This is a genomic window from Paenibacillus sp. GM2, assembly GCF_900069005.2.
In the GTDB taxonomy this organism is placed as follows: domain Bacteria; phylum Bacillota; class Bacilli; order Paenibacillales; family Paenibacillaceae; genus Fontibacillus.
Genome location: NZ_LN831277.1, coordinates 381,728 through 439,398, shown reverse-complemented (window position 1 = coordinate 439,398; position 57,671 = coordinate 381,728). Strand labels below are relative to the sequence as shown.

At 48.8% G+C, this 57,671-nt stretch carries 50 protein-coding genes (2 of these 50 running past the window's edge); 21 read left to right on the top strand and 29 right to left on the bottom strand.

The window, feature by feature from the left end; genetic code table 11:
• From BN1360_RS05480 to BN1360_RS25850, 3 genes are all read left to right on the top strand, one after another.
• Positions 1 to 504: the end of an MFS transporter gene (locus BN1360_RS05480; RefSeq protein WP_068778880.1), read on the top strand. Its footprint begins 708 nt before the window's first position; the window shows 504 of its 1,212 coding nt (coding positions 709–1,212); the start codon falls outside the window, past its left edge; it ends in the stop codon at positions 502 to 504.
• A gap of 191 nt (positions 505 to 695) precedes the next feature.
• Positions 696 to 1,268, top strand: coding sequence for a LacI family DNA-binding transcriptional regulator (locus BN1360_RS25855; RefSeq protein ID WP_420707882.1), 573 nt, complete (start codon positions 696 to 698; stop codon positions 1,266 to 1,268).
• A gap of 66 nt (positions 1,269 to 1,334) precedes the next feature.
• Positions 1,335 to 1,553 carry a substrate-binding domain-containing protein gene (locus tag BN1360_RS25850; RefSeq protein WP_229520832.1) on the top strand — a complete coding sequence of 73 codons (219 nt, stop codon included), beginning with the start codon at positions 1,335 to 1,337 and terminating at the stop codon, positions 1,551 to 1,553.
• Positions 1,554 to 1,583: 30 nt separating this feature from the next.
• Here BN1360_RS25850 and BN1360_RS05470 read toward each other — a convergent pair whose 3' ends face one another.
• The 19 genes from BN1360_RS05470 to BN1360_RS05380 all read right to left on the bottom strand — a co-directional run bounded on the left by BN1360_RS05470 (position 1,584) and on the right by BN1360_RS05380 (position 23,047).
• Positions 1,584 to 2,771, bottom strand: a complete 1,188-nt coding sequence (locus BN1360_RS05470; protein ID WP_068778907.1) for a cation:proton antiporter — start codon at positions 2,769 to 2,771, stop codon at positions 1,584 to 1,586.
• Positions 2,772 to 2,876: 105 nt separating this feature from the next.
• Positions 2,877 to 4,574 carry a glutamine--tRNA ligase/YqeY domain fusion protein gene (locus tag BN1360_RS05465; protein ID WP_068778877.1) on the bottom strand — a complete coding sequence of 566 codons (1,698 nt, stop codon included), beginning with the start codon at positions 4,572 to 4,574 and terminating at the stop codon, positions 2,877 to 2,879.
• A 200-nt stretch (positions 4,575 to 4,774) separates the two neighbouring features.
• Positions 4,775 to 5,260 (bottom strand): GNAT family N-acetyltransferase, encoded by a 486-nt coding sequence (locus BN1360_RS05460; RefSeq protein ID WP_068778876.1) that lies wholly within the window; start codon positions 5,258 to 5,260, stop codon positions 4,775 to 4,777.
• 138 nt (positions 5,261 to 5,398) lie between these two features.
• A complete protein-coding gene (locus BN1360_RS05455; protein WP_068778875.1) occupies positions 5,399 to 6,610 on the bottom strand; it encodes an MFS transporter in 1,212 nt (403 codons plus the stop codon).
• A gap of 79 nt (positions 6,611 to 6,689) precedes the next feature.
• Entirely contained in the window at positions 6,690 to 8,759 is a 2,070-nt protein-coding gene (locus BN1360_RS05450) for a molybdopterin-containing oxidoreductase family protein (protein ID WP_082789940.1), read from the bottom strand.
• A gap of 206 nt (positions 8,760 to 8,965) precedes the next feature.
• On the bottom strand, positions 8,966 to 9,787 hold the full coding sequence (locus tag BN1360_RS05445; protein ID WP_068778873.1) for a formate/nitrite transporter family protein: 822 nt from the start codon (positions 9,785 to 9,787) through the stop codon (positions 8,966 to 8,968).
• 461 nt (positions 9,788 to 10,248) lie between these two features.
• Complete coding sequence (locus tag BN1360_RS05440) at positions 10,249 to 11,037, bottom strand: hypothetical protein (protein ID WP_068778872.1); 789 nt, start codon at positions 11,035 to 11,037, stop codon at positions 10,249 to 10,251.
• A gap of 2 nt (positions 11,038 to 11,039) precedes the next feature.
• Complete coding sequence (locus BN1360_RS05435) at positions 11,040 to 11,882, bottom strand: ABC transporter ATP-binding protein (RefSeq protein ID WP_068778871.1); 843 nt, start codon at positions 11,880 to 11,882, stop codon at positions 11,040 to 11,042.
• A 316-nt stretch (positions 11,883 to 12,198) separates the two neighbouring features.
• Positions 12,199 to 13,068, bottom strand: a complete 870-nt coding sequence (locus BN1360_RS05430; RefSeq protein ID WP_068778870.1) for a M15 family metallopeptidase — start codon at positions 13,066 to 13,068, stop codon at positions 12,199 to 12,201.
• Positions 13,069 to 13,211: 143 nt separating this feature from the next.
• Positions 13,212 to 14,882 (bottom strand): AarF/UbiB family protein, encoded by a 1,671-nt coding sequence (locus BN1360_RS05425; RefSeq protein ID WP_068778869.1) that lies wholly within the window; start codon positions 14,880 to 14,882, stop codon positions 13,212 to 13,214.
• A 3-nt stretch (positions 14,883 to 14,885) separates the two neighbouring features.
• Positions 14,886 to 15,194 (bottom strand): phasin family protein, encoded by a 309-nt coding sequence (locus BN1360_RS05420; RefSeq protein WP_068778868.1) that lies wholly within the window; start codon positions 15,192 to 15,194, stop codon positions 14,886 to 14,888.
• Between the two features lie 61 nt (positions 15,195 to 15,255).
• Positions 15,256 to 16,113, bottom strand: coding sequence for a uroporphyrinogen-III synthase (locus BN1360_RS05415; protein WP_068778867.1), 858 nt, complete (start codon positions 16,111 to 16,113; stop codon positions 15,256 to 15,258).
• 117 nt (positions 16,114 to 16,230) lie between these two features.
• Entirely contained in the window at positions 16,231 to 17,307 is a 1,077-nt protein-coding gene (locus BN1360_RS05410) for a GerAB/ArcD/ProY family transporter (protein ID WP_068778866.1), read from the bottom strand.
• A 27-nt stretch (positions 17,308 to 17,334) separates the two neighbouring features.
• On the bottom strand, positions 17,335 to 17,553 hold the full coding sequence (locus tag BN1360_RS05405) for a hypothetical protein (RefSeq protein WP_068778865.1): 219 nt from the start codon (positions 17,551 to 17,553) through the stop codon (positions 17,335 to 17,337).
• Entirely contained in the window at positions 17,546 to 18,745 is a 1,200-nt protein-coding gene (locus BN1360_RS05400; RefSeq protein WP_068778864.1) for a Ger(x)C family spore germination protein, read from the bottom strand. The genes BN1360_RS05405 and BN1360_RS05400 overlap by 8 nt, the downstream gene beginning before the upstream one ends.
• Positions 18,732 to 20,240, bottom strand: coding sequence for a spore germination protein (locus BN1360_RS05395; RefSeq protein WP_068778863.1), 1,509 nt, complete (start codon positions 20,238 to 20,240; stop codon positions 18,732 to 18,734). Before BN1360_RS05395 ends, BN1360_RS05400 begins: the two co-directional genes overlap by 14 nt.
• A gap of 155 nt (positions 20,241 to 20,395) precedes the next feature.
• A complete protein-coding gene (locus BN1360_RS05390) occupies positions 20,396 to 21,643 on the bottom strand; it encodes a methyl-accepting chemotaxis protein (protein WP_068778862.1) in 1,248 nt (415 codons plus the stop codon).
• 214 nt (positions 21,644 to 21,857) lie between these two features.
• A complete protein-coding gene (locus BN1360_RS05385; RefSeq protein ID WP_229520828.1) occupies positions 21,858 to 22,676 on the bottom strand; it encodes a winged helix-turn-helix transcriptional regulator in 819 nt (272 codons plus the stop codon).
• Positions 22,658 to 23,047: a Fur family transcriptional regulator gene (locus BN1360_RS05380; protein ID WP_068778861.1), complete on the bottom strand. Its 390-nt coding sequence runs from the start codon at positions 23,045 to 23,047 to the stop codon at positions 22,658 to 22,660. The genes BN1360_RS05385 and BN1360_RS05380 overlap by 19 nt, the downstream gene beginning before the upstream one ends.
• A 206-nt stretch (positions 23,048 to 23,253) precedes the next feature.
• Between BN1360_RS05380 and BN1360_RS05375 the strand changes: the two genes are divergently transcribed.
• From BN1360_RS05375 to BN1360_RS05335, 9 genes are all read left to right on the top strand, one after another.
• A complete protein-coding gene (locus BN1360_RS05375; RefSeq protein ID WP_068778860.1) occupies positions 23,254 to 24,816 on the top strand; it encodes an FAD-dependent oxidoreductase in 1,563 nt (520 codons plus the stop codon).
• Positions 24,817 to 25,012: 196 nt separating this feature from the next.
• Positions 25,013 to 25,339 (top strand): PadR family transcriptional regulator, encoded by a 327-nt coding sequence (locus BN1360_RS05370; protein ID WP_068778859.1) that lies wholly within the window; start codon positions 25,013 to 25,015, stop codon positions 25,337 to 25,339.
• Positions 25,336 to 25,938, top strand: coding sequence for an HAAS signaling domain-containing protein (locus BN1360_RS05365; protein ID WP_068778858.1), 603 nt, complete (start codon positions 25,336 to 25,338; stop codon positions 25,936 to 25,938). Before BN1360_RS05370 ends, BN1360_RS05365 begins: the two co-directional genes overlap by 4 nt.
• Complete coding sequence (locus BN1360_RS05360) at positions 25,935 to 26,885, top strand: DUF4097 family beta strand repeat-containing protein (RefSeq protein ID WP_068778857.1); 951 nt, start codon at positions 25,935 to 25,937, stop codon at positions 26,883 to 26,885. The genes BN1360_RS05365 and BN1360_RS05360 overlap by 4 nt, the downstream gene beginning before the upstream one ends.
• Before the next feature lie 188 nt (positions 26,886 to 27,073).
• Positions 27,074 to 28,417: an Nramp family divalent metal transporter gene (locus tag BN1360_RS05355; protein ID WP_068778856.1), complete on the top strand. Its 1,344-nt coding sequence runs from the start codon at positions 27,074 to 27,076 to the stop codon at positions 28,415 to 28,417.
• A gap of 243 nt (positions 28,418 to 28,660) precedes the next feature.
• A complete protein-coding gene (locus tag BN1360_RS05350; protein WP_229520826.1) occupies positions 28,661 to 29,935 on the top strand; it encodes an ArnT family glycosyltransferase in 1,275 nt (424 codons plus the stop codon).
• A gap of 297 nt (positions 29,936 to 30,232) precedes the next feature.
• A complete protein-coding gene (locus BN1360_RS05345) occupies positions 30,233 to 30,937 on the top strand; it encodes a glycosyltransferase family 2 protein (protein ID WP_068778854.1) in 705 nt (234 codons plus the stop codon).
• A complete protein-coding gene (locus BN1360_RS05340) occupies positions 30,938 to 31,285 on the top strand; it encodes a DUF2304 domain-containing protein (RefSeq protein ID WP_068778853.1) in 348 nt (115 codons plus the stop codon). It abuts the gene before it with no gap.
• Complete coding sequence (locus tag BN1360_RS05335; RefSeq protein WP_068778852.1) at positions 31,269 to 31,616, top strand: EamA family transporter; 348 nt, start codon at positions 31,269 to 31,271, stop codon at positions 31,614 to 31,616. Before BN1360_RS05340 ends, BN1360_RS05335 begins: the two co-directional genes overlap by 17 nt.
• Positions 31,617 to 31,684: 68 nt before the next feature.
• Here the strand turns inward: BN1360_RS05335 and BN1360_RS05330 are convergent, their stop codons facing one another.
• The gene (locus tag BN1360_RS05330) at positions 31,685 to 33,175 is read right to left on the bottom strand and encodes a methyl-accepting chemotaxis protein (RefSeq protein ID WP_068778851.1); all 1,491 of its coding nucleotides are present in this window, start codon (positions 33,173 to 33,175) and stop codon (positions 31,685 to 31,687) included.
• 201 nt (positions 33,176 to 33,376) lie between these two features.
• Between BN1360_RS05330 and BN1360_RS05325 the strand changes: the two genes are divergently transcribed.
• The 5 genes from BN1360_RS05325 (at position 33,377) to BN1360_RS05305 (ending at position 40,088) form a co-directional block, all read left to right on the top strand.
• Positions 33,377 to 35,143 (top strand): cache domain-containing sensor histidine kinase, encoded by a 1,767-nt coding sequence (locus BN1360_RS05325; protein ID WP_068778850.1) that lies wholly within the window; start codon positions 33,377 to 33,379, stop codon positions 35,141 to 35,143.
• Positions 35,140 to 36,702: a helix-turn-helix domain-containing protein gene (locus BN1360_RS05320; RefSeq protein ID WP_229520825.1), complete on the top strand. Its 1,563-nt coding sequence runs from the start codon at positions 35,140 to 35,142 to the stop codon at positions 36,700 to 36,702. The genes BN1360_RS05325 and BN1360_RS05320 overlap by 4 nt, the downstream gene beginning before the upstream one ends.
• Before the next feature lie 206 nt (positions 36,703 to 36,908).
• Positions 36,909 to 38,228 carry an extracellular solute-binding protein gene (locus tag BN1360_RS05315; protein ID WP_068778904.1) on the top strand — a complete coding sequence of 440 codons (1,320 nt, stop codon included), beginning with the start codon at positions 36,909 to 36,911 and terminating at the stop codon, positions 38,226 to 38,228.
• 91 nt (positions 38,229 to 38,319) lie between these two features.
• Positions 38,320 to 39,195, top strand: a complete 876-nt coding sequence (locus BN1360_RS05310; protein ID WP_068778849.1) for a carbohydrate ABC transporter permease — start codon at positions 38,320 to 38,322, stop codon at positions 39,193 to 39,195.
• Between the two features lie 80 nt (positions 39,196 to 39,275).
• Positions 39,276 to 40,088: a carbohydrate ABC transporter permease gene (locus tag BN1360_RS05305; RefSeq protein ID WP_229520865.1), complete on the top strand. Its 813-nt coding sequence runs from the start codon at positions 39,276 to 39,278 to the stop codon at positions 40,086 to 40,088.
• Positions 40,089 to 40,192: 104 nt separating this feature from the next.
• Here BN1360_RS05305 and BN1360_RS05300 read toward each other — a convergent pair whose 3' ends face one another.
• The 5 genes from BN1360_RS05300 to cidR all read right to left on the bottom strand — a co-directional run bounded on the left by BN1360_RS05300 (position 40,193) and on the right by cidR (position 46,499).
• On the bottom strand, positions 40,193 to 42,082 hold the full coding sequence (locus tag BN1360_RS05300) for an ABC transporter ATP-binding protein (RefSeq protein ID WP_068778847.1): 1,890 nt from the start codon (positions 42,080 to 42,082) through the stop codon (positions 40,193 to 40,195).
• Positions 42,079 to 43,809, bottom strand: coding sequence for an ABC transporter ATP-binding protein (locus BN1360_RS05295; RefSeq protein ID WP_068778846.1), 1,731 nt, complete (start codon positions 43,807 to 43,809; stop codon positions 42,079 to 42,081). Before BN1360_RS05295 ends, BN1360_RS05300 begins: the two co-directional genes overlap by 4 nt.
• A gap of 43 nt (positions 43,810 to 43,852) precedes the next feature.
• Positions 43,853 to 44,281 carry a MarR family winged helix-turn-helix transcriptional regulator gene (locus BN1360_RS05290; protein WP_229520824.1) on the bottom strand — a complete coding sequence of 143 codons (429 nt, stop codon included), beginning with the start codon at positions 44,279 to 44,281 and terminating at the stop codon, positions 43,853 to 43,855.
• Positions 44,282 to 44,479: 198 nt separating this feature from the next.
• Positions 44,480 to 45,301, bottom strand: coding sequence for a delta-lactam-biosynthetic de-N-acetylase (pdaA, locus tag BN1360_RS05285; RefSeq protein WP_082789939.1), 822 nt, complete (start codon positions 45,299 to 45,301; stop codon positions 44,480 to 44,482).
• A 313-nt stretch (positions 45,302 to 45,614) separates the two neighbouring features.
• Complete coding sequence (gene cidR, locus BN1360_RS05280) at positions 45,615 to 46,499, bottom strand: cidABC operon transcriptional activator CidR (RefSeq protein WP_195714228.1); 885 nt, start codon at positions 46,497 to 46,499, stop codon at positions 45,615 to 45,617.
• A 143-nt stretch (positions 46,500 to 46,642) separates the two neighbouring features.
• On the opposite strand from cidR, the gene BN1360_RS05275 reads away from it, so the two are divergent.
• The 3 genes from BN1360_RS05275 to gdhA all read left to right on the top strand — a co-directional run bounded on the left by BN1360_RS05275 (position 46,643) and on the right by gdhA (position 49,400).
• Entirely contained in the window at positions 46,643 to 47,014 is a 372-nt protein-coding gene (locus tag BN1360_RS05275) for a CidA/LrgA family protein (protein WP_068778902.1), read from the top strand.
• Positions 47,014 to 47,694 carry a CidB/LrgB family autolysis modulator gene (locus tag BN1360_RS05270; protein WP_068778901.1) on the top strand — a complete coding sequence of 227 codons (681 nt, stop codon included), beginning with the start codon at positions 47,014 to 47,016 and terminating at the stop codon, positions 47,692 to 47,694. The genes BN1360_RS05275 and BN1360_RS05270 overlap by 1 nt, the downstream gene beginning before the upstream one ends.
• Positions 47,695 to 48,017: 323 nt before the next feature.
• Entirely contained in the window at positions 48,018 to 49,400 is a 1,383-nt protein-coding gene (gene gdhA / locus BN1360_RS05265; RefSeq protein WP_068778843.1) for an NADP-specific glutamate dehydrogenase, read from the top strand.
• A gap of 218 nt (positions 49,401 to 49,618) precedes the next feature.
• On the opposite strand, the gene BN1360_RS05260 is transcribed toward gdhA, so the two are convergent.
• The 3 genes from BN1360_RS05260 to gltC form a co-directional block, all read right to left on the bottom strand.
• Positions 49,619 to 50,797, bottom strand: coding sequence for an NAD(P)/FAD-dependent oxidoreductase (locus tag BN1360_RS05260; protein ID WP_068778842.1), 1,179 nt, complete (start codon positions 50,795 to 50,797; stop codon positions 49,619 to 49,621).
• A 58-nt stretch (positions 50,798 to 50,855) separates the two neighbouring features.
• A complete protein-coding gene (locus BN1360_RS05255) occupies positions 50,856 to 51,293 on the bottom strand; it encodes a DUF1641 domain-containing protein (protein WP_068778841.1) in 438 nt (145 codons plus the stop codon).
• A 286-nt stretch (positions 51,294 to 51,579) separates the two neighbouring features.
• The gene (gene gltC / locus BN1360_RS05250; RefSeq protein ID WP_068778840.1) at positions 51,580 to 52,497 is read right to left on the bottom strand and encodes a glutamate biosynthesis transcriptional regulator GltC; all 918 of its coding nucleotides are present in this window, start codon (positions 52,495 to 52,497) and stop codon (positions 51,580 to 51,582) included.
• Between the two features lie 493 nt (positions 52,498 to 52,990).
• On the opposite strand from gltC, the gene BN1360_RS05245 reads away from it, so the two are divergent.
• Positions 52,991 to 56,059, top strand: a complete 3,069-nt coding sequence (locus tag BN1360_RS05245; RefSeq protein ID WP_229520823.1) for a cellulose binding domain-containing protein — start codon at positions 52,991 to 52,993, stop codon at positions 56,057 to 56,059.
• A 266-nt stretch (positions 56,060 to 56,325) separates the two neighbouring features.
• On the opposite strand, the gene cydC is transcribed toward BN1360_RS05245, so the two are convergent.
• Positions 56,326 to 57,671 carry the 3' portion of a thiol reductant ABC exporter subunit CydC gene (gene cydC / locus BN1360_RS05240; RefSeq protein ID WP_068778839.1) on the bottom strand. The gene runs 439 nt beyond the window's last position, so the window shows 1,346 of its 1,785 coding nt (coding positions 440–1,785); the start codon falls outside the window, past its right edge — the gene reads right to left on this strand; the stop codon is at positions 56,326 to 56,328.

Here is a 57,671-nt window from a genome sequence, read left to right as displayed (position 1 = left end):
AGCGATCTCGGAGGCGATCGACTTTCAGTTGGAATAGCGGTATTTCTATCCACGTTGCTTGAGATGGCAGCTTTTGTTCTGCTCAATCGGTATCTCAAAAATAAAATAACTTATTTTATCGGCACTTTGACGATTGTAAGCATTCTGTTCGCTATCCGCTGGGATCTGATGGCCGATGCATCGCTTCCGATTCAAGTAATTATTATTCAGCTGCTGCATGCAATCACCTTCGGCGGGTTCTTCTACGTCGGTACGCGGTTAATCGGGTTGTTCCTGCCCAGTTCATTACGCGCTGCAGGACAGGCTGTATACAGCTTCATGCTCAGCGGGGTAACCGGCATCATCGCGGGCCTCCTCGGCGGATTCACCTTCCAGGATTTCGGACCGGTGATCATGTATCAGATGGGGACGATGATGACTCTCTTTGCCGTGATTGGCTATGGAGCATTATGGTACCACTTTCATAAGAACGGCTATCCGCCAGCGATCTCATTGCCTAAATAACTCAATCATAACTACCATCAAAAAAAGAAAACATCCCTCCGATCGTCACGCCCTTTGAACAAGGTAACGCCGGTCGGAGGTTTGTTTTCTTTATTGCAATTTCAGTTTACACTATGAAATGCATACCAGAGCAAGCCTTTTTTCAAATCGATTTGCCGCGGAGGCAGCCCGTCATGCCGAATATCAAATAAATTGCCGAAGCCGTCGGTGTATCTGTATCTACCGTCTCGCGTGTGCTCAATAAACACCCTTATGTGAGTAATACGAAGCGAAAAACGGTGGAAGAAGCGATCGAACATTTGCAATATGCACGCAACATGAATGCTGTTCACCTAATCAAGGGGATCACACAGACAGTTGCTGTGATTCTGTCTCACATTAACCATCCTTATTTCATGCGGTTAATGGAGGGCATCGCAAGCGAAGCTCTGAAGCATAACTACCCGTTGATGCTGTGCCAATCCCAATATAATCTTGATGAAGAAATGAAAGTGCTGGAAATGCTGAAGAACAAACAGATCGATGGGGTTATCATCACTTCCCGCTCCGCCTCGCTCGATCTGATCGAGCCCTATTCAGCATATGGGCCCATTCTATTATGCGAGGACGTGAAGGATCGCCACTTATCCTCCGTCTATTATGATCATTATCTATGCTTCCAGACCGCGATAACCTTCTTATGGGAAAAGGGGCACCGAAAGATCGGGTTCGCCTTAAATCGCCTGAACAATTCCAGCGGACGCAAACGGATAAGTGCTTACTAATGACACACTCTGCAAGCATTGGGCGGCAGCGGACGCGCAGAATGGATGCTGAACGGTTATCGGGACATGAAGAACAGCGCCGCGATTTTCCCCTGGTTGCACAGCCTGGATGAGAGGCCTACGGCTATGCTGATTACAGGGGATGAAGTCGCCACAGGCATACTGCTCACTGCCCCGCAGCATGGATTACGGGTACCGGAGGACATTGCCATCATTGGCTTTGATAATCAACATTATAGACAAATTATGGACGGTAGAGCCCGCCTCCGAGAACCTCCAATTTAAATTGATCGAACGCAAGACTGTATAAGCCTTCTAAGACTCGATATCAGGTTGGTTCCGCTGCTGCTTGCCCAGCGTAGCCTTCAGCAGCAGCGGAGTCACGATCGTTGTCAGAATGACGACGATCACGAGAACGGTGAAGTACTTCTGCTCCAAAAGGCCGCTCTCCAGTCCAATTGTGGCTATAATCAGCGCTACTTCTCCACGTGATACCATCCCCGATCCGATTCCAAGAGCGGAACGTCTGGAATAACCGGTTAGTCTGGCGCCAAGCCCGGACCCGATCAGCTTTGTCAAAAGGGCAATTATAAAGAACAGTATGAGTAATCCAATCTGGGAGCCCAGTCCTTTAAAGCTAACGGAAAATCCTACGCTGACGAAGAAGATCGGCACAAATATCGTATAGGCAATCGGCTGCAATTTATGCTCCACCTCATGCTTAAAGTCCGTCTGGGAAATAGCCAGCCCGGCAGCAAAGGCACCGATAATGCCTGCTACGCCGAACTGCTCGGCAATATAGGCAAGGAAGAAGCAGAGGATTAGACCCGCGCTAATTATCGCCTCGGTCACACGCAAGGGAGCCAGCCAGTTCATCACCCACTTCGCGATTTTCCAGATGAATAAAGCCGCGATTACAAAGAATATGAACTTGTAGCCGATCACCATCGCCAAATTCACTTCTTCTCCCCCGACCATACTCATAACGAAGGCCAGCAAAATAACGACGAGAATATCATCAAGAATCGCCGCACCAAGCAAGGTCGTGCTCTCTTTACTCTTGAGCAGGCCGAGATCCTTCAGACTCTGCACGGAAATACTAACCGAGGTAGCCGACAGAAGCAAACCAAGGAAGATGGCCTTGGATGAATCCATGCCGATGGCGATTCCCGCCAGGTAACCTCCAAGCATCGGCAGAGCAATTCCCCCCAGAGCCACAGCCGTTGATGACTTGAAGGAGCGCTTTAAATCCTCAATATTCGTCTCCAATCCCGCCATAAACATAAGCAGAAGCACACCGATCTCGCTTAACTCTTCGATCATATGGGAGTTCTCCACCCAACCAAGCATCGCCGGACCAATAATGATACCAACCAGCAGCTTGCCTACCACCGCCGGTTGCCCGAGCCTTGAGGTCAGATCACCGGCCAATTTGGTAGCAAGTAGAATAATTAGAATCGTCAAATAGAACATTAAACCCCTCCCCATTTTTCTAGATAGCATGCCCAAAAAAAGACAAAGAGGAGCCTGGTTTGACCAGGCTCCTCCGTAACGAACAGCTATTCACTTACCATTATGATAAATGATTCACTGCCTCAAAATCAATACTTATTTATTTGGCAATTGAAAGGAACTCTTCAAGGATACGATCAGATTGAACACCGGATGTCCCGGTTTGGAGTATTTCGAATCGACATTGAAATACCCATGCCGGAAAAATTGAAACTTATCTTGCGGCTTGGCATCGTTCATTCCCGGTTCAACAAAACCGTGCTTGATCGTCAGAGAATTCGGGTTGATCCTGTCCAAGAAGGACTTCTCTTCTACGGATTCCTCTTCAGTATCTTCGTTCTCATCCAGGATCAACGGTTCATACAGGCGGAATTCAGCCGGAACAGCGCTGCTGGCGTCAACCCAGTGAATCGTCCCCTTCACCTTGCGGCCGGTAAATCCGCTACCGCTCTTCGTCTCCGGATCATACGTGCAATGAATTTCGATCACATTGCCATCGGCATCCTTAATCACTTCATTACATTTAATGAAGTAGGCATGCTTCAAGCGAACCTCATTGCCCGGGAACAGACGGAAGTATTTGCTTGGCGGATTCTCCATGAAGTCATCACGCTCGATATATATCTCCCGCGAGAACGGAATTTGACGATGGCCCAATTCCTCATTTTCGCTATTATTCTCGGCATCAAGCAGCTCGGATTCTCCCTCCGGATAGTTCGTAATCACGACCTTGAGCGGGTCGATTACAGCCATCGTCCGCGGCGCCTTGAGCTTGAGATCCTCCCGAATAAAATGCTCCAGCATTTTCAGATCAATCTTGCCGTAGGCCTTGGATATCCCTGTTTCGAATACAAAAGCTTTAATCGCCTCCGGCGTATACCCCCGGCGGCGCAGACCGGAGATCGTCGGCATGCGCGGATCATCCCAGCCATCAACAACGCCTTGATCCACCAGCAGCTTCAGCTTCCGCTTACTCGTAACCGTTTGTTCCAGATTAAGGCGTCCGAATTCATATTGGTGCGGAGTGCAAGGCATCTCTGTCTCTTCGATCACCCAATCATAAAATGGACGTTGATCTTCGAATTCCAGCGAGCAGAGGGAATGCGTTACACCTTCGATCGCATCCTCCAGCGGATGGGCGAATGCATACATCGGATAGATGCACCATTTATCCCCCGTATTATGATGGGAAGCATGCACGATACGGTAAATGACCGGGTCGCGAAGATTAATGTTTGGCGAGGCCATATCGATCTTCGCCCGCAGCACCTTCTCACCGTCCTTGAATTCTCCGTTACGCATCCGCGTGAACAGATCCAGGTTCTCCTCCACCGAGCGGTCGCGGAATGGGCTATTTTGTCCGGGCTCTGTCAGCGTGCCACGCATTTCGCGGATTTGATCAGCACTCAGATCATCCACATACGCCTTGCCCTTCTTAACTAACAGAACAGCGCGGTTATACATTTCGTCGAAATAGTCGGAAGCAAAGTGCAGCTCTTCCCAGTTGAAGCCGAGCCACTTGACATCCTCTTTAATAGAGTTCACATATTCCGTATCTTCCTTGATCGGATTCGTATCATCAAAGCGCAGATGCGTCCGTCCCCCGAATTCGTCAGCAAGGGTGAAATTAATCCAGATCGCCTTGGCATGTCCAATATGTAAGTAGCCATTTGGCTCTGGAGGAAAACGTGTAACGATCGATGAATGTTTGCCTGTCTTCAAATCCTCCGAAATAATACTTTTAATAAAGTTGGGAGGGGTGGTGTTATTGGTGTTATTCTCCACGGTTATCACCTTTCATTTGATTTAAGTCTCTATCCGTTGATTGATCGCATATGGTTATAATGCCTGTTCATCCTTAATTGACTGCGATCAGGTATTCTTATCAGAAGCGAACTTCTTGAACAACCTTTTATAGTTTCCGATTTTTCTTCTTCTAAATATACCTATATCCAAGTTTTATGGCAAGAAGAAGCCAAAGCAGGCTGCTGCAATCATAACATACAGTACATCAGAATATCGTCGACATACTTCTCATCCAGATAGAACTCCTGAACGAGTCTCCCCTGTTCTACAAATCCACAGTTCCGGTAAAATTGTACTGCTCCAGGATTGGTCGTCAGTACACGCAGAGATAATTTACGTACCCCTTGTTCGGCAGCCCAAGCTTTCAACGCTTCTATAAGACGTTGTCCGACTCCCTGTCGCTGGAAATCCGGATGCACCGCAATATTAATATCCAGCACATGACGGTTGCTGGACAGCGGGGTTGGATAATCGAAGCCAACATATCCGCCAATCGCATCGCCAACCTCCGCTACTAACTGGCTGCCCGGAGGACATTTCTGCAGGTATTGTTCACGCGAGTTCCACTGGATCGGAGCCGGCGTCGACCGGGTATCCCACACCAGTGAATCGATTTCCATTAACGCACCTGCATCGCGCATTTCCGACAATCTGATTTGAATTGAATTCGACATATCCCTGTTCCCTTTCCAAAGGCCTAAAGTCCCTGTTCAAAAAATGGTTTTCAGCGCACAAGCAGACCTTTTGAACAAGCTCTTAAATTTATATTAACCATTATACATCGGACATTCTCAGACAGGAACCTGTTACGGCTAAGCCAGACTTCTCACTTTATCGCGATTAAACAGGCCATGTATCAGGAAGGAGGCAATCGACAGGATAGAGATCAACACTGCCAGAGCAGCTACCGGAACGAGACCGTTCCAATCGAACAGAACCCCCATCGCATAAGGGCCTACTACCCTTCCCGCTACCCCCATGCCCCCAACTAACCCAAGATAGAACGGGGCTGACTTGCCGGTATGATCCGAGATGAAGGAAGGGATCGCCGGGGAGATCAGCATTTCGCCAAGCGTAATCAATACCATCGCCAGCACCATACTCGGATAAGTATGGAAGCCAAGGATCATAACATAACCCAGCATATAAAATATGGCACTTGCCGTCATCTGTCTCAGCTCCGTCGCGGCAAAGACACGTTTGACCCACGAAATGAGCGGCTGCGCCACGAAGATCAGTATCCCGTTCAGCGTCCAGAGAATACTATAATTCCATTCCGGCATTCCGCGCGAGATCGTATAGGGCGATACTCCGTTATTCCATACACAGTTAGCCAGCCAGATGAAGAAAGAGCCAAGCCCCATGAACAAATAAATTTTATAATTTAACATCAAATTCCAGTTATTCTTCTTATGTGCATGCTCTTTCTTCTTTTCCACGTGAAACTTGCCCTGTGTTTTTTGAACTTTGTTCAAATAAATCCAGAAGAATCCAGCAAATAAGGCCGAGATCAAACCATTCAATATAAAGCTTAGATTATACGAAATTTGCGCCAGAAATCCGCTGATGGCCGTCCCCAGAGCTACACCGATATTGTTAGCCACATAAATTATGTTGAATAATTCCGCGCGCCTCTCAGTGAATCGGAAGCCGATAAAAGCCTGTATCGCCGGCAATGCCATCGAGTTAAAAAAACCGATCAGACACATTAATAATAAAAATAAATGCCAGTGTCCGCTCCCGTAAGGCAGCAACAACAGAAACAGTGCGTTTAGTCCAACTCCGCCTACGATCAGGCGTTTTACTCCAAGGCGATGATACAGGGAGCCGCCGAGCAGCTGCCCAAATATACCGCCTAATGACATAACCAGCACGGCCAGGCCGGCGTCGGTTACCGTTCTTCCCAGCACCTTGAATACAAACATCGTAATCAGCGGCCACATCAATGCGCCGCCCGCAGAACTGATCAAGCTGGCTACCAGAAATATCTTGACCTCACGCGGATATGAAGCTAGGCCTCTCATGCTGTATTCCTCCTTCTGGAACAGTCCTGTGTGAGGGCAGTTCTCGACCATTCTTCTATTTGTAATTCACTCCACAGCGCTAGGGCTGTCGCTTTACCTCCACGACCGTGGAGAAGAACACCGCTCCACCGCCCATATCAGCCAATCGATCGGAGGTCAGGGCATTTGCCCTGCGCGACTTGCCATCCTGTTCCCACCACAAGCCCTGGCTAACTACGGTTCCCGGCAGCATTTTATCCGTAACCGAAGCCTTTACCTCATAGCGTCCGCGATCATTCCATACGACGACCTCATCCCTGTCTGCGATGCCTCGCTGCTCCGCATCCTGCGGATGGATTTGCAGCAGCGGCTGCTTCTCCAGCTCGATATGCTTGTCGGTATTGCCGAAGGACGAGTTCAGGAAATTATGGTTAGGGGGAGAAATAAACATCAGCGGATACACCTCCTCCTCTCCCGGCCTCCGCTCTCCATCATACCCTTCCTGTAGAGGAGTATAGGTAGGCAGCGGCGGAAGCCCCGCTTCCTCCATCCTTGCGGAGTACAGCTCGATCTTGCCCGATGGCGTCGTCAGCCGCTGCAGATATTCTTGCTTCGGCTCCATATTCAGCTTCATAAACCGCTGCTGCTGAAGACTCTCCAGCGTGATTCCTTCAAGATAAGGGTTCTCCGTAAAATCAAGAGCCTGACGAATCATATCCTGCTCTCGATCCTTGAAGGCATCCTCCTCAAATCCCATCGCCTCCGCCAGCAGCTTGAACGTTTCTACATTGCTCTTGCTCTCTCCCTGGGCTGGGATGACCGGCTCCTGAAGCTGAACATAGTGATGCCAATAGGAATTGTATAAATCCGTATTTTCAAATGATGAAGTTGCCGGCAGCACGATATCGGCATACCTCGCTGTATCCGTCAAGAACAGGTCATGCACCACCGTGAACAAATCCTCGCGGGATAGTCCTTGCTCCACCTTCACCGTATCCGGCGCTACGACTGCCGGATTGGAACAATAGACGAACAAAGCCCGGATTTTTGGCGTCAAGGTCAGCAGCGCTTCTCCGATTTGATTCATGCTTACGGTGCGCGCATCGGGGTTAGGGCGCAGCTCGGGACGCTCCAAGGCATTGCCGTTCACTTTGCCATAGGCTCCGTTCGATTTAAACGCTCCGCCACCAGGCACAAGCCATTGTCCTGTCAGGGCTGGCAGGCAGGTAATCGTCCGTACGGTCATCCCCCCGTTATCATGATGCTGAAGCCCATTTCCAATATGAATATAGGCTGGGGAAGTCTGTCCATACATCAAGGCAAGCTGGACAATATCCTCCGCAGGAACGCCTGTAATGACCGATACACGCTCCGGCGTATACTGACGAACATGCTCCCGTAGCTGTTCATGACCGATCGTATACTGCTGTAGAAACTCTTCATTCACCAGCTGCTGTTCGAACAGCACATGCATCAAACCCAGGGCCAGTGCGCTATCTGTTCCCGGATAGACCGGAATGAACCAATCAGCACGCTGCCCGGTCCGATTGCGATGGACATCGATCACAACCAGCTTGGCTCCCTGCTTCCGCGCCTTCTCGATCAGCGCAATCTGATGCATATTCGTACTGACGAGATTACCACCCCACACGATTATCAGCTTCGCCTGTACCGTCTCTTCGGGGCTAGTCCCGCCGCCGAAGCCCATCGTATATTTCCAGCCGGTATTGCCGGCGGAATTGCATATTCCCTGTTGAAGCTGAGAGGAACCAAGCCGATGGAAAAAGCGGCGATCCATTCCATCCACACTGAGCATCCCCATATTTCCATAGAAGCTGTACGGCAGGATCGACTCTGAACCATGCTCCTTGATCAATCCTTGATACCGCTCTGCGATTTCGGCGATAGCCTCATTCCAGGTAATCCGTTCAAACTTGCCTTCCCCTTTGGCCCCTACACGGCGCAGGGGATACAGCACACGCTCCGGATGATAGATCCGTTCTGTCATATTTCTTACTTTATTACAAATCGCACCTTGGGTGATTGGATGGTCCGGGTTGCCGGCCACCTTGACGATTCGTCCATTCTCTTTGTGCAGCAGCAAACCGCAGGTGTCGGGGCAATCCAACGGACATACTGCAGGAAATACTCCATTCTCCTCTCGAACCATCTCTCTCATCCCTCCTAATTAGGTTATTGTATTTGATAACAGGCCCGAATGTCTATAGATAGCATTTCGCCCTAAATTCGCTGATATAGTTCATCTAAAACAGAATCTATATAACACAAATGACCCGCGGATGAGGTCCTTCCTGATCAGGAACCTGCCTACACGAGTCATTTGCTATGAATTATATATTATTGAGCTTTTAAACGTTAAGCCTTCGCATCGGCCTTGGCAGTCACCGAATCGACAGCCGTTACCTCCTTGGCATCTTTCAGGTAGGCAGCCCAATACGCTCCGGCAACGAACACGGCGCCCCCTGTCAAGTTGCCGAGCCAGACCGGAATGAAATTTATGAAGTATTCTCCCCAAGAGAAGTAACCTTCGAATATAGCTGCCGGAATCAGAAACATATTAGCCACAACGTGCTGAAATCCAATCGCTACAAAGGCCATGGTCGGGAACCAGATCCCGAGTATTTTACCGCTGAAGTTGTCTGCGCCGTAAGCCAGCCACACGGCAAGAGCTACCAGCCAGTTACAGCCAATGCCGGACACGAACGCCTGCAGAAAGTTATCGTCCAGCTTATGTCCCGCCATATCAACCAGCTTCTCAAGGTAAACTCCGCTTGAGGTCAGACCGACCACATGTCCGAAGAAATAAGCAACAAACAAGGCCCCAACAAAATTGGAGATTGTAATCAGGATTAAATTTTTGAACATTTCGCCCGTCGTAATTCTCTTCTTGAACCGCGCCAGAGATACAGCCATCATATTTCCGGTCAACAGTTCGCCCCCTGCCAGCAGCACTAAGATAAGGCCAACCGGGAACACAGCAGCACCGATGAACGTTGCAATGCTTCCCCACTCCTTGGGTGCGCCCGCAATCACGCGGATATCAAGCAGAAATCCAAGAGCAATGAACGCCCCGCCCAGGAACCCGAGAATAAACACGGTCAAGAGTCGGTTATGCGCCTTCTTCACCCCGGTTTCCACCGTTGCTTCAGCAATCTGATCCGGTTTGTAATAAGCCATGGAATCTCTCTCCCTTAATCTATTTTTATAGAGGTTGTTTAAAAAGTCCGTTTGGGATTACGGAGTAACGCTGAGAGCTTATTCGATGTCGAATATTGAATTAGCCAGGCCTAAGTTTGATGCCTATGAAGTCAAGATCCCTCCGCTAACCTCTCAAGTGCTCACGTAGATTTTGCCTACGCTACGCTCCTTTCGTTCCTAGCCTCATCCAAACTTCCCGGTGCTGAAAACCGAACTTTTTGAACACACTTATTATAGAAATTCAGCTTCATATCATGAAGCCAACCAAGTCAGGCCAAGACCAGCTTACAGCGTGTTTTTCATTTCGACTTTCATTGTATCGTGGGTCACCTTTTGGTTATGTGATTTTTGTCACAAACTATCTGACAGGACTTTTTTGCCTTACAAAAAAGACCTCATCCTCCGCTTGTCAGTGGAAAATGAGATCCTGTTCCTTATTTTTACTGGCTGTATGCCGATCGAATCTCCTGATATCTCTCCTGTCGATCCTGCTTGCTCAGCTTAGGACAGGTATAACAATATCCATCCCCGGTCAAATAAGCCAGACAACAAGTTGGCTTCATACGCGTCTGCTCCCCGGGCTGATAGGGATCGTCCAGCCAGATTTCCTTCACATCAAAAGGATTGCGCTTCAGGCCGAAGCAGCTGCTATCAATCTGCTTCGTAAGAGTTCCATAGGCTTCTAGCAATTGCTCCCGGTGCTGCCCTTCAGCAAACAAACCGCTCAATAGATTCACATAATATTCGGCCCCTAGCGGAATCTGCCCCCAGAGTTGGGAAAGAGGAAGGCCTGTAACCGCAGAGATTGCTGACATTATTGGCTGCAACGTGCGGTAGAAGTGCTCCATTGCATTCCGTTGCCACCCGGTACGCTCGCCTGTCGGCCAAACCCGCTCTGCCGCTGATTTAAGCACAAATAAAAGCTGTGGATACCCGTTCCCACAATCGATCTGAATGTTCAGGTTTGCGGGAGACAGATCCAATCTCGTGTCCGTCATTGACGTCATATAGATCATCGCTGCACAAACTGTCCGCCAGCTCGAAGCAAAGTAAGTTCCGGCAACATCAATCTTGCTGCCATGAATCTGACGCTGATATTCCTGCAGCAGCAGCTTGATCTGCTCCTGATCGGTCAATAGCTGCGCATCTACGCTATAAATCGCATCTGGCCGGGGCTCCCTTACTATCGACAAATATTGTGAGAGCCACTCATATTGGATGCTTCGCATTCCTATTTGGCCAACTGACTGGCGATATCCACTTTTCTCCCACGAAGCACCTTGCCCTCAGCAGCGCGGTACAGCTCATATGGAAGGCATAATGGCACACCGCTGCGCGGATCAGTCACGATATCTGCTTCTATGCCGAATACTTCACGCAGCACTCCCGTCGTCACGACTTCTTCAGGCGTGCCCGAGGAGATGGCTTGCCCTTGTTTGATAGCAATCATATATTGCGAATAACGGGCAGCATGATTCAAATCATGCACGACCATAATGATCGTCCGTCCCAAATCGTGGTTCAATTGCTCCAGCAGCTGCATCACTTCCAGCTGATGGGCCATATCAAGAAAGGTTGTTGGCTCATCCAGGAACAGAATATCCGTCTCCTGTGCCAACGCCATGGCAATCCAGGCGCGCTGCCGTTGTCCGCCAGATAACTGCTCTAAACCGCGTTCGCTGAATTCGCTCATCTTCGTTGCTTCCAGCGCCCAGTCGATGACGCGACGGTCCTCCGCTTTCAGGCCACCGAATCCTTTCTGATGCGGGAAGCGCCCATAAGAGACCAGTTCCCGGACTGTAAGTCCCTCCGGTGCGGTAGGATTCTGCGGAAGAATCGCCAACTGCTTGGCAACTTCCCGGGTTGATTGCTTGTGAATCGATTTCCCGTCGAGCAGAACCGTCCCGGACTTAGGATGCAAAATACGGGCCATCGTCTTTAATATCGTCGATTTCCCTGAGCCATTAGCTCCGACCAATGCTGTAATTTCCCCTGCGGGGATTGAAATATTTAAATCCTGAACGATCAAGCGATCCTCATAGGCGATATCCAAATGAGAGGTCTTCAAAGACACGTTGACGCACTCCCTTTCTCTGTACAACCATAAAACGACTCCATAATATCTTAAAGATACTGATAATCATTATCATTTGTCAATACAATTTTAAGTTTGTTAGACTTGTGTACTTGCACAGGAGAACAACCGTTCCACCCTGATAACCTGAGGCTTCTAATCGTTTTTATATCCAATTAAAGCCTGCCCGGACCGGAAAACAAAGAAAAAGGGCACCCTCTTGGCGCCCTTCCTCATTTGGTCCCACTTTCACCTTTGTTATAACCCCTGCATATTACGCGCTTCTTCGATATCAGTCTTCAATATTAGCAACCCCTCAAGGATTCGCTGTTACCGGAATCGATCCATAATATTCTTCCAGGGTAATTCCCCGATCAGCAATCTCGGATGCGATATCAACACCGACAAAGCGGATATGCCAAGGTTCATATTTGTAGCCGGTAATACTGTCTTTCCCTTCAGGATAACGAATAATGAAGCCATATTCCGGAGCATGCTCAGCTAGCCATTCCGCTTCTTTCGTGCCTCCAAAGCAATCTTCTGCCGCGCACTTCCCATCGCTGCCAGACACATCGATGGCCAGTCCGGTCTCATGCTCGCTATGGCCAGGCACAGCGCTGTATGTCTTGGCTTTCTCTTCTCCATCCCGCGCAACATAGCGATTGAACAATGAGGTTTGCGTCTTATGGGAACGATAGGCTGATACCCCTGCCAGGTAAATTCCATCCTTCTCCGCCCCGTCGAACAGACTTTCCAACGCCTTAGCGGCTTCACTGCGCATCATTCGTTTCTCTATTTTCTCTTTGAAAGTAAAGCGGACATCCGGATATACGAGATCTGACGGATTATAATCATCCGGCAGTGCAAACTCTTTATTAACCAACACTGCCACGCTATTTACATCAGAAGCTGCCGCCATATCGGGTCCAGCTCCCCCATTTTTGGAGCCAGTATTCCCCGCCCCGGTATTGTCTGTAGACGTATTGCCCGAATCTCCATTGTTCTTGCTGTTGTCAGCTTCGCTATTCCCGGGAGCCGCAGTTCCCTGATTATTTGCACCCGCATTATTTACAGCTGGCTGATTGCTGCCGGAAGTTGTCTTATTCGTGTCACCACAAGCCGTCACCAGTGCTGCCGCAAGCAATAATGCAGACACTGTAGCCAGCGTTTTCGCTTTTGTATTCATCCATTATGTCCTCCTGATACCTATTTAAGAAGCCCTTGCGATTAGTATCAACGAACCGGAATTCGATCGATTCTAAATCGTGGCTTTACTATTGTACCAGAGTTGATCATAAATTTCCTGCCTCATGGACATTCGGGATTATTCTAAAATCTTCCTGATCTAAAAATAGAATATAACAGCCATACCACCATCAAAGTAGCAATGACGAAGCCGATATCGATCACCGGTATGTTCCAGAGCAAAATCGGGCTATTGGTCATGGAAGATCCGATAATAACGCCAACCATAATGATGCTGAATGACAGCAGTACAATACTGAATGAGAGACGGTTCCCAATCTGGTTGAACTTGCGCATCAGCTCTTCCATCCCCGGGATATCCATCTCCGTCTTAATCTTGCCCTTACCAATAATTGAGGATAAGCGCTGCATTTGGCGCGGCAAATCAGCCAACGATTCACCGAATTCAACGGCTTCGCCAAGCAGCTTCTTGCCGAGCCTGCGCGCGTCCAGCTTCTCGCGCAGCAGCTTCTTGCCGAACGGCTCGGCAAGATCAAGGATACTGACATCCGGGTCCAGACTCTGCAAGACCCCCTCTACCGTCAATAAGGACTTGCCAAGCAGCAGCAAATCTGCTGGGAGCACCACGCCATGCCGCTGCGCTGCAGCGAACAGATCATTGATCGCAGTGCCAATGCTGATCTGGGAGAATGGAATATCATAATAGGTCTCTCTGAGTCGCTCCAGATCGAGGCGCAATCCATTCATATCCTCCACCTCGTCCAGCAGACCCATTCGCAGGATGGCCCTTGTCATGCCCTCGGTATTACGGCGCATGAGGGCAATAATTAACGATGACAGCTGTTCCTTCATCTCGGAGCTAATCCGGCCCACCATCCCGAAATCAATAAACACAAGCCGACCATCCCGAAGAACCAGCACATTCCCGGGATGCGGGTCGGCATGGAAATACCCGCTGATGAAGATTTGATGGAGCATGGCATCAACCAAGGTAGCCGCAAGTTCCTTCACATCGATCCCACTCGCCTTAATCTCCGGAGCTTTATTCAAATGGATGCCCTCTACATAATCCATCGTTAATACTTTAGAGGTCGTGCACTCCCAGTACACTTTCGGAATGAAAATCTTTTTGTTGCCTGTAAACTGTTTGCTGATCCTCTCCATATTTCGGCCCTCGCCCGTATAATCAAGCTCCGCCTTAATGGATCTGGAGAACTCCTCTACCATTTGTGGTATTTGATAATGTCCAACCCAGCCCCAGCGTTTCTTCGCGATCGCCGTCAGGTTTCTCAAAATATCCAGATCACGATCAATGATGGGGAAAATCCCCGGGCGCTGAATTTTTATCGCCACTCGCTCTCCGGTTGCCAATCGTCCCTGATGAACCTGGCCAATAGAAGCAGCGGCCAGCGGTATTTCATCGAACTCGACCAGCAGCTCCTCTACAGGCATATGGAACTCTTTCTCCAGAATCGCCCTCGCTTCCTTGGCCGAGAACGGGGTAACTTGATCCTGGAGCTTGACCAACTCGCCGATAATGGATTCCGGAAGCAAGTCAGACCTCGTACTGGCGAGCTGTCCCAGCTTCACAAAAGTTGGCCCAAGCTCCTCCAGCACGAGCCGAATTCTCTCCGCCAGGGTATGGCTCTCCGGCTCACTTTTCAAAATCCAGCGCAGCGGAACGGAGAACAGCCGGGTGAGTCCAATCTCCTCCGCAATATAACCAAAGCCATGGCGCCCCAGCGCCATGGCTATTTCCCGGTAACGCCCGGCATGCCGTACAGTAACTCGCATTGCCTATGACTGTCCGTTCTCTGCCAGCTTATTCTCCAATTCTGCCACCCGGCCTTTAAGCTCCTCCACTTCTTTTACCGTGGCCAGTCCCATGCTCTGCAACACGGATCTAACCTGCTCATTGATCAGTTCCTTGAAGCGATCCTGCTCCTCAGCCCCTTTGTCGATCAATCGCTCCACCAGTTGCTTCGATTCCGAGGGAGCAAGCTCCCCACGCCTTACCAACTCGTCCACAATACCTTCAACTTTCTCTTTGCTGACGATCGTAAGTCCCCAGCCTAAGGAAATAGCCTTCTTCAACAGATCACTCATCGGTTACACCCTTTCCAAAATAAATTTAGTCTATATAACCCCTCTATCATCCATTATATCCCTATTCTTCTGCGTTTGCTGTGTCCAATGCAGCACGACGGATAAGAGAGCCCTCCGTCTCATAGAACTTGACCAACTCAATGATCATGCTGCCCATTCGCTCTTCCTCAGGGTAGATAACTCGCTTGATGCCTGCCTCAATCAGCCCCTGGGCAGTCACTTTCCCCACGGATAGCGCTACGACAGAACCATGCAGCGCATCCATGAGCTCTTGTAGCTGCCCCTGCCGATCGGCATGCTCCAGAAGGAAGCGAACCTGCGGACCGCTAGTAAATGCTACAGCGTCAACTTGCTCACTGACGATATCCAACATCAATTGCTCTAACGCTCCTTCAGGAGGAGCAATATGGCGGTAAGGCAATATCTGCGAACTGTTCGCCCCATTCTCCTCTAACCACGACATCAGCCGTGGGGCAGGATCCCCGTGCAGCTGGACGATGACAGAGCTGTCGCTCAGATCATGCTTCGCTAATCCGCGAATCAGCCCTTCGATGCTCCCGTCGTCATCACGTACAATGGGAACCAGATTTCTTCTCTTTAGCGCATTTATCGTCTTATAACCCCTGGCAGCTATCGAAGTGTTCCTCAGGATCTCCCACCACGCCTCGGCAACCCCCATATCTTCGGCCATATCGAACAAAGCATCGAGCCCCATGCCAGTCGTGAAGACCGACCATTGCGGTGGATTCTTGATCCACGAGACAATGCCATTGCGCAGGTCAATGTCGTCAAGCAATACCGTCCCTTGAGCTGGTCGATATCGCGGGATGCCCCCCAGGTTCTCCACCAGCTTGCCTAATTCCTGAGCCCGTCGTGGCCCGGTAAGCGCAACTCTTACACCCTCCAGTCTTTTTGCCATCCTACTCTTCCCCCCATTTCTAATAATCGAGCCATGCGAGCTAGTAATTAACGTATAGCATCAGATTATACGACTGAAATGGCGAAGTAAATCCTTAGGTGTTCAATAGGGCAAATATTATCCGGAACGGAGTTTTCTTTTCCTGCGCGGCCACAGGACAAAAAACAGCAGCAACGGGATGGCAATCTCGAATACGATGGCAAACAGCATTAACTGTTCATTAAAATTAATTTGCTGAACCGGATTTTTGAAGAACCACATCCCACACACATAGCTGAGCGCTCCCAGCGGGGCTACCATTAATCTCCCCGATACTTTCGGAACCATAATTTGCATTAGATTGGACATCAGATAAAGATTAAATCCCAGCTTGCCGAATACGGTTGGCAGCCATAACGCCACCAACAGCAAGTCAAACCGATCCATGAAATCGGTGACCTGGACTTGACGGACAAGTTCATAAGTCGGATACAGCAGTTTAGTAGACAGTGGGATACCCACAACCAATTGGACCATGATCAGGAACACAATCAAGTACAAGCCGCTGATCAGCAGGCCGACATAGCCGCCTTTGCTCTTATAGCACTTCCCGGATAAAATGAGCGGGAACACGATCAGCTCCCCGACACTGGAGAAAATAACCCAGGAGCCATGGAATATGTTTGGCCATTGAAAATGGAGGAACGGCTGAAGATTGCTAATTTCCGCGTCTCGCCACGTCGTGATCACAACCATCAGAAGCAGCATGAACCAGATGGGAACATAAATCTCGGCAATACCAACCAAGGTTCTAATCCCGCCCTGAGCGATATAGACCACGGTAATCGCGACGAGCAGTCCAATCACAATGATAGGGGTTCTATTCAATAAAGAAGTGTTGGTAAAATCCACACAGGAACGTATTTCTCCGGCAGACACCAAGAGTAGAAAAAACATATATAAAATCGCGATGCTTCTCCCCATAAGAGGATACCTGTCGATCATTACGGCCACCACATTTCTACCGGAGAACCGTCTGATTAGCCTCGAGACGATCCATAACATCAACAGCGTGACGAGTACACTCAGCAGATATGAGACGTAACCGTGCTGATGGGCAATCTCCGATAACTTTGCAGAAATATCGAGGTAATTGACCGAGAATAAATAGAGCACCGCTAGCAAGGCTACCTGTCTGGTTGTTATTGTCTTCAACTATGGTCCCCCCTGTTTGTGGATCGTTCATCGAAATGGAATCAGTGGCTGAAGAACCTTTTGAAGCCATATTGTTGGGTAGAAGATAGGACCGCCCGTATTGATATACCCTAGGATTACCAGCGAGACGCCCATAAGCAAATAGGTCATCCAGCGATTGACTTTGGACGCTTGCCGCATTAACTGCCAATCTCTTCGCAAACTATATACAATAAGCAGAAGCATGAGACTTAGCGATTCAATCATTGCTCTGACGCCCCCCTTTGGTAGAGAGCGAATTCATTAACTGGTTAGTGCTTTCCAAATGGATCGTTGAATGTACCGAGACCTTTACCGTCGGAAATACTTCATGCCATCTATCTTCGACCTTATTCCATTCCAGGGGATAACGACTTTCGATCACTTGTCCGAATCCAAAAATATCGGATTGATACTCGCGCTGAAGTTTTTCTACGATACGACTCAAATTTTTATTGATGTAATTGCTGCATTGCTCCTCGAGTCCATTGAGATTCTCGTCCTCGATGTCCTCATATGAAGTATTCTCCAGAATTGAACCCTTAGCTTGAAAATTTATAGTGATCGCAAATTGTGAACCTTGCACATTGGGAGTTAACTGAGTCTTGGACTCTGTCAAATTAATTATAATCAGCTCGTTCTTACCTCCACGAGGAAGAATAATCTTGGGATTTACGGACTCCCCCATCCCCAATAGAGCCAACAGCCCGTCTCCTTCATCCAGAAAGCCGACGAGTTGATCTTCCTTGAACACGCCAAGTCCATCAATAGCAATCAGACTCTTGGATTTGTCAGGCACTTCCTTACTGCTATCCTTAATGTTCATTACTGGCAAATAAAGATCCACACCCTTGGTCAACAATTTGTTGACCATTCGCTTGACGTTCATCGGATGCCTGATTGAACTTTTGGCGATCTCCCGCGCCATCTCCGCTGGAAACTGCTCTATAGGGGCCTCCGCGGTCAGAACATCATAGGCATTCCCCCGAGTAAGCACAATATACGAACTCAATCTGTTCTGTGGGAACCGCCCAAGAATGTCTATGCTGCTCCCAATCCCAGCACGAGCAAACCCTTCGCCAAACAACATAAGCCTGCGATGTGAAAAATTCAAAATTCGCGATAAGCTCTCCTGGATTTTTTTGTTAGCCAGATACATAGTGTGTGCCTGCTTCGAGATCAGAAGATAATTCTGATTGCCGGACGTTCCCCCGCCGCCTCCTTCACTGCCTGTACCTCCAAGCTGGCTAGGAAGGGCAACTTGCACAGTTGATATATAATTGTCATCGACTTTATCATAGGAGGAACCGGTTACGAACGCGACATCGTTGATCTCGACCCGGTCCCAGCATCCGCACAACATTCCCATTGTAATGAAACAGCAGCAGAGGAATGCAAGCTTGGACTTACCAGCCTTCATTTTCTTCCCCGCCCCCCCTCATCTTGCGAACCCCGGCTCTTCTTATATTGTCCGGTGAGGATGAATACGGGCGCTCCGCCATCCTCCACATCGGAACACGAACAAAGATGTCTTTGAAGTCACGCGGGCGATACGGAGACACTCCCAGCAAATAAGGAACTCCAAAGGACTTCAATTGGGTCAAGTGAACGAGAATCCAGACCGCACCGACGACAATCCCGAACAAACCAAATAAAGCTGATAGAATCATAATCAGGAAGCGAAGCATCCTTACCGTTATGGCAAGATTGAAGCGCGGCAGTGTAAATGAGGCGATCCCAGTCATGGATACCACGATCACAATCGGGGCCGAGACGATACCGGCCTGTACGGCAGCTTGGCCAATAACGAGAGCGCCAAGGATACTTACCGCTTGCCCGATCGTCTTCGGCAGCCGGATCCCCGCTTCCTGCAGTGCCTCGAACGAAATTTCCATAATTAAGGCCTCGACAATGGCCGGGAAGGGAATGGCTTCGCGAGCCGTAGCAATGCTCAAAATGAGAGAGGAGGGCAGCATATCCTGATGGTATGTTGTCACCGCGATATAAAGCCCTGGCAGCAATAACGCCACGAGCAGAAAGAAAAGACGAATCCAGCGGATAAAATTGGTAACGTAATAGCGTTCATAATAGTCTTCGCTGGACTGAAGCAATTGCCATAATGTCGCCGGGGCTACCAGTACGAACGGAGTGCCGTCCACAAAGATGGCTACCTTCCCTTCCAGCAGCTGCGCAGCAATCGTGTCCGGGCGCTCAGAATATTGCATTTGCGGGAAGGGCGAGTACGGATTATCCTCAATCCACTCCTCGATGTAACCCGATTCGAGGATTCCATCCATATCGATCTGATTCAGCCGATCCACCACACTATCCACCAGATCTTGCTTGGCCAGCCCATCGATGTAAGCAACGGCTACATCCGTCTTTGTTATTTTTCCGACTACAAGCGGCTTCAGCCTCATCTTCTCCGTCTTAATCTTGAAGCGCAACAGCGCTGTATTAATCCGCAGCGATTCCGTGAACCCTTCGCGCGGCCCGCGAATTACCGTCTCCGTAGACGGCTCCTGTACACTGCGCCTGGATCCGCCCTTCACATCGAAGGTCAGCGCCTCATTTGAATCGTCCATGAAAATAACGACATGCGCAGTCAGAATTGCTTCAATTACCCCCGGCCAATCCGATGCAGCCGCCATCTGCGTTAGAGATATGCGAGTGAATGGCAGCTCGCTAAGCCGTTCTATTGGCCCCTCTTCCTTAACTAAGCCTTCGATCAGGGGCGATATAATATGCTGCTCGACCCCTTTTGTATCGATAATCCCTTCAATGTATACAACAAGCCCTCGCCGTGATTTGGTAAACTGAACACTCCGGTACACCAGATCAGAGCTGTCCTGAAATATTTTTTTTAGAGCCTCCTCATTTTTTGCAAGCTTGCGGCTAAGCTTCTCCTCCTTCATCCGGAAACTCCCTCCTACTCAGGAAACTGTATAGATATATGATGTTCCAAACGGGGATTAATATGTATTTACCTCTTGAAAATAAATGCAAAAAAACCGCCAGAAACCAATCCGGCGGCGATGAAAATAAAAGCATCTTATATCATTTTCATATTCTACAATCTCTGAACCTTGAACCTCTTGACCAGCTCCTCCAATTGGACAGCCATTCGCGACAGATCATTCGAGGACGCGGCCACCTCTTGGATTGAAGCAAGCTGTTCCTCAGCCGCAGCAGAGATAGTGCGCACATTATCCAAATTCCCCTCGGAGATCGATGAGATGCCGTTAATCGACTCGGTCACCTTCTCGGCTCCGTTCTGTAGTTCTTGCGCGGCACCGGATACCTCCTCCATCTTGGATGCAGCGATACGAACCGCTTTACGTATCCTTGAGAAGGAACGTCCGGAAGTATCTACTGCAATGATGCCTTCATTGACTCCAAGCTTGGCATTCTCCATCGATTGTTGAGCGAGATGAACCTCGCTTTGGATATTTCCGATTAAATCTTCGATCTGATGCGCCGAATGCTCCGACTCCTCGGCCAGCTTACGGACCTCGGAAGCGACTACCGCAAATCCCCGCCCTTCTTCGCCAGCCCTCGCCGCCTCAATCGAAGCATTTAATGCGAGCAGGCTTGTCTGCTTGGCGATCCCGGTAATCGCTTCTACGATGCCGCCAATATTCTCGGACAACGCGCCGAGTGTCTGTATGACGCTGCCCAAGTCATCCACGGTATGCTGTATATGCTCAATCTTCTCGACAACGCTTAATACTGAAGCATTTCCTTCCTCAGCGGTTGCGTTAGTCTTCTCCATCGTCTCTGTAACCTCTCGGATATGCTCGGTAATCGATAGGATCTGACTCGACATATTGTCCATCTCATGAATACCGATTTCAACACTATCCTTCTGTTGTTCGCTGGCACCCGCCATCTCCTGAATTGCCACCGTCACATCTTCGATGGCCTTCGTCGTCTGCTCAGCTCCGGAAGCCAGCTGCTCGGCGGAACGGGCTACATTCCCTGTCGTAGCGCGAACGCTTGTAATCGTATCGCTCAGATTGTCCACCAATCGCTGAAAATGATTGGACAGTTCTCCGATCTCATCCTTCCGCTGTGTACTTGCCAGTCTCTTTGTTAAATCCCCCAGGCTTACTGTTTGTGTCATCTCTACCAGACGGCTCAATGGTGAGGCAATGAAATGGATTGTAAACCATGCTGCAACCAACGCGACAACCAATGAAATCCCCAGGATGACTAGACTGCTGCCCATGCCGCCATTAAATACCATACTTAATACACTTGGCACAACAGCAACAATGATCATCGAGATCAACAAAGTAATGCGTATGCGTTTCTTCATAGATCATGGTCCTTTCCCGAATAATACTTACCCTATTATCTGTTCGACACGAATCCGGTAATTTCCTCTCCTAGTTCAAAAGTCCGACAATTAATTCCAACGAACCAGCCTGATCGCGATTACAAACACAAAATGGCCAGTACCGCCGCCTGATTGGACGATACCAGCCTAATTCGAAAATCGTATATTGATAGGTATACATACCCGTATACCATTAATCTGCCAAACGATAACCTACACCTCTCACTGTAGCGATATAAAGGGAATCTACTGCCCGATCTCCGAGCTTCTTGCGCAGACTCTTGATATGAACATCCACGATATTGCTGCCGCCCAGGAAGGTTGTTCCCCAAATTTCTGAAAGCAGCTCCTCGCGGGACAGCACCGTTCCTTCATGATCTAAAAGTTGAATGAACAATTCATATTCCGTCTTGGTCAGCTCGATCTGTACTCCATCCTTGTATACAGCCATTTTCTTGCGGTCGATCCACAGGTCCTTATGGACGGTTGGGGTACTGCCGTTCAGCACGCTTAAGGATGTACCGCGATCCCCCTGATTGCGAATAATACGCTGCGCATGATAGAGAATCTCTCCCCTTCTTGCCGGCCATACGAGAAGCTCATGGTTCATCAGACTTTGATCCAGCCCAGCCAGGACAGATTCATTGACAAGCAGAAGGCAAGGAACATCACCGGCCTGCTTCATCAAGGTTTGAATAGCTGCAGCATCCCCGATCTCACGATAGAAGGTAAAGTCGAAGATGAGCAAGTCGGCGGCCTGTGCATTGCGTATCCCTTGCTCCAAATGATGAAATACCAGGACGTCGAAGCAGCCCTCCGATAAATCGCGAAGCAATTCATAAATATCCGTCGGATTTGGACTCACGATAATAACCCGCTGCGTTACCGGACAGAAGACCGGGACCCCGGCCATCTCTTCCAGCCTCATATGTTTCTCTTCCACCGGGCTCCTGAATGGCTGCTTTGTCGAGCCGAAGCCTCTTTCCACAGGATTCATTTCTTTGACCGACATGCTGGGCACACCCCCCCGAATACGACATGAGCATGATGAACCTCGTATCCGGTTTCCTTGGCAACCGCATGGCTCCAGTCCTCGGGTACACCTGTCATCACTTCATCTACGCGTCCGCAAACCTCACACAGAATATGCTGGTGGTCATCCAGCTTGGCATCGTAGCGACTCGCTGCTTCGCCAAGCTTCAGCTCACGGATCATCTCCTTCTCAGTCAAATAACGCAGTGAATTATATACCGTTCCATAGGCAAAATTGTATCCCTGCTCGACCAGCCGGTTCATCACCTCAGCAGCTGTTGGATGATCATTGGCTCTGCGCACGACATCATAAACAGCCTGGCGCTGCGTCGTTAAATTTAATGATTTCATATATAGGACATCCCTTGTTTTATAATTTTAGAATTAGTATAAGTCTTATTCTATTATCCGTCAATCGCCATACATCACACTGTATCAGAATTTCCCACATCTATTGCAAGAATCTCCTTGAGCTTGGAAGAAAACTGTTTCATCTGCGAATTATTGGAGACAATTGTACAAGGAATCAAAATTCCAATTTAAGGAGGGCCCCGTTCATGAACAACACATCCCGTTCCGGATCATTGCCCAAGTTCCCTGAGTCGATGTGGAGCCATACCTCTTCCCAATCTTCGTTTCCTACCCTAAATGAGGACATACAGTGTGATGTAGCGGTTATCGGAGGCGGTATCACCGGGATTATGACCGCCTATGTATTGCTTGAGGCAGGGCGAAAAGTCGCAATTATTGACGCTGGCCAAATACTGCAAAGCACGACGAGCTTCACAACGGCCAAGATTACCTCCCAGCACGGCTTGATATACAGCAAGCTGCTCAGCCATTTCGGGAAAGAAGCCGCCCGTCTCTATTATGAAGCCAACGAAGAAGCGATCCGCTTCATTGCTGAGACCATCCAGAAGCATCACATCGAGTGCCAGTTCCAACGGGAGGATGCTTATTTGTATGCGGACTCCGAGGAGCAGCTTGAACAGTTGAAACAAGAATGGGAGGCTTACCGTCAGCTGGATCTGCCGGGCGAATGGGTTGAGGATCTGCCAATACAGGTAGAATCGAAGGGCGCTATTGTCCTGCGCGATCAAGCCCGGTTCCATCCGCTTCAATATCTGACCGCTCTCACAAGCTCCATTGTTGAGAAGGGCGGACGCTTCTACGAGCATACAACCCTTGAAGACTACGCGGAAGAGCTGGACGACGGCAATCTGGCTCTTAAGACCGCAGACGGACATAAAATTACTTGCCAGTATGCAGTCTCAGCCGCTCACTTTCCTTTCTTTGACGGGGGCGGCCTATACTTCACACGGCTCCATGCCGAGCGCTCCTATGCGATTGCTATCAAGCCGACGAAGCCCTATCCCGGCGGCATGTACATCAATTGCGGCGAACCGAAGCGTTCTGTAAGATCCGCAATGCTGGACGGGAGCGAAGTCCTTATCGTCGGGGGTGAGTCCCATAGGACGGGGAAAAATGACTGTACGATCGAGCGTTATGAGAGGCTGGAGCAATTCGCCAGGGATACCTACGGCATAGAACAAATTCCATACCGTTGGTCAACGCAGGATTTAATCACGATCGATGAGGTGCCTTACATCGGCCAGGTGACCTCCAGACATCCTAAAATCTATGTGGCTACAGGCTTCGCCAAATGGGGAATGACAACCTCTGCAGTGTCGGCCGCATTAATAACCGATTTGATTACCGGAAAAGAGAACCGATATACAGAGCTGTTCACCCCCTCCAGATTTAAGATTAATCCGAGTCTTAAGAATATAACGGTTCAAAATGCGGAAGTAGCCAAGGAATTGATCAGCGGCAAAATAGAGGCTGTTCATTTGAAGGTCGAGGATTTGAGGACAGATCAAGGGTCTGTAGTCAAGTATCGCGGCAAGCGGGCCGGCGCCTATAAAGATTCCACCGGCGTCGTCCATCTAGTGGATACCACCTGCAGTCATATGGGCTGCGAGTTGAACTGGAATGAAGCCGAGCGGTCTTGGGACTGCCCCTGCCATGGATCCAGATTCAATTATCAGGGTGCCGTGATCGAAGGCCCGGCCACAGAGGATTTAACCCGGTTGAATCCACATTATGGTGCAGAGAAGTAAGTTATGACGGAACGTTACGTTGAATAGCCGTATTCCTCGCTAATAACATGAGGAATACGGCTATTCTGCATTATAGTTTGAAATTAGGCGCCACTATCTTGCATTAATCAGTACTGCATGTTACGATTTACCGTGTACTAATCATTATTCAGTACTAAGATATTCATTCTACTAATAGCAAATGAGGCGATAATTTTTGGATATCAATGTTCAATTCAAAAAAGGCGCCCTTGAGCTCTGTATACTCGTACTTATTCATGAGCGCGACCGATACGGATACGAGCTGGCTCAGTCCGTTTCGGAGCATATTGAGGTGGCAGAAGGAGCCCTGTATCCGCTGCTGCGGCGGCTCGTGAACGATGGATATTGTACAACATATTTACAGGAATCAACGGAAGGACCGCCTCGTAAGTATTACAGGTTAACCGCTTCAGGGGAGCTCCATATGAAGATGCTTATCATCGAGTGGAAGCGGTTCGTCAATAGTGTATCATCCTTGATTGAGAAAGGGAGTAAGTTATGAACAAGAACGAATTTTTAACTAGTCTGCATGTCCATTTGTCAGTTCTGCCACCGGAAGAACACAATGAACTGATGAATGATTATGAGACTCACTTTGTCTTCGGACTACAAAATGGCAAGACGGAAGCCGAGATTGTCCAAGAGCTTGGGGATCCCGAGGAGCTTGCCAAGGAGGCTATCGGCGAACGTCGCATTCCCCAAGAGCAGGTGTATTGGTTCGCTCCCGGGCAACAACAACCGCAGGCCCCATCTCCTCCGGCGGCCATTAAATCCCGCAGCTCCTTCGCCACGGTTATGGTATATATTGGACTATTCTTTTTGAATCTGATCGTCATCCCATCCTTGATCTCTTTGTGGGGTTTTGGCGTTAGCTTCGTTCTGATGGCTGTTTCAGGCATCCTTAGTCCGGTTGCGCTTCTGTTTGATTATTTCCTGCATGGGGTATTCTTTCCGGCCAAAGGGTTTGCCGTCATTGTCCTTATCGGGGTAGGTATTCTATTTACGATCATTTCCCGCTATACCATTAAAGGATTATTGGATATCAGCAGCAGATATCTTGCCTGGAATATAAGGACGATCCAAGGAGGAGAAAAGAGATGAGAAACGGAAAACGCTGGTCCTTTCTGGCGATAGCGCTCATTATTATCGGGTTTGCCGGCATGGCATACCAAGGATTCGAATTCGGGGATGACCTCCCCTCCTATAATCAGAAGCTGACTTTTACGAAGCTGAATTCCTTGTTGATTAACAGCGACTATGATGTAGATGTAAAGTTTATCAAGAGTCCGGACGGCACCGATTACGTTGAAGTGAGCGGAAATATGGAGGAGGATACGATCGACAAGCTCAAAAATGCCGATACATTAGCTAAAGACTTCACCCTGGATCTAAAGAGAAAATTCAGATGGAGCTTTATGCAGATCAACTTCCAGTCCAATAAACAGCATATTACTGTGGCGCTGACCAATCCTGCGCAACTGGAAAAATTCGCTGTTAAATTAGGATCCAATAACGGCGGCTTCTCGGCCCTAACCGCAGGCAATATCGATATCCAGGCCACATCAGGCGGTATTCAGGTCAACTCCGTCAACACGAATCGCTTCACGATCCGTTCCACCTCGGGCAATATTTCTACGACTGACATCAAGGCGGATACAGAGATTAAGCTGACTTCGGGAACGATCAAAGTTACTAATCTGGATGGTGTTGCTACGTTGCAGGCAACTTCGGGCAATATCAAGGCAGAGAATGTGAAGGGCTTAGCGGATGTGTCTTTAAAGAGCGGAAATATTGACTTTATTAACTTCACAGGCGACGGGAAATTTAACAGTGTCTCAGGCAATATAACACTAAAGAACCAACGTTCGGATTCATTGGACATCACACTTCAATCCGGCAATGTTCGGCTTTCCGCCGATCCCGAATTCAAAGGAATCTATGATCTGCGTACAACCTCAGGCGATATTAAGGCTCCCGACTCCCCGGGGCAAACTCAGGATTTGATCAAGGTTCGAGCAACTTCAGGCAATATCCGAATCCAGAATTAATAATTATTTACAGAGACTTCAGGTTCTTCCTGAAGTCTTTTTTTATGCGGATGGGAATCTTAATTTTGAAGACATGCCTTTTTAAAATTATTATAAATTACCTCTTGCTTTTCTCGTTAAAAGGAGTAAAATTACCTTGTGTTTACCGAGGGAAACTTTTTTGTACATAGGAAAAGGAGGGGACCAGCATGGAAAAAGAAAAGTTTTTACGCAAAACACAAAATGGATTAAGTTTAGCTGAAATAAATAATACGGTTCCTATACCTCAGGATGCGGGTTTTTGGAGAAAGCTTCTAGCCTATACTGGACCCGGCGCATTGGTGGCCGTTGGTTATATGGATCCCGGCAACTGGGTTACCTCCATTGCTGGCGGTGCCCAATATGGTTACCTGCTCTTAACCGTTATTCTGATCTCCAATCTGATCGCGATGTTGCTGCAAAGCATGTCCGCTAAGCTGGGAATTGTCACGGGGATGGACCTGGCTCAGGCTACACGGCTGAGATCAGGCAAGAAGCTCGGCTTCATCCTATGGATTATCACCGAGCTGGCTATTATGGCTACAGATATTGCCGAAGTTATCGGCAGTGCGGTTGCACTGAATTTATTATTTAATATTCCGCTGCTTCTTGGCGTTATTATCACAGTACTCGACGTCTTTCTGTTATTGATCCTGGCCCGCTTCGGGTTTAGGAAGATTGAGGCCATTGTGGCCACCTTAATTGCTACGATCTTAGTGATCTTCCTGTACGAGGTTATTATAGCTCAGCCCAATATCGCCCATATGTTCGGCGGCTTCGTCCCGAAACCGGAAATCGTCACTGACAAAGGTGCCTTGTTCCTCGCACTCGGGATTGTGGGAGCTACAGTAATGCCTCATAATCTGTACTTGCATTCATCCATCGTCCAAGCGCGCCAATATGACCGCAACAATCGGGCTGCTCTTAAGGAAGCTGTTAAATTCGCAACGATTGACTCGAATATTCAGCTTACGATCGCTTTTGTCATCAACTGCTTGCTGCTCATCCTTGGCGCTTCGCTGTTCTTCGGATATAGCGGAGAATTGGACACCTTAGGACAGCTCTACCGTGCCTTAAGCGATAATGCCATCGTAGGTGCTATCGCCAGTCCGCTGCTTAGTGTTCTGTTCGCAGTCGCCCTGCTCGCATCCGGGCAAAATTCGACGATCACAGGTACATTAACCGGGCAGATCGTCATGGAAGGCTTCATAAGAATGCGGATGCCGTTGTGGGCAAGAAGAATGATCACACGTGTTCTAGCTATTATTCCGGTTATTGTATGTATCATTGTATTTGGAGACACCGAATCGGTCGTTGAACATCTTCTTATCTATACCCAGGTATTCTTAAGCATCGCCTTGCCGTTCTCCATCATTCCGTTGACAATCTTCACCAGCAATGAGAAGTTGATGGGTGAGTTCAAGAACCGCAAGTGGGTTGTCATTCTGGCCTGGGTGATCGCCGCAGCCCTGACAGTCCTGAATATTTGGCTAATCATTACGACATTCCAATAAGAAGCAGGTAGCTTCTATAAAGAAAAGCTTAGGTGTGAATAAGTATTCGCACCTGGGCTTTTTTTGATAAAAGCACATGATCATAGAGACTTATGGCGTGTAACTTTCCCCCAAAGCGATACGTTAGTATAAGAGGGTTTAAAACCTAACAGGTTGAATATTCCTTTTTTTGGGCATAAAATCAATAAATATGATCTTTTTAATTTCCTATAAATATTATGAAGGTACTTAGGAGTGAGTGACGTGTCTGCAACATCCACAATGAGTCCATTGGCCAAAAAGTTGTTGATCGGATTACTGATCTTCGTCGGGATCATCTCATGTGCCATTGTTCTCATCTATAACGATTATTTCTTCCTTGGCGATCCTGTTCATCCCAATAATGATGATGTTAAATATATTCAAACCTCCCGATTGCTGCTGAATGAAGGAGTACTCGCCTATAATACCAAAGACAAGCCCTCTGCATTTATTATGCCCGGGCTGCCGCTCATCCTGTCCGGCTTGATGGCGGTATTTGGTCAAGACCATGGCGGTGTCATTGCCTTTCGGATCTTTCAGTGCTTGCAGCAAGTGCTGTCCGTGTACTTGATTTTCTGGATCGGCAGGCGAACCTTTAGTGTTCGGACAGGCTTGATCGCTGCGGCAATCAGCGCCCTTTATCTTCCGGATTATTTCTCTTCCGGAGTGATTCTGACGGAGACAACCTTCCGAACTATCCTGCTGCTGCTCGTCTGCGTTACCATTCTGGCGATGGAGCAGAACCGAACACGCTGGTATATCCTGATCGGGGTTTTAACTGCTGCTGCCGCTTATTTCAAGCCTCACGCCTCCCTCTATCCGGCCGTATTTCTGATAATTTGGTGGAAGAATAAAATTCCTTGGCGCCTGATGCTGAAATATACAGGTCTAATGATAGGCATCTATATCGTTCTGCTTATGCCCTGGTGGATCCGCAACTGGCTGACCTTCCACGAATTCATTTTGTTTACGAATTCTGCGGGAAGCCCGTTCCTGCTCGGGACAAGATTCTATTGGCAGCTGCCGCCGTCAGGCTTCTTCGAAGCCCATCCGGAATATTCACCGGAGACTTTATTCCATGGATCAGACCGCAATGCCATTCGCAAAGGCCTCGATGTTCTCGCTTATGGCTTCACGCATGAGCCGCTCAAATATATTTATTGGTACACACTGGGAAGATGGATAGAGCTCTATTTCCATCCCTTTTATTCCCGTCCGATCTGGCCCATCAGCCGACCTGTGATGAATGTTCTGCAGATCATCCTGATGCTTCTGAACATGGCCGGAATCGTATTTGCCTTGATCAAACACCGTTATCGCCGCTTGCTCCCGCTTCTGCTCGCGCTGTGTTATTTTACGGTCATTTATGTTCCGTTCATTGCTTTTAATCGCTACGGTTATCCTAACATGGCACTGCTGATCCTGTTTGGAGCTTGTCTGATTGATCAGGCTATTAGCAGCAGCAGTTCAAAAAGTCCGGTTTTGATCGCGAAGTAGATCAGGAAGCTGCTCGGTGTCTTATTTTGAAATTCATCCGGCCTAAGCGTATGTTTACGAAGTCATGTTTTCTTGGGGGCTCGCTTCTCCGCTATAAGCACTGGCTTACGAAGTCGTTTTCTATGAAAACGTCCAGCTTGGCTGCTCAGGCCTCGCTCCATCCTGCTATAGCGTTTTGAAAAAACGCACTTGGGGCATATGCTTTGCTGCTGATCATCGACCCTTTTGAACACGAACTTATGACTCCTGCAGCCACCGTAAGCGGCGTGAATGGGAGGAAAGGAGATTGACTGCAACATGAAGACACTAGTAATTATCCCAGCGTATAATGAGGAAGGCAGCATCGCCGAAGTCATCAAAGATATCCGGCGGCATTCTCCTTCTGTTGATATTATCGTTATTAATGACGGCTCAAGCGATCGGACAGAGCTTGTTGCGACAGAAGCAGGAGCCCGCGTGCTGACGCTTCCGTATAATGTCGGCATTGGCGGGGGTATGCAGACCGGCTATATATACGCCCAGAGAATGGGTTACGATATTGCCGTCCAGATGGATGCCGATGGACAACACCCTGCAGCCGAACTGCCCAAGCTGATCGAGCAGGCCAAGACATATGATCTGGTGATCGGATCCAGATACGTAGAGGCTACGGATTACCGCTCGCCCTTGCTGCGGCGAACCGGTATCCTGTTCTTCTCGGCACTCGTCTCCCTGGTTACCCGCCAGCGCTTCACAGATACAACGAGCGGATTTCGCGCCGCTAGCCGGAAGGTGATTGATCTGTACGCAGATTATTATCCGATGGATTATCCGGAGGTTGAATCGATTGTCTACCTCAAGCGAAAAGGCTGCAGCATCACAGAGGTAAGAGCGGAAATGCATGAGCGTCAGGCCGGTAAATCCTCGATTACACCGATTAAATCGGTTTACTATATGGTTAAGGTTACGCTAGCGGTTTTAATGAGCGCACTGCGTTTTAACCGAACGGCGGTGAGCAAATAGATGCCTATCTACATCTTATCCGTTGGCATTGCAGCCCTCTTCCTTCTCTCCATCCTTGAGCTGGTCAGAAGGCAAAAGCTAAAGGAGCAGTATTCTCTTCTCTGGATTCTATTCAGCATTATTCTGCTGATTATCTCCTTTAATGTCAGTCTGGTCGAACGAATTGCGGAATGGCTGGGTGTAAAATATGCTCCAGCCGTTCTGTTCTTGTTCGGCCTCTTATTCTGCTTCGCTATTATACTTCACCTTACTATCGTCATTACGAGACTCACCTCGCAGGTACTGCGATTGACCCAGGAAGTGGCGATACTGAAGGAACGGGAGGATTTCCATGGACAAAATGATTAGTTATCTTCTTCTGCTCGGCAATATTGTACTGTTGGTTACCGGTCAGGTTCTGTTCAAGATCGGACTCGGCCGCTCCGGCGGACTCCATTGGGGCAAGCTTATCACTTCCCCGGCCATCGTCGGTGGCGTTGCCCTGTACGGCATCGCCACCTTGCTTTGGTTCGCCGTGCTGACCCGACTTCCATTAAGTGTTGCCTATCCGATGCAGGCCTTCGCTTATGTTCTCGCTATGATTCCGGCTTATTATATTTTCAAGGAGGCGATCTCGCCGCTGAAGCTGGTGGGTGTCGCAGTCATCCTCATCGGCGTCTATTTACTGGCGAAATCCTAACCCATCTTGCTTCTATCAAAAAATCCCTGGGGACAATAAGAGCGCCCAGGGATTTTTGTTATATTCTGCTAACCTTCCATCGTAATTAACTGCTTCACCGCCTGATCCGTCTGTTCAATTCGATGAACTAACGGCTGGTTCTGCGCAGTCAAATTGTCCACGGTAGCCAGCAATTCCTGAAGTGTAGCCGAAGATTGCTCTACTACCGCCACAAAGTCGCTTATCGAGCGCTCAATCTCTTCCGTCGATTCCTTGACCGAGGTTGTTACCTCCGCAATTTCTGAGGCTCCGGACGCCAATTCACCTACACTGTGAGTGATCGATTGAAAGGCCTTCTGAGTCTGATTTACCAACAACAGGCTTTGCTTCATACTAACTACATTCTCTTCAAGGCGAATTTGGGACAGATCAGCCTGACGGGTTGCTTGTCCGATATTTTCCGTAATCTGTGCTGCCGACCCGTTCGTTAACTCCGCCAGCTTGCGGATCTCCTGAGCGACCACTTCGAAGCCTCGTCCCTGTTCCCCCGCACGCGCCGCCTCAATGCTCGCATTTAATGACAGAAGACTCGTTTGGCTGGCGATCTCCTGAATGGAGCTGGTTAGCTCGGAAATGAGATGGATATTCGCTACTAGAGCGCCGATCTCCTCTATCATACTATTCATATTGCTGTTAAATACATCGATGGTACCGGTCAGTCGCTCAACAACATCCGATCCATCTACAGAGGATTGCTTCGCAGCTCTAACCGTACCAACAAGCTGATCCAGCTGTGCAAATAGATGATTCACCTTCTGGTTCGATGTATATATGTGATCGGAAATGCTGCCGACGGTCTCCGTCTGCGCTGTCGCTCCACTGGCCATCTCTTGAAAGGCGACATTCATCTCCTGGAACGCCTTCTGGTTATCCTGGCTGTTATCGCGAATTTCACTGATGCTGTTCGATATCGTAAGCGTGGCCTCCGCAGTTACCTTCTCCCGCTCTAATTCCTTATTCAAACGCTCGGTGACTTCCTCGCTCAAGGAGTTCACATGACGCATCATTCTTCGGCTTAAATACGATTGTGCAATCAGAACCGTTGATGCCAACAGGTAATAGAACATATAAGTGAAGATCGTTTCACTCGTAGCCAAATGATCATCGACGAAGATATAATGGTTAGTAAAAATCAAGATCAGCCCGGCAACGAATCCAGTCCAGACAACTTTCTGGCTGTTGTACATCAGGCCGATGGAGAGTACAAAAAAAGCGGATAACACCTTGCTCGTCGTTCCCCCGCCATCGATAAATGAAACGATCGAAATGACAAACATCCCGACAATCGAGACGATCGATATCCATTTCTCAAATCTACGAGCCAGATGCAATGTCCATACAGCAATTAACAGTACGGCATTGGGAATCATAATATTCACACTAGAAGATACTTCAGAACTAGAAGCTAATAACAATAATAAGGTGATTACAACGGTCACCGTTATAATCGAACAAATTAACTGGTTCCTTTTACGCATATCTTGATAAATGTACTGTTCTTGCTGTTGATTGCCTGCCATTCCTACCTCCTGGATGTCTGAATTATTTATATAGTATAAGTAAATATATCGGATCAGCGTATAAAAATATGTAGAATATAAAAATAAAATTTAATATTTTTTCATACTTTCGATCTACTTCCTTAGTCCTTAATCCCCCCTGTCCATCTTTATGAATTCAGATATAATAGATGTAATTTTAAGACAAAAAGAGGGGACACAATGAAGCGCTGGCTAGCTGGCTCACTTAAGCACAAACTGTCATTTATGCTCGTCTGCTCGCTGCTGATTCCGCTGCTGCTGTTAGGAGTGGTCTCTTATCAACTGGCCTCATCGGTCACTGAGGAGAAGGCTAAGCAGTCCGGTATGAACACGTTGCGGCAGATCCGTACTAATCTGGAATTCATTGTTCTGGATGCAGAGAATATGTCCGTCTTCCTAATCGGACACAGCGATACGCAGAAATATCTCACCCGCAACGATAATGATGCTAACGAATATTTGAAGATGATTGGCTTCCTCACCAACCTGGCCTTCTCCAAAAAGTACATATCCGACATTACGATTCAACCCGATGGTACAAGGCCCACCCTGTCCACCTTCTTCAACTATACCGTGACCCATTCCGGGGCCCCAGATCCGTTAAAGACGGATTCCGACTATTATGCGGATCATCCCAAGTATTGGACATCCCTCTATGAGAATGAGACGATAAATGGTCCGGAACGTGTCATTTCATTAATGCGGCCGGTTCGGAATATCAATAACTTCAGAACGCTTGGAACGCTGACGATCAGCCTGAATGAAGAGGTCATCTCCACTTATCTGAAGACATCGGGCCTGGTCAGTAATGGGTACGTCCTGCTGCTGGACTCTGACGGGGTTATTATCTCAGGAGGCGAATCCAAGTGGCTGAAGCACAAAGCCACTGATCTGTTTCCCGGTTTAACAATCTCCCGTGACGGCAGCGTTGTAAGCGGTTACGGTCGAGGTGAGGATAAGAAGACGATTTTATTTGACCAGATTCCTGGTGTGAATTGGACCCTGATGGGGGTGATTCCTTACAGCGAGTATAAAGCACAAAACCGCTTCGTACTCTCGCTGACCGCAATCGCCCTGACGATCTCAATCATCCTGCTGGTTGGACTTGTACTCTATCTTGTACATCGTGTAACAAGACCTCTCTCCCGGTTATCTGCCGTACTTAAGAGTGCCAACCCGGACGGGGATATGCCAAGATTCCCGGTAACGACCACGGATGAGATCGGCCAGCTGATGCATACCTATAATAAATTCAGCAACCGCATCGCGCATCTGACCGAGCAGGTACGAGAGAATGAAGCCCGAAAGAAGGAGGCGGATATGCGGGCTCTACAGGCCCAGATCAATCCCCACTTCTTATACAACACATTGTCATCGGTTCACTGGATGGCCTTAATGAACAAGGATGAACGGATTGCGGAGATGGTCGGATCCCTGAGCGATTTTCTCAGATTCAGTCTGAACAGCGGCGAGGAATTTTGCGCCATCTCCCAAGAGATTGCCCATGCCAGACACTATGCACAGATCCAAGCGATCCGCTTCCCCGACCAATTCGAGCTCCACTTCATTATTCACCCTGCCCTGGATCAACAGAGAATGCTGAAGCTTCTGCTGCAGCCTCTGATCGAGAATGCGCTGATCCATGGCATCCAAAAGCAGCAGCAGCCAGGCATGATCCATGTTATCGCCGATTATATCGACGGCTATATGAAATTTACGGTTGAAGATACGGGCATCGGCATGGAAAAAGAGACGCTAAAAGCGCTGCGAGAGCAGCTTGATTCAGCGCTATACCGGGACGATACATCCGGCAGCTACGGGCTGAAGAATGTCCAACGCAGGCTCGTGCTTCATTATGGTTTGGATTCCCGCTTAACAATAGACAGCGTACCGGGACAAGGCACCAAAGCGACCTTTATAATACCGGTCAAGGGGGCAAGGAAATGATTCGATTATTAATTGTAGACGATGAAGTGATCATCCGGAACGGGTTAAGCACCGTCATTGACTGGCAGGGACTTGGTTTTACTTTATTAACCCCGGCCGCATCTGCCGAGGAAGCCCTGGATCGGATTGTAGAGGAGAAGCCGCATGTGATTCTGACCGATATCCGTATGGCCGGGAAGAGCGGACTTGATCTCGCCCATGAGGCACATCTGATCAATCCGCAGATCGAAACGGTCATCCTGACCGGCTACGATGATTTCAAGTATGCTCAGCAAGCTATCCGGTTCGGGGTCAGTGATTATTTGCTGAAGACGAGTCGGCCGGAGGAGATCATTCGTACAGTGATGAAGGCGAAGCAGCATATATTGCAGCGCCGCGAGCATGACCGGCAGGATTATACTCATCGTCTGACCTACCGCAATCGCCTGCTGGAGCGTCTGCTGACAGATCAAGTGGGTGAGGATTCCCTGATCGATGAATGCAGTCGGCACCTGCCACGGATCCAGCTCAGTCCGCCAATTGCCGATTCGCTGCAGGTGGTCATTGTGACCACCAACGGCTGGGGGGTTCAACCGCAAATTCGCAGCCGCCTGCTCTTCGCTGTAGATAACTGCCTGAACAATTTATTGGATTGCGAGACGTTGCTGCGGAGTGAGGACATTGCTCTGGTGCTGCGGAGCAGAACCGCGGCGGAAGGTCGGACCCTGCTCAGGCAAGCGGCCTCGCAAATCTGCCAGATTCTGAAATGCGAAATGTCCGCCGCCTTCGGTATGGAGGTCAGCCATATCAGAGATTTGCATAAGTCCTATGATCAAGCGACCTATGCTTCTTCCTTCCAAGGGTTTATCAATAGGCATGACCTGATAACCTATGAGCAGGTGCAAGATCGCAGCGGCGGACGAACCGTATGCTCACTGGAAGAGGAAGCCGAGTTGGCCCGTCTGCTGCAAAGCGATGGTTCGGTCGAGCTGAAAGCATGGGTAACGGATACGGTCGCCAGGCAGCTTCAGGACCCGGAGCTTACACCTGATTCACTGCGCGCATTTCTGATCTCGATTGTCGTATCCGGTCATCGTTGGCTTGAACGAGTGATGCGGGCGCTCGGGAAAAGCGACCTCCCCTCGCTTCTATCGGCAAAAGAACTACCGGAATCATTCCGTCTGGTCACCGAGCCGGCCGAGACCCTGTTCCAGCATTTGATCGCTATTCGCGACGCCTATCACAAGTCTGCTGCTGCCGGACCATCCTCTTACATACAGCAATCCGTCGCATACATTCAAGAGCACCTGGATTGCAATATCTCTCTGCAGCAGGTAGCTGGTGCTGTGCACCTGCATCCCCACCATTTTAGCGAAGTATTCAAGCGGGAGATGGGGATGAACTATTTAGAGTTCGTCACACGGGAGCGAATGCGAAGAGCTGAGGAACTGCTTACTCAGTCCCCCGCCAAAATTAGCGATATCGCCAAGCGCGTAGGATATGAAGATATTAAGTATTTCGGTCAATTGTTCAAGAAGCATACAGGCAAGACGCCCTCTGAATTCCGCAGCAAAGTCTAGAAAAACCGCCTCCCTAGTTAATGCCGGGATCGCTTCTTCATTTACTTCGGGATTCAAGGGGAATTTTGAGTTCCCTTTGAATACCCGAATTTTTTCTCCCCTCATGCTGTATATTGTCCCCTTCTGCCCGGCGGCACCTGCTCTTATACTGAACCTGAATATATCAAGGAGGGGAAGTCGTGAAGAAATTATTGCTACTCACATTGATGTTCGTATTTACGGTTTCATTGATAGGTTGCTCTAGTGGAAATAACCAAACCGCCAATTCAGAGAAAACCCCGGCGGCCAGCAACGGAGATTCCGCCAAGAAGAACGAAGAGAAGGTAAAGCTGTCTCTATGGCACAACTTTACCGGAAATGACCTTCGCGCCACGATGATGAGGGATCAAATCGATAAATTCCAAAAGGATCATCCGAATATCGAACTCGATATTCAGGCCATCCCGCCGGACGGATATAAGACACGTCTGAAGACTGTCGCTGCGGCTAATGAGATGCCGGATGTATTTATGATGTGGCCGGGAGCGATGACGAAGGAATTTCATGACGGCGGCCTAATTCAGCCAATCAACGCCCTGCTGGACAGCAAGCCGGAATGGAGAGACGGATATTTGCCAGGCTCCTTTGATTCCTTCACCATCGACGACAATATCTATAGCGCTACGCTGGGGCTGACGCCAACCTCGATTCTTTTCTATAACAAAGCAATTCTTAGTCAATACAATCTTGAGGTTCCAAAAACCTGGGATGAACTGTTAAATGCGGTCAAGGTAATCAAAGAAGGCGGAATGACACCGATCGCTCTCGGTAATAAGGCCGCCTGGCTCGCACAATCCAGTATCATCAGCTCGCTGGCTGACCGAGTAACCGGAACGGAGTGGTTCCTGAAAGCAGCCGCGCAAGACGGGGCCAAGTTTACAGATCCGGAATTTGTGGAGGCGCTAACTTATTTGCAAGATCTCTGGAAAGCTGGTGCCTTCCAGGAAGGCTTCAACAGCATTGATAACACACAGATGGAAGTTATGTTCGCCCAAGGGCAAGCTGCCATGATGATCAACGGCGGATGGGCACTCTCCAACTTGGCCGCCAATGCAACGCCTGAGCAGCTGAAGGATATGGGCGCTACAGTTCTGCCTTCAATTCCTGGCGGCAAAGGGAATCCGAACTCCCTCTCCGGTGCGCTGGGATCTGCCTTTGGACTGAGCAGCAAGGTTGAAGGCAATCGACTGCAGGCCGCATATGATTTGATCTATGCCTTGTCCGGACCGGAGGTTCAGAAGATGACGCTCGATAGCAGCAACCTGGTCAGCTATAAGGCTGAACTGGATGAGAGCAAGGTATCGCCGATATTCAGCGAGGTTTACAAGCTGGTTAACAGTGTTGAACGGACTCCGGTTTACGACGGCGTGATGACCTCCGCCGGCTCGGATGCTGTAAATAACGGTCTGCAGGAGCTGTTAATGGGCGGAGATCCGCAGAAGATCGCACAGAAGATTCAAGATGCGCAGGCAACATCCCTGCAGTAAATAGGACGACTACATCACCTATCAAGTTCCTTAGCTCGATTCGGAAAGCGCATAACCTTGGCGCTTTCCGAAATTGTTTAGGAGGATGATTATGACAGCAAAGGCCCGTATCCGGGGAGTCATCATTGTCGGCCTCCTGCCGGCATTGCTCATATTTTGTTTCTTTGTGATCGTTCCAATTATATGGTCCGCTTGGTACGGATTCTATGATTGGAAAGGCATCGGCGCGATGAAGTTCATCGGCTTTGGCAATTATGCGGAGATTATCCAGGACCCTGTCTTCGCAAAATCCCTGCGCAATAATCTTATCGTGGTGGCCGCATCTGTATTCGGACAGGTTCCTATCGCCCTGGCTCTGGCATTAGTGCTGCGGCAAAGCACCTTATACCAAAGAATTATCCGTTCGGTCGTATTCCTGCCTATGGTGCTGTCCTCCGTTGTTATCGGTATTATCTGGGGGTACATTTATCATCCGCAGATCGGGATTCTTAACTCCCTGCTGGACTGGATCGGACTCGGCGCATGGAAGCAAGCCTGGCTGTCCAATCCAAGCATATCGATGTATATGCTAGCGATTCCGATCATTTGGAATTTCATCGGCCCCTACATGATCATGTATATCGCTGCCCTGCAAAATATTCCGTCGGAGATCGAAGACGCCTCCGCTATTGATGGGGCGAAACCGATGCGGATGCTATTCTCCATCCGAATCCCTATGATCTGGGATACGATCAAGGTCACTATCGTGCTGTGCATATCAGGCAGTCTGAAGACATTCGATCTGATCTATGTCATGACGGGCGGCGGGCCAGCCCATTCCACGGAATTGCTCGCCTCTTATATGTACAACAATACATTCAGCATCTATCGCTTCGGCTACGGCAGTGCAATCTCGACTTCGATCATTATCATTAGCATGGTCTTAATCGCCGGCAGCCAACTTCTCATGAGAAGAAATACTCGATAAGGAGGCCTGAGCCGATTATGCAAACCCCGGTTGAACTAAAAAATGCATTGCCGGAGCAGCGGCCTGCTCCTAAGATCAAAATGTCGCGCGGAATTCTCAATGCCCTGTTGGCGATCTACGGCTTTGTAACACTCTATCCGCTGGTTTGGCTGTTTCTTAGCGCATTCAAGTCAAACCCGGAATTTTATGAATTCCCGTTCGGCCTGCCAAAGGAATGGCATTTGGAGAACTTCGCCGATGCCTGGAGTGTAGCCAGGATGGGAGTCTCCTTCAAGAACTCCTTCATCGTTACGATCGCTGCCTTGGTTCTTACTTTGGTATTTGGCGCCATGGCCGCCTTCGTGTTGTCACGCTTCAAATTTCGCGGCAAAGCGGCTGCCATGGGCCTCTTCCTGCTGGGTATGCTGATTCCAATCCATAGCACGCTCGTTCCTCTATTCATTATGATGAAGAAAATACATCTGCTCGATACTTACGGGGCGCTTATCTTCCCCTATACCGCCTTTGAGCTGTCTTTGGCTATCTTCGTTACGATTGCGTATATGTCTTCGATCCCGAAGGAGATGGAGGAAGCCGCATTAATTGATGGAACCGGCTATTGGGGCTTCTTCTTTCGCGTCATGCTGCCGCTCTCCGCACCGGCTCTGGCGACGGTTGGCATTCTCGCTTTCCTGCGGTACTGGAATGACTTCGCCTTCGCGCTCGTCTTCATCAGCAAGCCAGCGTTGCAGACCCTGCCGCTTAGCCTGTCCATGTTCGCCACCGGCTATATGACAGACTACCGTCTCACCTTCGCTGCGCTATCACTGGCCGTCATCCCCACGATTGTCGTATACCTGCTGTTCCAGGAGCAGGTCATGAAGGGAATGGTCGCCGGTGCTGTCAAAGGCTAATCTACAAGAATACAGCACAAAGCAGCCCGCAGGTCATTCTATGGACCTGCGGGCTGCTCCATTTTCGCTCGCCACAGTAACAGATATATGTTCGTTTATTGAAATTAGCTGACTTCCTGGCCTATACCGCCACCCGTGAACTGGCTATTGTACAGATCGGCGTAAAATCCGCCTTCGGCCAACAACTCGGCATGCGTCCCCTTCTCGATCACAGCCCCATGATTCATAACCAGAATCAGATCGGCATCCTTGATCGTTGACAGACGGTGGGCAATCACGAAGCTCGTTCTGCCCTTCATAAGCTCATTCATGGCTTTTTGGATGTAAACCTCTGTCCGGGTATCGACGCTGCTTGTCGCTTCATCCAGAATCAGGATCGCCGGATCAGCCAGAATAGCCCGGGCAATCGTCAGCAGCTGCTTCTGACCTTGAGAGATATTGGAAGCTTCCTCGTTCAGAATGGTATCGTAGCCTCCTGGCAGTGTACGGATGAAATGATCCGCATGCGCAGTCTTGGCTGCCTGGATAATCTCTTCCTCCGTCGCTCCTTCACGTCCGTATGCGATGTTATCGCGGATCGTTCCGTTAAACAGCCAGGTATCCTGCAGCACCATCCCGAACAGATTGCGCAGATCCCCGCGTTTCATATCGGTAATGTTCACACCGTCGACCGTAATCCTGCCATCCGTCACTTCATAGAAGCGCATGAGCAAGTTAATGAGTGTGGTCTTGCCTGCACCCGTCGGTCCGACAATCGCGATCGTCTGGCCTTTGGACACATCGATATTCATATCCTCTATCAAGGTTTTGTCCGGATCATAGCCGAACTTCACATGATCAAAGGATACATTCCCCATCGCTTGCGGCAAGGCCACCGGATTAGCGGCTTCCGCAACTTCCTCTTCTTCATCAAGAATCTCAAAGACGCGTTCAGCCGAAGCTACCGTGGATTGAATAATATTCGCGATATTGGCAGTTTGGGCAATCGGCTGGGTGAACTGTCTGGCATATTGAATAAATGCCTGAACATCCCCAATGTCGATTCTGCCCTTTGTCACCAAAATACCACCAACGACAGATACGAGCACATAACCGATATTGCCGATGAAATTCATGATCGGCATGATCACGCCAGAGATAAATTGCGCTTTCCAGCCAGCTTGGTACAAACGTTCATTAACCTCATTGAATTCATCCAGCGATCTTTGCTCGCGGCCAAATACCTTCACCACGTTATGGCCGGTATACATTTCCTCAACATGGCCATTCAGCTCACCAAGCTCTTTTTGCTGCCGCAGAAACTGCTTCTGCGACTTCTTGGCAATCGAGGTAATTGCCAGTACGCTAAGCGGCAAGGTCAGCACAGCGATCAAGGTCATCAACGGGCTGATCGAGAGCATCATAACGATAACACCGATGATCGTAAGCACCGAGGTAATCAGCTGGGTCAAGCTCTGCTGCAGCGTAGAACTGATATTATCAACGTCATTCGTAACCCGGCTCAGAATCTCGCCGTGGGTACGGGCATCGAAATATTTTAACGGCAGGCGATTCAGCTTGTCATTGACCTCTCTGCGCAGATCATAAACTGTCTTCTGGGCCACACCGGCCATTAGATACTGTTGAACATAACTAAAAGCAGCGCTTAGCAGATATAGTCCAATTAGAATTAAGATAATTTGCCCTACGTATTGAAAATCAATAGATGCGCCGGGTACACCGTTTATTTTCCCCATAATGCCTTCAAACAGCTTCGTTGTTGCATGCCCCATCACCTTCGGGCTTAACACACTGAACACCGTACTCAGGATGGCCATGATGAGAACAGCCAGCAGTTGTACTTTATGCGGCGCCAAGTAATGAATGAGCCGTTTTAGCGTACCCTTGAAGTCCTTCGCTTTTTCTACCGGACGCCCCATGGCTCCATGTCCGCCGCCAGGGCCGGGACCTCTATGACCGCCGCCGATTCTTCTTTTTGTCTGCTCTTGGCTCATGCGATCTCCTCCTCCGATAGCTGCGAATACACAATCTCACGGTACACATCGCAAGTCTCCATTAATTCATGATGCGTGCCGACTCCAGCAACCTTGCTCTCGTTCAATACGATAATCCGGTCAGCATTCATTACCGTGCTGACCCGCTGTGCTACGATCAACACCGTGGACTGCTTCGTCTCATTCTTCAATGCAGCGCGCAGCTTGGCATCGGTCTTGAAATCAAGCGCCGAGAAGCTGTCATCAAAGATGTAAATCTCGGCATCTCTTACTAATGCACGAGCAATAGAGAGGCGCTGCTTCTGACCACCGGATACATTCGTTCCGCCCTGAGCGATCTGCGAATCGTAGCCATCTTCCATTCTTGATATAAATCCGGCAGCCTGGGCAATCTCAGCCGCATGCTGCACTTCCTCATCCGTTGCATCTTCCTTGCCGTAACGGATATTGTCAGCAATCGTCCCGGTGAACAGCACGGCCTTTTGCGGGACGAAGCCGATCTTCTGACGCAACTCATGCTGCGGAATATCCCGGACGTCTATGCCGTCGACCAGCACGTGGCCGCTCTCTACATCGTAAAACCTCGGAATCAGGTTAATCATCGTCGATTTGCCTGAGCCTGTGCCGCCGATAATGGCGGTTGTCTCACCCGGGTTAGCGATGAACGAAATATTCTGCACCGCCGGCTGCTCTGCGCCCGGATAGCTGAAGGTCACATCCTGGAATTCAATATGGCCTCTCATGCTGCTGCGCTTGGTCTTCGACTGAGCCGGATCTTCAATGACAGGCTCCATATCGAGCACTTCATTAATCCGTACAGCTGACGCGGAAGCACGCGGAATCAAGACGAACATCATAGATACCATTACAAGCGAGAACATGATCTGCATAGCATATTGCAGGAAGGCCATCAGATCGCCGACCGCCATTTTCTCAGCATCAATCCGCAGTCCGCCAAACCAGATGATGGCTACAGAGGAGAGGTTCATAATCAGCATAACAACCGGCATCAAATAGGCCATCAGCTTGTTCACTTTGATCATCGTATTAGTTAAATCCTTGTTGGCCTCATCAAAGCGCTTCGTCTCATGCTCCATCCGATTAAACGAACGAATAACACGAATACCGGTTAATTCTTCGCGCATCACCAGGTTTAATCTGTCGATTTTCTTCTGGATCGATTTGAACAGCGGAATCCCCTTCCTAACAATCAAGAGGATGATCGCAGCAAGAATCGGAATAACTACAACCAGCACAAGCGTCAGAGTAGCATCCTTGGATACTGCCATAATAACGCCGCCGATACACATCATCGGCGCCATCATCATCATACGGAGCATCATAATTAAGACTTGCTGGACCTGAGTAATATCATTTGTCGTACGTGTAATCATCGAGGCGGTGCCAATCTTGTCAAACTCCTCCAGCGAGAAATTTGACACATGATTAAAAACCTTGCCACGCATCGATTTGCCAAACCCCATCGCTGCCTTCGAGGAGAAGAAGCTGCCGCCGATCGCACAGGCCATCCCGCCGATTGCGACAAGCAGCATATAGCCGCCAATCTTCCAAATATAAGCCGTATCCCCATGAACGACGCCGGTGTTCACAATGTCTGACATCAGCGTCGGCAAATATAATTCGGCGAGCGATTGAAAGAACACTAGCGCCATCGCCGCGATGACTAGCCATTTGTATGGTTTCAAATGTCTAAAAAGTTTTATCATTCCTTAATCATCTCCACTTAATGAACTCGCACTTAGAGCAAAATTATTGGTCTTGCCGGGAACGATGCTGCTGGTCTAAATATTCATATACCTGTTCCAGCAGTTCGGCCAACTGACCACTCTTCTCTTCTCCTAAATAATTAATCAATCCGGTAAATCGCCGGGTGTAGGCCTCTTGCGCCTTATGAGTCATATCTTCACCTTGTTCGGTAAGCTTAATGCGAACCGCCCTGCGGTCCTCTTCATCAGTATAGCGAACTACTAGCCCTCTCTTCTCCAGGCTGCGTACAAGCGGTGTAACTGTCGGAGAGGTTACTTCCATCATGCTGCTAATCGCCGAGATCGTAACACCACGAGGATTATCGCGGCTTCCCCTGCGAATAATGAATAATACTTTGACCTCGCTGGGCTTCACACCTTCCAATGGTGGCTTGTGCCATCCGGCTCTTCTGAAGCGATTGAATACCTCCATTAGTCGTTGGGTTTTAGGAGTCTCGCCCACCATTCAACACCTCCCTCAAATTGTTTATATGGTTTAATAATTAGGTATACTATTTATTTGCATGCCTAATTATATTAGCGTCGAATTGCATTGTCAAGCAGAGACAAAGAAGGCCCGTCCGGGAAATTCCCGAACCGGCCTTATGCTCTACTGATAGTCCATTTGTATCTAGGATAGCGGCGGTCTGAATGGATCGATATCTGGTGCAATTTGCATCGTGTCCAGACTTTTAAAGTCATATCCCTGTCGTCTGGCCTCGTCAATAATGGAACCCAAGGCCGCTGTGTTATCTCTGGAGATGGAATGCAGCAGGATAACGGCGCCGGGGTGCAGCTGGGATACAACATTTTTATATGCGTAGGCTTCGCCCTTCTGGTCATTGACATCCCAATCTTTATAGGCGATGGACCAGAAGACATTTTTATATCCTAAGCTGCCCGATACGGCCAGTGTCCGCGCATTGAATATCCCGCGCGGTGGGCGCAGATAATTCATCTCTGTCTTGCCTGTAACCTGGGCCGTTGCTTCCTTGACCCGATCCAGCTCCTGCTTGATCTCGGAATCAGAGATCGTCGTCATATCGGGATGGCTCCAGGAATGGTTGCCGACCAAATGTCCCTCAGCTACCATCCGCTTCACAAGCTCCGGCTGACTTTTGACATAGTGACCCGTTACGAAGAAAATCGCCGGCACCTTCTTGGCCTTCAGCGTATCCAATATTTTGGCGGTAAATCCATTTTCATATCCGTTATCAAACGTTAGAAACAGTTCCTTGCGGGAAGTATCTCCAAGGAATATAGCTCCGTGCTTATCAATGACTTCCTTGAAACCCTCTTCATTAATAGAAGGAAGCTGTCCGCCTACGCTCTTCTTGAATCCGAAATGAAAGGCCTTATCCGAGAAGGCGCTCGCAGCGGCACCATTATCCCCCCACGGTACGGGACCGAAGAGAAAACAGGTCAGCATCGCCAGCATCAGGGCAAATTTCATGGTTCGCTCTCTCCCTCATCATAAGTTGTTTCGACTCCCCATTAATTTCTGCCTTTTGCCTTAACAATATTCACCCTGTTTAATTCTGCTTCTTCAAGAAGGACAGTTAGATCATTTGTTACGGTTATAGCCATATAAACTGTATACGCCGGTTTAATAACTTTTCCGGATGAGAAAGGCAATTCTGGTGATATCCGGTGTGCTAATTAGCAAGCAACTGCAGCCCAAGATAACAATGTGTAGAATAACCGGAACAAATGGCACCTTGACGGAGCGAGTAAGTTCCGTACTTGTTTTCCAGAGTCTGTCTTGTTTATTGAACCAGCACCTTCTTCGCAAAACGGATCCATTCCCGCGCCGAGAAGGATAAATAGCGATCCTCACGCCAGACAACGCCAAGATTCCATGGAATAACCGGATGAACCAAGCTGATGATTTTTACTCGCCTCTGGTCAACCTCACGGCAGATAGTCTCCGGCAGCAGCGTAATTCCAAGCCCGGCCGCTACCATCTCACTGATTAAGTCCCACTGTGAACTCTCATAAATCACATGCGGCTGAAACCCTACTTTGGCACATTCGGCGATAATCCGGTCATGAAGCGTGAAGTCCTCACGGAACAATACAAACGAAGCCTCGACCAGTTCATTTAGGCTTACCTCCTGCCGGCTTGCCAGCGGATGGGAAGGATGTACAACGAGATTCAGCTTCTCTTCTAAAAACGGGAGAACGGCCAAGCCCTCCTGCGTAGCCGGCAATACAACAACCCCGACATCCAGCGAACCGTTGGCCACATCATACTCCACCTTCTTCGCCCCGTCCTCAAAGAGTTGAATCGTAATATCGGGATATCGTTCATGAAATTGTCCAATTACCCTTGGAAAGAAGTTCGCACCCACCATAGGCGGCAATCCGATACGAATATGTCCACGCTTTAGATTACGCAAATCATCAAGCTCGTCCGTCAAATTCTGAAAGGAACCAACAATCTGCTGCGCTTGACTGACGATAATCTGGCCCGCATCCGTTAGCTCTATTTTTTTGCCATTGCGATTGAACAGGATAACCCCCAGTTCCTCCTCCAGTGACTTAATCGCCTTGCTGATGGTGGGCTGAGTAATAAATAATGTATCAGCTGCCTTTGTAAAGCTCTGATGTCTGGCGACTTCAACAAGATATTGCATCTGTCTTATATCCAAATCAATCCCCCCTATCATAGACAAATGGAATGATAATCATTCTTTATATTCATTTTACTCATGAAAGCGAATGTTGTAATATTTTCATTAAACATTACATGGAGATTTGTTATTTAGAAAGGAAATGTATATGCATGGGTAAGATAAAAAATTTAAGTATCATCATTCTTCAGATCGCGGCTCTATTTTTTATCTCCCTAGCGATGAATTATATAGCGAAATGGATGCACCTGCCGATTCCCGGTACGATTCTGGGCATCATCGTTCTATTCATCCTGCTGAAGACGAATGTGATTAAGCTTAGCTGGATTGAACAAGGAGCAAATTGGCTTTTGGCTGAATTACTGCTATTTTTCATCCCCGCAGCTGTCGGCGTGATGAACTATATGTCCCTACTGGAGCGTGACGGGATCCGGATTCTGCTCGTCGTCATCTCCAGCACGATAGTCGTGATGGCAAGCTCCGGCCTGGTCGCATCGCGAATCTCTAAAAGGAAGGAGCAGCGCGCACAATGATGTTGGGAATTCTGTGGCTGATTATTACTTTATTGATTTATGGTCTTTCCAAAAAAATATATCGGGCTTATCCGAAGGTGTACTTCTCACCACTTCTGCTTACGCCTCTTGCGTTAATTATAGGCTTGATGCTTACAAATGTCTCTTTTGATACTTACAACGGAGGAGGTAAATGGCTAAGCTTGATGCTGCAACCGGCGACGATCGCCTTCGCTATACCTTTATACAAATATTACGATGTGCTCAAGAAGCACGCGATTGAAATATTAGCCAGCGTACTGACCGGCTCTGTTGTAGCTATTTTCTCTTCCGCATTATTTGCCGAATGGCTGCATCTGGATCATCAGTTAATTAGCAGTCTTGTACCCCGTTCAGTGACGACACCCATCGCAATGAGCGTCTCACAGGTCATCGGTGGCGTACCGAATATTACAGCGGTATTTGTTATTATTACCGGTTTGCTGGGCTCCATGATCGGACCGATGGTCGTTAGAGCGCTACGCATTGATGGCGAAGTAGCCCGCGGGGTTCTGCTCGGTACAAGCGCACACGGTACAGGCACTTCCAAGGCATTCGAGCTTAGCTCCCTTACTGGAACGATTTCGAGCATATCGATGATTTTGGCCGCATTGTTTACACTGACAACGGCTCCGTTATTAATCGCTCTGATGTTCCACTAAATCTGGTTCCTCCCAAGTTTTATATAGATCTCTCTTTGTTGACCTTTCCGAATGGTAAGGTCCTTTTTCATTTTGGCATATCATCATCGCATGATATTTATAACCATTGGGAAAACATCTCAATATATTGAATATGGAGCATAGGCTCCTTATGAAATCGCATTTATGGTTAATTATTCCTGAAAATTTAAAGAAACACCCAAGTTCATCTCATTTGATCATATACTTCATCTAAATAAAGCTTTGTTTGTTATATAGTTTAAACATTACAATTGAGTTAGACAATTAACGTGAAATTGTACAAAAGAAAGGTGGAATCATTCATGGCTATTATGCAAGAGAAAGCTGAGCCAGGATTGGAATCAGCAAAACAGTACGTCAATGAAGTGTATGAAACGGTAAAAAAACGCAATCCGGGAGAAAATGAATTTCATCAAGCGGTTAAAGAAATTCTTGATTCCTTGGCACCTGTATTTGCGAAGCATGATAAATACCGCAACAACGCCATTCTTGAGAGAATCGTTGAACCGGAGCGCCTGATCACTTTCCGCGTACCATGGATTGATGACCAAGGCAAAGTTCAAGTGAACCGTGGCTTCCGCGTTCAATTCAATAGTGCTATCGGCCCTTACAAAGGCGGGCTTCGCTTCCACCCGTCGGTCAATGCCAGCATCATCAAATTCCTTGGCTTTGAGCAAATCTTCAAGAACTCCTTAACCGGTCAACCGATTGGCGGCGGCAAAGGAGGCTCCGACTTCGATCCTAAGGGCAAATCCGATAACGAAGTGATGCGCTTCACGCAAAGCTTCATGACTGAGCTATCCAGATATATCGGCCCTGATACAGACGTTCCTGCCGGGGATATCGGTGTTGGGGGAAGAGAGATCGGCTATATGTTCGGACAATATAAGCGCCTCTGCGGCGGCAATGAAGCCGGCGTTCTGACTGGCAAAGGCTTAACCTATGGCGGCAGCTTGGCGCGGACTGAAGCAACCGGCTATGGCCTCGTCTACTTCACAGCCGAAATGCTGAAGTCCAAGGGTGAGAGCTTTGAAGGCAAAACCGTTGTTGTGTCCGGCTCAGGCAACGTTGCGATCTATGCTATTGAGAAAGCGACTCAATTGGGTGCCAAGGTCGTCGCTTGCAGCGACTCCGACGGATATATTTATGACGAGAACGGAATTGATCTGGAGACGGTAAAACGTCTTAAAGAAGTGGAGAGAAAACGGATCAAAGAATATACGGAGGTTCACCCTTCCGCTCAATATGTAGAAGGCTGCCAAAGCATTTGGGATATCCCTTGTGACATCGCACTTCCTTGCGCCACGCAAAATGAAATCAATGAAGCAGCGGCTATGAAGCTCGTAGCCAACGGCGTTAAATATGTGGCCGAAGGAGCGAATATGCCTTCTACCCTTGAAGCTATCGAAGTTTATCTGAACAACGGAGTCTATTTCGGACCAGCCAAAGCAGCCAACGCAGGCGGCGTAGCCGTATCGGCATTGGAAATGGCGCAAAACAGCGCAAGATTAGCATGGACATTCGAAGAGGTAGACGCCAAGCTGCAGAATATTATGAAGGACATTTACGACAATAGCGTAAATGCGGCTATTGAGTACGGCCATGAAGGCAACCTGGTCGTTGGCTCCAACATCGCCGGCTTCCTGAAGGTAGCCGACACCATGATCGCCCATGGGGTAGTTTAATAATAAATGCCGGACTTTTTAAACATAGACTTTTAGGCAGGATTATTCCTACCATTTGTACGTCCCTGATTTCAAGACATCTGTCAAAGAGATCAGGGATTTTTCTATAGTGGCTCAGCCATCATCAATAATAAGTGAAGCATGAAAAAAGCTCTGACACAGACTCACGTCTATATATCAGAGCTTCATTTATAACCGTTGGATTTATAGGCTTGCAATTAATAAGCCAAAGCGTCCAGAGATTTAATGTGAGCCAGGTAACGCATGTTGCTGGCTTCCTTCATTAAAGTGGCCGGCAATCCGCGCAGCTCGGTGTTGTTGCCGCCGATCGTAGCAACAGCATCTTTACGACCCAAGCTGGCTAGCGTACCGGAGTTCACCGGATGGAATTCTTCAAGATGCTTGCCATGGATTGTCGCGTAGAGGTTGTAGCCAACCAGTTCACCCATTTGCCATGCGTTCTGAGCCGTCGGAGCATATGGACGGCCATCAGGGCCAAAGCTTACCGCACTGTCGCCAACGACGAATACATCCGGATGGGAAGTGGATTGCAAAAACTCATTGACGGTTGCACGGCCACGGTTTACTTCAAGTCCCGATTCTCCTACGAGTGGGTTGCCTTGAACTCCGCCAGTCCAGACAAAAGTATTGGCAGTAATCTTCGAACCGTCTTTCAGGTCGATCACATTGCCTTCTACATTAGTCACAGGAAGACCGGTAAGGAACTTCACACCGCGTGCTTCGAGACTAGCTGTAGCGCGCTGGATCAGGACATCCGGCAATACCGGAAGGATCTTAGGACCTGCTTCAACAAGGAACAGATTGATCTTCTGCGGGTCAACTCCGTATTTCTTAGCAAGTGCAGGGATGCCATCGGCAATCTCGCCAACGAGTTCCACACCAGTCAGACCGCCGCCACCGATCAGAATCGTTGCATCGGCTTCGTTTTGCGTCTTCGCATATTCCGCAATCTTGCTTTCGATATGACGGTGAATACGGTTAGCATCCTCCGCAGATTTCAATACCATGCTGTATTTATCCAACCCAGGAATTCCGAAATAAGCGGTCACACTACCCAGACCCACCACAAGCGCATCATAGCTCAGTGTAGTTCCGTCAGACAGCTTCACTTCTTTATTTTCCACGGAGAATTTATCAACCTTGGCGATGCGAAGGTCGATATCCTTTCCTTTGAATACCTTCTCTAAAGGCAATGCAACTGCGCGTTCAGAGATATTACCTGCTGCCAGACGATGCAGTTCAGTAATAATCTGATGGGTAGGAAACTGATTGATTACAGTGATCCGTGCTTCTGATTTTTGCAAATATTTGCGAACGGTCAAAGCGCTAAGAACACCTCCATAACCGGCACCTAAGATGACAATATGTTTTGACATGACTCCGTCCTCCGTTCATGCATTAGTTAATATTTGGGACCCATACTTATATAAAATACTATTTTTGTTGATTACGTTCTCCGGCCACCTGCAGATAAGCGTTAAAGAAACGGAAGATCTTCTGCGCTTCAGGATCCTTAAGCATTTTGAGCAGACCAAAAAGACCGATAACCTCTTGGCTCGCATCTGCGCGATCCTTGGCTTCGATCACATTGGCAGCGATATGCTTCACCTTGTCCTTAACCGGTCCCGCGATCTCCGTGATAGCCCCGATCGTATCGTTTTTAAGGATTTCGTCCGTAGATACCGATTTAGCAAAATCATAGGATTTCGTCATCACATCAACGAGCTCGGTCAACTTCGGAAGCTGCTGTACCAGGGCTGTCAATGATTCCTGAACCTCAGGGGTTAACAGTTGATCAATAATATCCCGTCCACCTTGATTGGACGATACTGTCTCTTGCTCAGACTTCGTTTCTGTGATCGCTTCTGACATAGCTGATTCTCCTTTGCGATAAGCAACAATGCTTAAATTTGGGAGGGTTAGAGGCCCCCATAGCCTTTCTCGCTTAATAAAAGTTAGTGAAAAACTGAACAATTCCTCACACTTGAACACCCATAATTAATTTTACCACATTTTCAACAAAAAAAGTCATTAAGTTATGAACTTAATGACAAATATCACAGCGTTTATTTAAAGTTAACAATTTCAATATGTCCCTACACCTAATATCAGGAAACTCAGGGCTATTTATGAAAATCGATAGAACTTGCCATCATACTTATTTCTGATTCAAACTGCTATCGAATCCGAACCTATCCGTTTGATTCTTCAGAAACTCATAGAACAGTTTCTCTGTTGGCGGCAGCTCACGATTAGCAGGAATAATGACTCCGACATCCCTGGTAACGACCGGTTCAATCACCGGTAAAGTAATAATCGTCGAGGCGAGATGCTCATTCAAAGCGATCTCCGGTAAAATAGTCAGCCCCATCCCCGCACCTACCAAGCCCTTGATCGCATCGAGGTCGTCACCCTCAAAAGCGACCTTCGGCTTGAAGCCCAGATTGGAGCAAGCATCCACCACAATCTCTCTAAGAATAAATCCTTCCGGGAACAGTACAAAATAATCACCCTTCAATTCACTTAGGCGAATAGCGCTTTTCTCGGCCAATCGATGATTTGCCGGCATCATGGCCACGAATTTCTCCTGAAAGAGAACCTCGCTCTTAATCTGCGGCTCATGCTGCGGTACAGGCCCCATAATCGCCAGGTTCATGTCGCCCTGAATCACCGACTCCACAAGCTCCTTGTAGGAACCATGCTGCAATTGGAAATGAACGGCAGGATAGCGTTCGCGGAAGGCCGAGACAACCTTCGGAATCATCTGCGCCGCCAAGCTACTGGGAAATCCGATGCGAACCGTACCGCGTTCCGGATCCAGAAATTCGTTGATCTCCTGTTGGGCATTGTCGATGACCTTCATTAATTGTTCCATATGAGACAGAAATAGCCGTCCGATCGGCGTCAGCTTCACTTTGCGTCCCTCATGGATGAACAGATTAACTCCCAATTCCGATTCCAGCTTGAAGATTTGCCGACTTACCGCAGACTGCGATACATGCAGCACATAAGAAGCTTCTGTTACATGTTCAAGCTTCGCTACCTCAATGAAATATTGAATCTGTCTCAGTTCCAAAGCCCTTCACCTCCAAATTCCTGGCGGTCATTCATATTAATATCATGACTCCTGATGCTGTTCAGGCCTCATGAAGTGTTGATGTCCCTTGAGTATATTAATCCCCATTATATCGGCTATCCGCTAGGAGTGAAAGCTATATAAGAAAACCTGTTGGAAACAGCTTGCTTTTAAAAATAAAACCACTAATTATTACCTGATTTTTAAACTTTTTCATATAGAAATTAGTGGTGTTTATTACATATTATTGATCCTTTTATGGTGTTCAGTTAGTCTGTTGGCAAAGGGTCCATAATTCTCACGTGAGCTTGTCATTGTGAGGTTACCCCACTGCAAAAGCCCGGGCCTTTCCACAATCCGCCTCGCGAGTAAGACAGAACATTCCAATTCCCAGTGAAGGAGGGTGATAGAAGGAACCGTTGTTCGATCATCGGCCTTATGAGAATTAAATACCATCTATCTTCCAAAACAATCGAATCGGGAGGTTTTCAAGTTGGGGAATAATAGATTGCTCAGAGGTGTTCATATTGTACTGCTTACGATCATTTTGGCGGGAGCTTCCTTTATTGAAGCACCCATGAAAGCACAAGCCGCAACGGACGAGGCCTATGTATGGAATAAGGCGGTGACTGGAGGCGGAGGCGGATTTGTACCCGGCATCATTTTTAATTCATCCGAACCTGATCTGATCTACGCCAGAACGGATATCGGGGGCGCTTATCGCTGGAGCCCGGTGGATGATAGCTGGGTCCAGCTGTTGGATGGAGTAGGCTTTGAGGAATGGGGCAAGACCGGTGTCGACGCCCTGGCTACAGACCCGGTTGACCCGGATCGTCTCTATCTGGCCGTAGGAACCTACACGAACAGCTGGGATCCTAACAACGGCAGCATATTGCGCTCTACCGACCGCGGTGAGACTTGGGAAAACACAAGCTTGCCCTTCAAGGTTGGCGGCAATATGCCGGGACGCTCGATGGGAGAGCGGCTCGTCATTGATCCAAATCTGAACAGCATTCTCTATTTTGGTGCAAGAAGCGGCAACGGGCTATGGCGGAGCAACGATTACGGAGCTACTTGGAGCCAAGTGACCAGCTTCCCGAATCCGGGCACCTATGTCGAGGATCCCAGCAACGAATATCAGAGCGATATCGTCGGTCTTGCTTGGATTGCCTTTGATCCTTCCACCGGAGCTGCCAACGGGCCAACCCAGAGTATTTATGTTGGGGTTGCCGATAAAAATGAAAGCGTATACCACAGCTCCGATGGTGGTGTCACTTGGTCAGCTGTACCCGGACAGCCTACAGGTTTTCTCCCCCACCATGGCGTCATTTCAGATAACGGACATTTATACATTTCTTACAGCGATGGGGCTGGACCCTATGACGGAACTAAAGGACAGGTTTGGAAGCTGAACCTCTTAACAGGAATCTGGACAAATATTAGTCCGGTGCCAAGCACTAACGATGATAACTACTATGGGTACGGCGGGCTGGCCGTTGATGCTCAGCATCCAAATACAATTATGGTGGCTACATTAAATTCCTGGTGGCCAGATGCAATCATTTTCCGCAGCACCGATGGCGGTTCGACCTGGACCCGGATTTGGGACTGGAACGGTTACCCGGACCGCACACTTCGCTACACACAAGATATATCCTCCGCTCCCTGGCTGACTTTTGGCACGAATCCGGCACCGCCCGAGATTACGCCCAAGTTGGGCTGGATGATTGGTGATTTGGAGATCGACCCATTCGATTCCAACCGGATGATGTATGGAACAGGTGCTACCATCTACGGCACGAACAACCTGACCGATTGGGATCAGGGGAAGAAGATCAATCTGAGCGTCATGGCCAAGGGAATCGAGGAAACAGCTGTTATCGACTTGATCAGCCCTCCTGCCGGAGCCCATTTAATTAGCGGGCTTGGCGATGTTACCGGGTTCCGGCATGATGATCTGACACAAGCCCCGGCCAAAATGATGACCCACCCGAACAGCACAACCGACATCGATTACGCCGAGCTTGATCCAAGCTACATCGTACGCGTTGGTACTGCCGATAAATCAGCAGACCCGAACGCCAAATCCATTGGTTATTCCCGGGACGGCGGAAGCAATTGGTATACGAGCAACAGTGAGCCATCCGGAACAGCCGGCGGAGGAAAGGTCGCTCTGTCGGCCAGCGGCGACTCCCTCGTCTGGAGCACTTCCGATAAAGGTGTATTTTACTCTAAAAATAACGGCAACTCCTGGACGGCAAGCAGCGGAGTACCCGCAGGCGCCAAAATCGCCTCCGACCGGGTGAACTCGAACAATTTCTACGCTTGGTCAGACGGGAAGTTCTATAGCAGCACAAACGGCGGTGCTTCCTTCATTCAGACTTCCGCCACCGGGCTTCCTGTAGAAGGCGATCTGGACTTCAAAGCCATGCCGGGAGCAGAAGGCGACATTTGGCTGGCAGGAGGCAGTTTGGCAAGTGGAATCTACGGATTATGGCATTCCACCGATTCCGGCATGACCTTCTCCAAGCTCGCCAATGTACAGGAAGCTAATGTTATCGGCTTCGGCAAGGCCGCGCCTGGAGGCAGCTACATGGCGCTGTATACCAGCGCTAAAATCGATGGAATACGCGGCATCTTCCGCTCAAATGACGGCGGAGCAAGCTGGGTCAGAATCAACGATGATCAGCACCAATACGCATCCACCAACTCGGCTATTACAGGGGACCCAAGAATTTATGGCCGCGTCTACATCGGAACCAACGGACTGGGTATCGTCTACGGTGATGCTCTGGGCGAACCAAATCCCGGCGTAAATTCAGCCATTTCACCTTCGACGGCCGTCTTTGACAAGAAAATCGGAAATCAGGCTGCCATTCCGGTAGCTCTAACTTTGAACGATAACGTATTTAACGGTATTACGAACGGCTCCGCCACACTGGCGGAGGAAATCGACTATACTTTATCAGGGTCAGGCAATACTGTTACGGTCTTAAGCAGCTATCTGGCTAACCAACCGCTTGGTACGACGAACTTGACCTTTCACTTTAGCGCCGGAGAGGCACAAACTCTTCGGATTCAGATCACGGATACCACAGAAGCGACCCATGGCGACATTCAAATTCAAATGTATAACGGAGCTCTGACTGCCAATGTAAATACGATTAGTCCACGAATCCACTTAATCAACACGGGAACGGAAGCCTTGCTCCTGGCCGATGTCAAGCTCCGTTACTACTACACCATCGACGGGGAGAAGCCGCAAAATTTCTTCTGCGACTGGTCTCAGGTCGGGAGCAGCAATGTGACCGGTAGCTTTGTGAAACTCTCAACCGCCAAGCCCGGTGCTGATTACTATGCTGAATTCGGATTCACCAGTAATGCGGGCAGCCTCGCTGCCGGACAGAGCATCGACCTGCAGATCCGTCTCTCCAAATCGGACTGGACTAACTACAATCAAAGCGATGACTTCTCCTTCAATTCAGTGGCATCCACCTATCAGGATAGCCCGAAGCTCACTGGATATATTAGTGGACAGCTTGTCTGGGGCGTAGAGCCTTAATCTATAAAAGGTCGAGTTCGGGCTACACTTGCCCGGTACTCGACCTTTTATAAATCTCTTATTCTAACGGAAACTACATGCCTTATTTGAACATTAGTAGGTCCTTCAAATAGTCTAACGGAACCAGGAGACGCTATTGGGCCTGAGTGAAGGAATAGGAACCTTATTCCTACCGGATAACGCACCCGAGTTCCGTTAGATTCAAAAACCTGTCGTTTTTGCCTTAATAGCGGTCAGTATTTCCGTTAGCAGCAAGCGCACAGCATTCACTCGCCAGTACTCACCGGCCGATCCAAATGATACAGGTTGCGGTAGCGCGGCTCGCGCTCCATTAATTCGGCATGGGTACCGCGCATAATAATACGGCCATGCTCCATGAATATAATCTCGTCCATATGCTCCGCACCAACTAGATGATGCGTCACCCAGATTAAAGACTTGCCGGACGTTGCTTGGAAAATCGTAGACAACAGCGCCCGTTCCGTCCGAGGATCAAGCCCTACCGTAGGCTCATCAAGAATAAGGACCGGCGTATTCTGCAGCAGCACTCGAGCCAATGCAATACGCTGCCGCTCCCCACCTGAGAAGCGCTGTCCCGTCTCACGCATCGGCGTATTCAAACCTTCCGGAAGCGAGGCCATCAGCTCTCCCATTCGGGCCTGCTCGGCAGCCTGCTGAATCTCTTCCTCACTGGCCTCCGGACGGCCAAGCAGGATATTGTTGGCAACTGTTGTATCGAACAGATGAGGGCTCTGATTCAATACGGAAATCAGTTTCGGAATCTCCTCACCATAATCGACGGCAGCCCGATCATTAATCATTACCGCGCCTTCCGCAGGCTCCAGAGCCCCCTGAATCAGCTTAAGCAGCGTCGATTTGCCTGCACCGCTGCGCCCGATCACGGCGATCCGCTTGCCTTGAGGAATATCAATGGAGACGCCATCCACTGAGTTTGCTCCCTCATTATCATAAGTAAATTTAACATGCTCCAGCTTCAAGCGGACTTGTAGCGCTGCCCCGGAAGAACTCTCAATACCGTAACTCGACTTATTTAGAGAATTTTCCCTATCTGTCGGGCCTTCGCCGCTTTGGCCCTCCATTCGGACCAGCCGATCCAGCGACTCCTTATACTCCGGAATTCGCTCCACCGCATCTGCCACAGGCAGAAAGGCATCCGCCAGCGGAAACACAACCAGCACGAAGGCTGCGATCAAGGTAGGGTCGATATGTCCCGCTGCTGCCTGTCCGGTGGACCAATAGATCATCGCAACGGCGGCCAAGCCAACCACAAGCTGGCCGATCAACCCTCTCCATCTTGACCAGACGTGCAGCTTGCGCTCCTTATTGGCAACAACCGCCTCAGCGCATTCATAATCGGTTAGAAAATCATGATGCCGCCCGCTAATTACCCAATCGCCGATCCCCATCACCGCATCGGTCAACTGTTGATAAAGTCCATTGCGCTCTCGTTTGACCTCGGCATTTGTCCTTCTTGTTAGTCTCAGAGAAATATAGGGAAGCACAGCGACCAGAATTAAAATATACAACGCGACCAAGAGAGCAAATACCACATCAAACATCCCCAGGGCCACAACGACGGTTGCATAGAGTA

Excerpts from the sequence above, each read along its gene's own strand:
- BN1360_RS25850 (WP_229520832.1), top strand. The coding sequence starts at position 1,335 with ATGAAGAACAGCGCCGCGATTTTCCCCTGGTTGCACAGCCTGGATGAG.
- BN1360_RS05470 (WP_068778907.1), bottom strand. The coding sequence starts at position 2,771 with ATGCTATCTAGAAAAATGGGGAGGGGTTTAATGTTCTATTTGACGATT.
- BN1360_RS05460 (WP_068778876.1), bottom strand. The coding sequence starts at position 5,260 with ATGTCGAATTCAATTCAAATCAGATTGTCGGAAATGCGCGATGCAGGT.
- BN1360_RS05455 (WP_068778875.1), bottom strand. The coding sequence starts at position 6,610 with ATGAGAGGCCTAGCTTCATATCCGCGTGAGGTCAAGATATTTCTGGTA.
- BN1360_RS05450 (WP_082789940.1), bottom strand. The coding sequence starts at position 8,759 with ATGGTTCGAGAGGAGAATGGAGTATTTCCTGCAGTATGTCCGTTGGAT.
- BN1360_RS05445 (WP_068778873.1), bottom strand. The coding sequence starts at position 9,787 with ATGGCTTATTACAAACCGGATCAGATTGCTGAAGCAACGGTGGAAACC.
- BN1360_RS05440 (WP_068778872.1), bottom strand. The coding sequence starts at position 11,037 with ATGCGAAGCATCCAATATGAGTGGCTCTCACAATATTTGTCGATAGTA.
- BN1360_RS05430 (WP_068778870.1), bottom strand. The coding sequence starts at position 13,068 with ATGAATACAAAAGCGAAAACGCTGGCTACAGTGTCTGCATTATTGCTT.
- BN1360_RS05425 (WP_068778869.1), bottom strand. The coding sequence starts at position 14,882 with ATGCGAGTTACTGTACGGCATGCCGGGCGTTACCGGGAAATAGCCATG.
- BN1360_RS05420 (WP_068778868.1), bottom strand. The coding sequence starts at position 15,194 with ATGAGTGATCTGTTGAAGAAGGCTATTTCCTTAGGCTGGGGACTTACG.
- BN1360_RS05415 (WP_068778867.1), bottom strand. The coding sequence starts at position 16,113 with ATGGCAAAAAGACTGGAGGGTGTAAGAGTTGCGCTTACCGGGCCACGA.
- BN1360_RS05405 (WP_068778865.1), bottom strand. The coding sequence starts at position 17,553 with ATGATTGAATCGCTAAGTCTCATGCTTCTGCTTATTGTATATAGTTTG.
- BN1360_RS05400 (WP_068778864.1), bottom strand. The coding sequence starts at position 18,745 with ATGAAGGCTGGTAAGTCCAAGCTTGCATTCCTCTGCTGCTGTTTCATT.
- BN1360_RS05395 (WP_068778863.1), bottom strand. The coding sequence starts at position 20,240 with ATGAAGGAGGAGAAGCTTAGCCGCAAGCTTGCAAAAAATGAGGAGGCT.
- BN1360_RS05390 (WP_068778862.1), bottom strand. The coding sequence starts at position 21,643 with ATGAAGAAACGCATACGCATTACTTTGTTGATCTCGATGATCATTGTT.
- BN1360_RS05385 (WP_229520828.1), bottom strand. The coding sequence starts at position 22,676 with ATGTCGGTCAAAGAAATGAATCCTGTGGAAAGAGGCTTCGGCTCGACA.
- BN1360_RS05380 (WP_068778861.1), bottom strand. The coding sequence starts at position 23,047 with ATGAAATCATTAAATTTAACGACGCAGCGCCAGGCTGTTTATGATGTC.
- BN1360_RS05375 (WP_068778860.1), top strand. The coding sequence starts at position 23,254 with ATGAACAACACATCCCGTTCCGGATCATTGCCCAAGTTCCCTGAGTCG.
- BN1360_RS05365 (WP_068778858.1), top strand. The coding sequence starts at position 25,336 with ATGAACAAGAACGAATTTTTAACTAGTCTGCATGTCCATTTGTCAGTT.
- BN1360_RS05360 (WP_068778857.1), top strand. The coding sequence starts at position 25,935 with ATGAGAAACGGAAAACGCTGGTCCTTTCTGGCGATAGCGCTCATTATT.
- BN1360_RS05355 (WP_068778856.1), top strand. The coding sequence starts at position 27,074 with ATGGAAAAAGAAAAGTTTTTACGCAAAACACAAAATGGATTAAGTTTA.
- BN1360_RS05345 (WP_068778854.1), top strand. The coding sequence starts at position 30,233 with ATGAAGACACTAGTAATTATCCCAGCGTATAATGAGGAAGGCAGCATC.
- BN1360_RS05340 (WP_068778853.1), top strand. The coding sequence starts at position 30,938 with ATGCCTATCTACATCTTATCCGTTGGCATTGCAGCCCTCTTCCTTCTC.
- BN1360_RS05335 (WP_068778852.1), top strand. The coding sequence starts at position 31,269 with ATGGACAAAATGATTAGTTATCTTCTTCTGCTCGGCAATATTGTACTG.
- BN1360_RS05330 (WP_068778851.1), bottom strand. The coding sequence starts at position 33,175 with ATGGCAGGCAATCAACAGCAAGAACAGTACATTTATCAAGATATGCGT.
- BN1360_RS05325 (WP_068778850.1), top strand. The coding sequence starts at position 33,377 with ATGAAGCGCTGGCTAGCTGGCTCACTTAAGCACAAACTGTCATTTATG.
- BN1360_RS05320 (WP_229520825.1), top strand. The coding sequence starts at position 35,140 with ATGATTCGATTATTAATTGTAGACGATGAAGTGATCATCCGGAACGGG.
- BN1360_RS05315 (WP_068778904.1), top strand. The coding sequence starts at position 36,909 with ATGTTCGTATTTACGGTTTCATTGATAGGTTGCTCTAGTGGAAATAAC.
- BN1360_RS05310 (WP_068778849.1), top strand. The coding sequence starts at position 38,320 with ATGACAGCAAAGGCCCGTATCCGGGGAGTCATCATTGTCGGCCTCCTG.
- BN1360_RS05305 (WP_229520865.1), top strand. The coding sequence starts at position 39,276 with ATGTCGCGCGGAATTCTCAATGCCCTGTTGGCGATCTACGGCTTTGTA.
- BN1360_RS05300 (WP_068778847.1), bottom strand. The coding sequence starts at position 42,082 with ATGAGCCAAGAGCAGACAAAAAGAAGAATCGGCGGCGGTCATAGAGGT.
- BN1360_RS05295 (WP_068778846.1), bottom strand. The coding sequence starts at position 43,809 with ATGATAAAACTTTTTAGACATTTGAAACCATACAAATGGCTAGTCATC.
- BN1360_RS05290 (WP_229520824.1), bottom strand. The coding sequence starts at position 44,281 with ATGGAGGTATTCAATCGCTTCAGAAGAGCCGGATGGCACAAGCCACCA.
- pdaA (WP_082789939.1), bottom strand. The coding sequence starts at position 45,301 with ATGAAATTTGCCCTGATGCTGGCGATGCTGACCTGTTTTCTCTTCGGT.
- BN1360_RS05270 (WP_068778901.1), top strand. The coding sequence starts at position 47,014 with ATGTTGGGAATTCTGTGGCTGATTATTACTTTATTGATTTATGGTCTT.
- gdhA (WP_068778843.1), top strand. The coding sequence starts at position 48,018 with ATGGCTATTATGCAAGAGAAAGCTGAGCCAGGATTGGAATCAGCAAAA.
- BN1360_RS05260 (WP_068778842.1), bottom strand. The coding sequence starts at position 50,797 with ATGTCAAAACATATTGTCATCTTAGGTGCCGGTTATGGAGGTGTTCTT.
- BN1360_RS05255 (WP_068778841.1), bottom strand. The coding sequence starts at position 51,293 with ATGTCAGAAGCGATCACAGAAACGAAGTCTGAGCAAGAGACAGTATCG.